At 34.9% G+C, this 57671-nt stretch carries 48 protein-coding genes, 1 other RNA gene and 17 pseudogenes; 17 read left to right on the top strand and 49 right to left on the bottom strand.

The features are described 5' to 3' along the window. Positions 1-12: 12 nt before the first annotated feature. Positions 13-294 carry an SAV0927 family protein gene (locus JCM21714_RS07045; RefSeq protein WP_035722926.1) on the top strand — a complete coding sequence of 94 codons (282 nt, stop codon included), beginning with the start codon at positions 13-15 and terminating at the stop codon, positions 292-294. Positions 295-307: 13 nt separating this feature from the next. Here JCM21714_RS07045 and JCM21714_RS07040 read toward each other — a convergent pair. Then, a pseudogene (locus JCM21714_RS07040) lies at positions 308-584 on the bottom strand (YutD family protein). Positions 585-703: 119 nt separating this feature from the next. Here JCM21714_RS07040 and JCM21714_RS07035 point away from each other — a divergent pair. Continuing rightward, a pseudogene (locus tag JCM21714_RS07035) lies at positions 704-1664 on the top strand (M23 family metallopeptidase). A gap of 28 nt (positions 1665-1692) precedes the next feature. On the opposite strand, the gene JCM21714_RS19780 reads toward JCM21714_RS07035, so the two are convergent. From JCM21714_RS19780 to JCM21714_RS23855, 9 genes are all read right to left on the bottom strand, one after another. Continuing rightward, the gene (locus JCM21714_RS19780; RefSeq protein WP_148294991.1) at positions 1693-1797 is read right to left on the bottom strand and encodes a methionine/alanine import family NSS transporter small subunit; all 105 of its coding nucleotides are present in this window, start codon (positions 1795-1797) and stop codon (positions 1693-1695) included. A gap of 25 nt (positions 1798-1822) precedes the next feature. Next, a complete protein-coding gene (locus JCM21714_RS07030; protein ID WP_035722932.1) occupies positions 1823-3310 on the bottom strand; it encodes a sodium-dependent transporter in 1488 nt (495 codons plus the stop codon). Between the two features lie 231 nt (positions 3311-3541). Further along, positions 3542-4339: a sporulation protein YunB gene (gene yunB, locus JCM21714_RS07025; RefSeq protein WP_035722924.1), complete on the bottom strand. Its 798-nt coding sequence runs from the start codon at positions 4337-4339 to the stop codon at positions 3542-3544. 62 nt (positions 4340-4401) lie between these two features. Then, the gene (locus JCM21714_RS07020) at positions 4402-5496 is read right to left on the bottom strand and encodes an HD-GYP domain-containing protein (RefSeq protein ID WP_035722922.1); all 1095 of its coding nucleotides are present in this window, start codon (positions 5494-5496) and stop codon (positions 4402-4404) included. A 111-nt stretch (positions 5497-5607) separates the two neighbouring features. Continuing rightward, entirely contained in the window at positions 5608-5916 is a 309-nt protein-coding gene (locus JCM21714_RS07015; RefSeq protein WP_035722920.1) for a YunC family protein, read from the bottom strand. Between the two features lie 59 nt (positions 5917-5975). Then, positions 5976-6521 (bottom strand): 5'-nucleotidase C-terminal domain-containing protein, encoded by a 546-nt coding sequence (locus tag JCM21714_RS23870; RefSeq protein ID WP_369403494.1) that lies wholly within the window; start codon positions 6519-6521, stop codon positions 5976-5978. Beyond that, complete coding sequence (locus tag JCM21714_RS23865; RefSeq protein WP_369403493.1) at positions 6500-7369, bottom strand: bifunctional metallophosphatase/5'-nucleotidase; 870 nt, start codon at positions 7367-7369, stop codon at positions 6500-6502. Before JCM21714_RS23865 ends, JCM21714_RS23870 begins: the two co-directional genes overlap by 22 nt. Positions 7370-7384: 15 nt before the next feature. Further along, on the bottom strand, positions 7385-7885 hold the full coding sequence (locus JCM21714_RS23860) for a sulfite exporter TauE/SafE family protein (RefSeq protein ID WP_369403492.1): 501 nt from the start codon (positions 7883-7885) through the stop codon (positions 7385-7387). After that, positions 7854-8210, bottom strand: a complete 357-nt coding sequence (locus tag JCM21714_RS23855) for a sulfite exporter TauE/SafE family protein (RefSeq protein WP_369403491.1) — start codon at positions 8208-8210, stop codon at positions 7854-7856. The genes JCM21714_RS23860 and JCM21714_RS23855 overlap by 32 nt, the downstream gene beginning before the upstream one ends. Positions 8211-8449: 239 nt before the next feature. Here JCM21714_RS23855 and JCM21714_RS07000 point away from each other — a divergent pair, with 239 nt between their 5' ends. Then, a complete protein-coding gene (locus tag JCM21714_RS07000) occupies positions 8450-8902 on the top strand; it encodes a YndM family protein (RefSeq protein ID WP_035722918.1) in 453 nt (150 codons plus the stop codon). A 125-nt stretch (positions 8903-9027) separates the two neighbouring features. Here the strand turns inward: JCM21714_RS07000 and sufB are convergent, their stop codons facing one another. The 10 genes and pseudogenes from sufB to JCM21714_RS06955 form a co-directional block, all read right to left on the bottom strand. After that, positions 9028-10428 carry a Fe-S cluster assembly protein SufB gene (gene sufB / locus JCM21714_RS06995; protein WP_035722916.1) on the bottom strand — a complete coding sequence of 467 codons (1401 nt, stop codon included), beginning with the start codon at positions 10426-10428 and terminating at the stop codon, positions 9028-9030. Positions 10429-10462: 34 nt separating this feature from the next. Beyond that, positions 10463-10904: pseudogene (gene sufU, locus JCM21714_RS06990) on the bottom strand (Fe-S cluster assembly sulfur transfer protein SufU). Continuing rightward, positions 10894-12114: pseudogene (locus JCM21714_RS06985) on the bottom strand (cysteine desulfurase). Before JCM21714_RS06985 ends, sufU begins: the two co-directional pseudogenes overlap by 11 nt. Then, positions 12114-13420, bottom strand: a pseudogene (gene sufD, locus JCM21714_RS06980) (Fe-S cluster assembly protein SufD). The pseudogenes JCM21714_RS06985 and sufD overlap by 1 nt, the downstream one beginning before the upstream one ends. 15 nt (positions 13421-13435) lie before the next feature. After that, positions 13436-14221: a Fe-S cluster assembly ATPase SufC gene (sufC, locus tag JCM21714_RS06975; protein WP_035722914.1), complete on the bottom strand. Its 786-nt coding sequence runs from the start codon at positions 14219-14221 to the stop codon at positions 13436-13438. Between the two features lie 352 nt (positions 14222-14573). After that, entirely contained in the window at positions 14574-14714 is a 141-nt protein-coding gene (locus JCM21714_RS21085; protein ID WP_235182667.1) for a YuzK family famiily protein, read from the bottom strand. Positions 14715-14949: 235 nt separating this feature from the next. Next, on the bottom strand, positions 14950-15252 hold the full coding sequence (locus JCM21714_RS06970; protein WP_035722912.1) for a thioredoxin family protein: 303 nt from the start codon (positions 15250-15252) through the stop codon (positions 14950-14952). A gap of 12 nt (positions 15253-15264) precedes the next feature. Further along, positions 15265-15615 (bottom strand): ribonuclease M5, encoded by a 351-nt coding sequence (locus JCM21714_RS06965; RefSeq protein ID WP_035722910.1) that lies wholly within the window; start codon positions 15613-15615, stop codon positions 15265-15267. A 140-nt stretch (positions 15616-15755) separates the two neighbouring features. Continuing rightward, the gene (gene gcvH, locus JCM21714_RS06960; RefSeq protein ID WP_035722908.1) at positions 15756-16139 is read right to left on the bottom strand and encodes a glycine cleavage system protein GcvH; all 384 of its coding nucleotides are present in this window, start codon (positions 16137-16139) and stop codon (positions 15756-15758) included. 77 nt (positions 16140-16216) lie between these two features. Further along, positions 16217-16573, bottom strand: a complete 357-nt coding sequence (locus JCM21714_RS06955) for an arsenate reductase family protein (RefSeq protein WP_035722906.1) — start codon at positions 16571-16573, stop codon at positions 16217-16219. A 221-nt stretch (positions 16574-16794) separates the two neighbouring features. Here JCM21714_RS06955 and JCM21714_RS06950 point away from each other — a divergent pair. The 3 genes and pseudogenes from JCM21714_RS06950 (at position 16795) to JCM21714_RS06940 (ending at position 18845) form a co-directional block, all read left to right on the top strand. After that, positions 16795-17548 (top strand): annotated as a pseudogene (locus tag JCM21714_RS06950) (metal ABC transporter ATP-binding protein). Between the two features lie 13 nt (positions 17549-17561). Beyond that, positions 17562-18433: pseudogene (locus JCM21714_RS06945) on the top strand (metal ABC transporter permease). A 4-nt stretch (positions 18434-18437) separates the two neighbouring features. Further along, entirely contained in the window at positions 18438-18845 is a 408-nt protein-coding gene (locus tag JCM21714_RS06940) for a Fur family transcriptional regulator (protein ID WP_035722904.1), read from the top strand. An 87-nt stretch (positions 18846-18932) separates the two neighbouring features. Here JCM21714_RS06940 and JCM21714_RS06935 read toward each other — a convergent pair whose 3' ends face one another. The 5 genes and pseudogenes from JCM21714_RS06935 to JCM21714_RS06915 form a co-directional block, all read right to left on the bottom strand. Beyond that, positions 18933-20858 (bottom strand): BglG family transcription antiterminator, encoded by a 1926-nt coding sequence (locus JCM21714_RS06935; protein ID WP_035722902.1) that lies wholly within the window; start codon positions 20856-20858, stop codon positions 18933-18935. A gap of 93 nt (positions 20859-20951) precedes the next feature. Further along, positions 20952-22341 (bottom strand): annotated as a pseudogene (locus JCM21714_RS06930) (glycoside hydrolase family 1 protein). Between the two features lie 14 nt (positions 22342-22355). Next, a complete protein-coding gene (locus JCM21714_RS06925) occupies positions 22356-22661 on the bottom strand; it encodes a PTS sugar transporter subunit IIA (protein ID WP_035722900.1) in 306 nt (101 codons plus the stop codon). 73 nt (positions 22662-22734) lie between these two features. Further along, a pseudogene (gene celB, locus JCM21714_RS06920) lies at positions 22735-24026 on the bottom strand (PTS cellobiose transporter subunit IIC). Between the two features lie 25 nt (positions 24027-24051). Next, entirely contained in the window at positions 24052-24360 is a 309-nt protein-coding gene (locus JCM21714_RS06915; RefSeq protein WP_035722898.1) for a PTS sugar transporter subunit IIB, read from the bottom strand. Positions 24361-24972: 612 nt separating this feature from the next. Between JCM21714_RS06915 and JCM21714_RS21080 the strand changes: the two genes are divergently transcribed. Next, positions 24973-25545, top strand: a complete 573-nt coding sequence (locus JCM21714_RS21080) for a glycosyltransferase (protein WP_235182666.1) — start codon at positions 24973-24975, stop codon at positions 25543-25545. Then, positions 25542-26117 (top strand): glycosyltransferase, encoded by a 576-nt coding sequence (locus tag JCM21714_RS21075; RefSeq protein ID WP_235182665.1) that lies wholly within the window; start codon positions 25542-25544, stop codon positions 26115-26117. Before JCM21714_RS21080 ends, JCM21714_RS21075 begins: the two co-directional genes overlap by 4 nt. A gap of 92 nt (positions 26118-26209) precedes the next feature. On the opposite strand, the gene JCM21714_RS06905 is transcribed toward JCM21714_RS21075, so the two are convergent. Further along, positions 26210-27370 carry an acyl-CoA dehydrogenase family protein gene (locus JCM21714_RS06905; RefSeq protein ID WP_035722896.1) on the bottom strand — a complete coding sequence of 387 codons (1161 nt, stop codon included), beginning with the start codon at positions 27368-27370 and terminating at the stop codon, positions 26210-26212. A gap of 169 nt (positions 27371-27539) precedes the next feature. Here JCM21714_RS06905 and JCM21714_RS06900 point away from each other — a divergent pair. From JCM21714_RS06900 to JCM21714_RS21070, 4 genes and pseudogenes are all read left to right on the top strand, one after another. Then, a pseudogene (locus JCM21714_RS06900) lies at positions 27540-29043 on the top strand (spore germination protein). Between the two features lie 7 nt (positions 29044-29050). Further along, positions 29051-30151, top strand: a complete 1101-nt coding sequence (locus JCM21714_RS06895; RefSeq protein WP_035722894.1) for a GerAB/ArcD/ProY family transporter — start codon at positions 29051-29053, stop codon at positions 30149-30151. Beyond that, positions 30144-31097: a Ger(x)C family spore germination protein gene (locus tag JCM21714_RS06890; protein WP_235182664.1), complete on the top strand. Its 954-nt coding sequence runs from the start codon at positions 30144-30146 to the stop codon at positions 31095-31097. The genes JCM21714_RS06895 and JCM21714_RS06890 overlap by 8 nt, the downstream gene beginning before the upstream one ends. Positions 31098-31339: 242 nt before the next feature. Continuing rightward, positions 31340-31501, top strand: coding sequence for a hypothetical protein (locus JCM21714_RS21070; protein WP_235182663.1), 162 nt, complete (start codon positions 31340-31342; stop codon positions 31499-31501). A gap of 50 nt (positions 31502-31551) precedes the next feature. Here JCM21714_RS21070 and JCM21714_RS06885 read toward each other — a convergent pair. The 7 genes and pseudogenes from JCM21714_RS06885 to JCM21714_RS06855 form a co-directional block, all read right to left on the bottom strand. After that, positions 31552-31907, bottom strand: a pseudogene (locus JCM21714_RS06885) (response regulator). Positions 31908-31939: 32 nt separating this feature from the next. Next, a complete protein-coding gene (locus JCM21714_RS06880; RefSeq protein WP_035722892.1) occupies positions 31940-32407 on the bottom strand; it encodes a chemotaxis protein CheW in 468 nt (155 codons plus the stop codon). 18 nt (positions 32408-32425) lie between these two features. Continuing rightward, the gene (locus JCM21714_RS06875; protein WP_035722891.1) at positions 32426-32893 is read right to left on the bottom strand and encodes a chemotaxis protein CheX; all 468 of its coding nucleotides are present in this window, start codon (positions 32891-32893) and stop codon (positions 32426-32428) included. Between the two features lie 205 nt (positions 32894-33098). Beyond that, positions 33099-34162, bottom strand: a pseudogene (locus tag JCM21714_RS06870) (siderophore ABC transporter substrate-binding protein). A 131-nt stretch (positions 34163-34293) separates the two neighbouring features. After that, a complete protein-coding gene (locus JCM21714_RS06865; protein WP_035722890.1) occupies positions 34294-35061 on the bottom strand; it encodes an iron ABC transporter ATP-binding protein in 768 nt (255 codons plus the stop codon). Continuing rightward, positions 35058-36011 (bottom strand): iron chelate uptake ABC transporter family permease subunit, encoded by a 954-nt coding sequence (locus JCM21714_RS06860; RefSeq protein WP_035722888.1) that lies wholly within the window; start codon positions 36009-36011, stop codon positions 35058-35060. The genes JCM21714_RS06865 and JCM21714_RS06860 overlap by 4 nt, the downstream gene beginning before the upstream one ends. After that, a pseudogene (locus JCM21714_RS06855) lies at positions 36001-36962 on the bottom strand (ABC transporter permease). The gene JCM21714_RS06860 and the pseudogene JCM21714_RS06855 overlap by 11 nt, the downstream one beginning before the upstream one ends. Positions 36963-37196: 234 nt before the next feature. Here JCM21714_RS06855 and JCM21714_RS06850 point away from each other — a divergent pair. From JCM21714_RS06850 to JCM21714_RS06840, 4 genes are all read left to right on the top strand, one after another. Further along, positions 37197-37793 carry an anthranilate synthase component II gene (locus tag JCM21714_RS06850; RefSeq protein WP_035722886.1) on the top strand — a complete coding sequence of 199 codons (597 nt, stop codon included), beginning with the start codon at positions 37197-37199 and terminating at the stop codon, positions 37791-37793. Further along, entirely contained in the window at positions 37794-38741 is a 948-nt protein-coding gene (locus JCM21714_RS21065; RefSeq protein ID WP_235182661.1) for a chorismate-binding protein, read from the top strand. After that, on the top strand, positions 38717-39520 hold the full coding sequence (locus JCM21714_RS21060) for an aminotransferase class IV (RefSeq protein WP_235182660.1): 804 nt from the start codon (positions 38717-38719) through the stop codon (positions 39518-39520). Before JCM21714_RS21065 ends, JCM21714_RS21060 begins: the two co-directional genes overlap by 25 nt. Before the next feature lie 71 nt (positions 39521-39591). Then, on the top strand, positions 39592-40020 hold the full coding sequence (locus tag JCM21714_RS06840) for a BrxA/BrxB family bacilliredoxin (protein ID WP_035722885.1): 429 nt from the start codon (positions 39592-39594) through the stop codon (positions 40018-40020). A gap of 198 nt (positions 40021-40218) precedes the next feature. Here JCM21714_RS06840 and JCM21714_RS06835 read toward each other — a convergent pair whose 3' ends face one another. From JCM21714_RS06835 to JCM21714_RS06800, 9 genes and pseudogenes are all read right to left on the bottom strand, one after another. Further along, a complete protein-coding gene (locus tag JCM21714_RS06835; RefSeq protein ID WP_035722884.1) occupies positions 40219-41544 on the bottom strand; it encodes a C40 family peptidase in 1326 nt (441 codons plus the stop codon). 458 nt (positions 41545-42002) lie between these two features. Continuing rightward, positions 42003-42539 carry a YesL family protein gene (locus JCM21714_RS06830; protein ID WP_052000448.1) on the bottom strand — a complete coding sequence of 179 codons (537 nt, stop codon included), beginning with the start codon at positions 42537-42539 and terminating at the stop codon, positions 42003-42005. Between the two features lie 66 nt (positions 42540-42605). Then, positions 42606-43444 (bottom strand): annotated as a pseudogene (locus JCM21714_RS06825) (carbohydrate ABC transporter permease). A 3-nt stretch (positions 43445-43447) separates the two neighbouring features. Further along, a pseudogene (locus JCM21714_RS06820) lies at positions 43448-44344 on the bottom strand (carbohydrate ABC transporter permease). A 90-nt stretch (positions 44345-44434) separates the two neighbouring features. Continuing rightward, entirely contained in the window at positions 44435-45595 is a 1161-nt protein-coding gene (locus JCM21714_RS06815) for an ABC transporter substrate-binding protein (RefSeq protein ID WP_235182659.1), read from the bottom strand. Beyond that, positions 45564-45782, bottom strand: coding sequence for a hypothetical protein (locus JCM21714_RS21055; RefSeq protein WP_235182658.1), 219 nt, complete (start codon positions 45780-45782; stop codon positions 45564-45566). The genes JCM21714_RS06815 and JCM21714_RS21055 overlap by 32 nt, the downstream gene beginning before the upstream one ends. Before the next feature lie 126 nt (positions 45783-45908). Continuing rightward, positions 45909-47159, bottom strand: coding sequence for a helix-turn-helix transcriptional regulator (locus tag JCM21714_RS06810; protein ID WP_235182657.1), 1251 nt, complete (start codon positions 47157-47159; stop codon positions 45909-45911). 37 nt (positions 47160-47196) lie between these two features. Continuing rightward, positions 47197-47454, bottom strand: a complete 258-nt coding sequence (locus JCM21714_RS06805) for a response regulator (RefSeq protein ID WP_035722880.1) — start codon at positions 47452-47454, stop codon at positions 47197-47199. After that, positions 47429-49159, bottom strand: coding sequence for a cache domain-containing sensor histidine kinase (locus JCM21714_RS06800; protein WP_052000449.1), 1731 nt, complete (start codon positions 49157-49159; stop codon positions 47429-47431). Before JCM21714_RS06800 ends, JCM21714_RS06805 begins: the two co-directional genes overlap by 26 nt. 290 nt (positions 49160-49449) lie before the next feature. On the opposite strand from JCM21714_RS06800, the pseudogene JCM21714_RS06795 reads away from it, so the two are divergent. Beyond that, positions 49450-50072: pseudogene (locus JCM21714_RS06795) on the top strand (flavodoxin family protein). Positions 50073-50159: 87 nt separating this feature from the next. Here JCM21714_RS06795 and JCM21714_RS06790 read toward each other — a convergent pair. The 7 genes and pseudogenes from JCM21714_RS06790 to JCM21714_RS06770 form a co-directional block, all read right to left on the bottom strand. After that, positions 50160-52273: pseudogene (locus JCM21714_RS06790) on the bottom strand (heavy metal translocating P-type ATPase). Further along, positions 52260-52646, bottom strand: coding sequence for an ArsR/SmtB family transcription factor (locus JCM21714_RS06785; RefSeq protein WP_035722877.1), 387 nt, complete (start codon positions 52644-52646; stop codon positions 52260-52262). Before JCM21714_RS06785 ends, JCM21714_RS06790 begins: the two are co-directional and overlap by 14 nt. Before the next feature lie 716 nt (positions 52647-53362). Next, positions 53363-53726: a transfer-messenger RNA gene (ssrA, locus tag JCM21714_RS19135) on the bottom strand. Positions 53727-53854: 128 nt separating this feature from the next. After that, on the bottom strand, positions 53855-54319 hold the full coding sequence (gene smpB, locus JCM21714_RS06780) for an SsrA-binding protein SmpB (RefSeq protein WP_035722875.1): 465 nt from the start codon (positions 54317-54319) through the stop codon (positions 53855-53857). Positions 54320-54427: 108 nt separating this feature from the next. Further along, positions 54428-54577, bottom strand: a complete 150-nt coding sequence (locus JCM21714_RS20085; protein WP_158413480.1) for a hypothetical protein — start codon at positions 54575-54577, stop codon at positions 54428-54430. After that, positions 54574-56742, bottom strand: coding sequence for a ribonuclease R (rnr, locus tag JCM21714_RS06775; RefSeq protein ID WP_369403490.1), 2169 nt, complete (start codon positions 56740-56742; stop codon positions 54574-54576). The genes JCM21714_RS20085 and rnr overlap by 4 nt, the downstream gene beginning before the upstream one ends. A 10-nt stretch (positions 56743-56752) precedes the next feature. After that, positions 56753-57496 carry an alpha/beta hydrolase gene (locus JCM21714_RS06770; protein ID WP_035722931.1) on the bottom strand — a complete coding sequence of 248 codons (744 nt, stop codon included), beginning with the start codon at positions 57494-57496 and terminating at the stop codon, positions 56753-56755. Between the last annotated feature and the right edge of the window lie 175 nt (positions 57497-57671).

Here is a 57671-nt window from a genome sequence, read left to right as displayed (position 1 = left end):
AGGAGGGTTTAAATGGAACATAACAAACCGGAATATTTACTCGATAATAACGAAGAGAGTAGTACTAGATTTATCAGTTTTAAAGGAGATACAGAAAGATTTGATCTTGCTATTATCAGCTCGAAATCACTGAAAAATGATTTTCTGGTAATGGACTTAAATAGTAATAAGTATTCCAAAGTGAACGCAGCAACTATTGATAAAGCTAATTATTTGGAGCATGCTTTTCAATACAATGAAATGGAAGCAGAAGATTTCCGCTTTTATGTGAGACCATTATTAAACGAAAACTAACACTGTTACAGTGTTAGTTTTCAATTTGTTTAACAATAAAAAATCGACAGCCAAAATTGCAATATTCATATAAATAATCTTCAAACGTACTAAATTTCGTATCAAAAGTTGCCTTCGGATTTTGATCATCATAAAATCCTTTTAATCGGAGCTGTTCATATCCCCCAATCGCCAACGATAAAATCATATTTATTTAATATATCTGTATATCTTTCTTTAAAGGCTATTTCCTCAAACCCCTTTCGATAATCCTTTATTAATTCATATCGATGACCTAATACTTCAACCACTATGTTCACACCTTTTATTAAGATAGTTTATTTTAGCAAATGTTACTAGCATGAAATCAAAGCATTTAACCTACAATAACGATAGACATTAAATACTATCTAAGGAGGGAAATCGTTTGATTGCAAAATGCTTAGCAATGATCCTTATAATATTTTTTCTTCTTTCTACTATAGCATATGCAGAAGAAAATGTGGATATTGATCAGGAAAAAATCACACTATATAAGCAAATCGAAGCCATTACTTTGATTCCATGGTATTATCTTGCTGCGATTAATCGATATGAAGCAAATATAAGTGACAAAGAGCCCGATATTGATCAATTAATTGCTATTTCAATATCTGAAGAAAAGTGGTATGGTCTCTCACCTAACAAACAACCCATGCAAGAGGAATTTATATCACTTTTCGGAGGTATGGGGGGGAAAGATGGGAATGGTGACGATATTGCTGATCCTGCAAACGACTATGATACGCTTTATACAATGGCAATGTATATCCAACAACAGGGTTACACCACTCAAGACATTCGCACGGCACTATGGAATTATTACAAACGCGAATTAACCGTTTTATCCATTATGAATTATGCTGAATTATTTAAGACCTATCAGAAAATAAGTTTAGATGATACAGCCTTTCCAATACCTAAGAGCTATAACTATAGCTATCGAAATACCTGGGGGGGTGATGCCAGGGGTTTTGGCGGACGAAGAATACATGAAGGAACTGATATTTTTGCTGGTTATGGAACACCAGTGCGAGCCACTACCTATGGTGTAATTGAATTAAAGGGTTGGAATAAATTTGGCGGTTGGCGAATTGGGATTCGTGATATTTATAACCGATACCATTATTATGCGCATTTAAATGGTTTCGCTGACGGTTTAGAGATTGGAGATATCGTTGAGGCAGGACAAACAATTGGTTCGGTTGGTTCCTCAGGTTATGGACCTCCTGGCACTTCTGGAAAATTTCCACCCCCATCTACATTATGGTTTATATAAAGATGATGGAAAATCAGAATGGTCGTTTGATCCCTATCCACATTTAAAAAGATGGGAAAGAAAGAACCCGTAAAGTGAAGTTTCCTTTACGGGTTCTTATATTAATCATTGGAAGCATTTTTTGCTTTTAAGATACTAAGAGCTAATCCTCCCCCCCAAATAATCACGATACCTATGATTGCCATTATAATTGCACTAGTAGTCATAAAGGTAACCTCCCTTAAAAAAGTTTTATGCTTCGTGGTCTTTTGCAGGCCATTTTTTAACTGTAATAATGGCACCAATCAGCATGGCTCCAATTGCAACAAGCCAGCCGAAATTAAATAAGAAATCGATCGGATAATCACCATAGGCACTTGATAAATCTGTTTTCAAGTTTTGCAGCATCATATAACCTAATATAGCTGGAGTAATAATACCGAGACAAATTCTCCACCAAATTCCTAATTTAATATCAGATACGGAATCAGCATGCTGTTGAAGGTCTTTTAATGATCGTGCAAACCATGCAATTGCAACCACTTCAAACAGCCCAGCTAATGCCACGCCATAATTATTGATAAAATAGTCAACTGTATCTAAAAGGTTTAAACCGCCTTGATTCGCAAAAAATAAAGAAACAATAAATGCAAGACCACCACCAAATGTGACAGCTTTGCCACGGGAAATCGAGAATTTCTCTTGTAAACCTGCGATATAGGTTTCTGATATCGAAATCATTGAGGACAGGCCGGCTAAGAATAAGGATGCAAAGAATAGAAAACCAAAGAATCCTGATGCGGGCATTTGACTAATAATTTCAGGGAATACCATAAAAGCTAACCCAACACCACCTTTTACCACCTCTTCAACAGGAGTTGAAGACTGTACAGCCATAAAGCCTAGCACTGCAAATACTCCAATACCAGCTAACAGTTCAAAAGAGGAATTTGCAAATCCTGTAATAAACGCATTGTTAGTAATATCGGATTTTTTAGGTAAATACGATGAATAAGTAATCATGATTGCGAATGCTATAGATAAACTAAAGAATATTTGTCCATATGCAGCAACCCATACTTTACCTTCTGTAATTCTACTCCAATCAGGCTCGAAGAAAGCATTAAGACCTTCGAATGCACCTGGTAGTGTAACAGCACGAATTACAATAATAAGAAAGACAATGAATAATGTCGGAATAAAAATTTTATTTGCTAATTCAATTCCTTTTTTAACACCTCGTCCCAAGAAAAATAACACTAATACCCAAACGACAATTAACGGAATCATCACGGCAGGTACAATGAAACCAAATGTTCCAGGGTCTGCTAAATTCAAGAAATCGCCCACAAAGAATGACGTTGGATCATCACCCCCCCACTGTGTACCAAAAGAGAAATAGGCATACATGATTGCCCAAGCAATAATAACTGGATAATAAGTAGAAATAACAAACGAAATAAGAACTTGCCACCAACCGATCCATTCCATACCCTTACTAATTTTCGAGAAACTGCGTGGTGAAGAGCTTCGATATTTATGCCCTATCGTATATTCCATGATAAGTAGTGGAATACCTGCTGTTAATAACGCAAATAAATAAGGTACAAAGAAAGCACCTCCACCGTTTTCAAATGCTGTTGCGGGAAAGCGCCAAATGTTTCCTAAACCAACAGCTGAACCGATTGCTGCCATTAGAAAACCTAAACGTGATCCCCCCCACTGTGATCTGTTTTCCATCACTTAAACCCCCCCTTTCCTTTGTTTCGTTCCTTCCTTTCTACACTACCCACTATACAACCTGTGATATAGTTATTAATTAAGTTATTGCACTTTTTTAGGCTAAAGTAGTGATAGTTTGTAGAAAGGAAAAGTTCGAAAGATCTAATTTACTATAAAAAATAGTTCTAATCTTTGAAATTATAACGAACTTTCGAATATTCTGTCAAAGGAAAATATAGGCATATGATGTTATTCTATAAAATCTGATTCAATTGGAACCGACAGATTGGAAGAGCCTTCCCCCCCATCATGGTAATATTCTGGCACATCACCCGGATGAAATAATTTTGTTACTGGAATATCCTGTACACTTTTCACTGTATCAGAAGCAAATGGAATCACCACCATCATTTCTACTTCTATATGCACATTAACCTGAATTAGGGCTCCATTTATTCCAGTTTGTGTTAATTCACTTGTTATTTTTGTTCCTACACTACCAATAACCTCCATATTGACTGGGATCTTGGGACCTAAGTTAGCAAGGATTGGTATACCTAAGGCTTGACCAACCGGTACCTCTACTAACAAACCACGCTCTCTTACATCTTCTAACAATTTTTGTTCATCAGGTTCTAAATCTAATTCTACTTCGATAGGTACACCTGTTTCAGGACGCTCTCCTTTTTCTAATAATTTCAGAAAATTTTCCACACGATATTGAATATTTCGCTGTACACGATTCTCTACTTCTGCATTAAATATATAATTCTCTACCCTGCCTTGATCATCCAGTTGTACTTGATAAAGTTCTTTTGTCTCTAAATCTTCAGATATTTTTTTACTTACAGCTATTCCCATAGCTTGGTTAGCAATAGCGGAAACACGAATTTTTGCATAATTAAGTAATACTGGTTTGATCCCCCCCTCATTAACTATTAATAGACTGGCAATCATACATAAGATAAATAAGAAAAAGGAAATAAATATAAGCTGATTTTTCGGAGGTGAACCAATTCTTCTTTTATTCCATCGATTTTTAACCATAAAATATCCCCCCTGTTCATTCATATGAAAAGAGAGGACACTTTAGAGATATTTTATTTAAATTATCGCGTCTTTGTTAATTGATCCGTATGAAAGACCATTACGTCTAAGACCTTGGATAAATCTAAATCATAAGGACTTACTTTTGCTCCATTATCTTTCACAATCCGGATAATAGGTCGCTCTAAGATGTGCTGATTTTGCCTTGCAACAACACCTTCTTTACCATCGCTTAAATAAACCGTTAAGCCGTTTGGATAGATCGCAATCGTCTTTTTAAACATTTCTACTAAGTGTAGATCAAATTGTGTACCAGAACCAGCGTACAAAATTTCCAAACCTTCGTGTGGAAGCATTGCATCCCGATAAACACGGTTACTTGTAACCGCATCAAATACATCAGCAACACCAATAATCTTTGCGTATGGATGGATATCTTCATTTTTTATGCCTCGTGGATACCCAGAGCCATCCAGTCGTTCATGATGCTGATATGCACAATGGGCAACTGTAAATGGAATAGTGTGAACATTCCTTAACATCTCAAACCCATAATCTGTATGTGTTTTGACTATTTCAAACTCGGTATCAGATAGTTTCGCTGGCTTATTTATAATTTCATCTGGAATAAATATCTTTCCCATATCATGAAGTACAGCACCTAGACCAATTTGTTCTAATTCCTTCGGTTTAAAATGTAAGTCTTGGGCTAATGCTAATGTATACAAACTAACGTTGAGTGAATGCGAGAAGACATAATCATCAATTATTAACAAATCGGATAAGTAATGAATGACGTCATCATTTTTACTTAAATCTTTAGCTATATCTTTTACTAAATCATTCAGTTTGTGAGCAGTTTGTTCAAGTAAAAAATTATTTTTCGTTAAGTCCTCAAATTGCAAAGTACGAAAAGCATCCTTTATTTTTCGAATGGCATCTATTCGTTTATCATCTGGTATAGGTGGAGTGACTAATATATCGTCTGTATCTTCTTCACGTATAAATATATAAGTTACTCTCATACTTTTTAATCGATTCACCATAACTTGAGTCAACTGGATATTTTTTTGAACTAATACTCTGCCATGCGCATCATATATAGGCTTCGCTAGCTCGATGCCAGCGCGGATTAATTGAGTCGGGATTAATTTCATGTCAATACACCTATTTTTCATTTTACTAAGATATTATCAGATTTTGTCGAAATTATCCAGAGTTTTCGTCACTTTATTAATTAATTATACAAACAAAATAAATGTAATCATTTACAAGTCAGCTATTTTAAGCAATGCCTCTTCTATTGGCATCCCTTGTCTCCAGCCATACTTTTTTGCATGATTGGTAACCATATTAAGATTTGCCTTGCGTAAATCTTCCATTGATTTTACACCAACTGCCCTACCTGCAATGATAGGACGATCAGCTAATTTATCATTTAATAAATTAATATCTAATGCCCCACACATGACATATCCGTGATCATTTGTAATTATCAACAGATTTGTATGTGGTAAAGTTACAGTTATTGCTGAAAAAGGATACTCCTGTATATATATCGGTTTTAATTCAATCATTTAAAACACACACTCCTCTCCCTATAAAATATGATCTAGGGAAAGAAGTGTGAACTATTTTAAAATGATGTTTTGATACATTCTGCAAGTAAATCTCTTAGAAATTCCGGTAAATAAAATTTCTTTGTAGTAGACCTGGCTATTGCCGGAAACATTTGACCAAATGTAAACATATCTGCTGTTGCTAACGTATAGATTTTATCATGATCTATCAACTGATCATTGATGTATACTTTCTGAACATGTTCGATGCCCTCTTTATCTTTATGGGTAGTCACATCTAATCCACTGAAAATAAATTTGCCTATAACTTTTCCTCTAAAGCCAAATCCTTTAAGCTCAAAATTCATTAATGCTTCATCATATGCTCCACGAACTACTTCTAATAATTCTACTCCACTTAATTGAACGGTCACAGGATTAATCGGATGCGGACAAATACGATGCACATCACCATATGTCACATAGCCTTGATCAATATCATCTAACAATAATCCAGCATTCAGCATACTTATATCTGAATCTGTCCACTCACGTAATTTTATTGTTAATTGCTTGATAAGTGGTGTCTGATCAAACCAATTTACATCCAGGCGATTCTCCACATATGCAATTCTTTTATTGAGAAAATCATTTGCCTGTTGATGCATTGCTTCAATCTTTTTTTGGTAGATTGGTCTTCTTCCAAATACGCGGTCTCCACCGTGTACGCTTGTTTATTTACTACTTTATTTAACGAATGATCCCAATCAATATGTATTTCTCCTACAAATTTACCGTGTTTTCCAGCGGCTGTAAGAAGTGTATCATTAATAAATTCACCATTTTTAAACAAATGATGGGTATGACCACCGATAATGATATCAATTTCAGGATATTTCTCAGCAATTATCTGATCCTCATTTAACCCAAGGTGGGATAATAAAATAACCACATCTGCATCTTTCTTTAATTCTGTAATATGACGAGACAAATAGTCATATGGGGGGGAGTCAATGTCCCATCCAAGCGGCTGGTAAAAGGCCCGAAAAGGTGCAGTTAGACCAATAAGCTTCACTCTTAAATTATGTTTGGTTACTAATGATAAACCCTCTTTTAGCCAAAATGGTTTTTCCTTATTTATCGGAGAAAGATTACCACAAGTGATTTGAAAATTCGCGTGATCGTACAAATGATATAAATCATTGTGTTCAAGTGTGATTCCCTCATTGTTGCCAATCGTTGCAAAATCAAATTCTGCAGCATTTAATAAATCAACATTTGCTTTCCCTCTAAATGCTTCTGCTATTGGATGATAACGATCCACATGATCCCCATTGTCAATTCTCCAGCTCTCTTCATTTGAATCAAGGTGATGTTGCTTCCTTTGTTTAAAATAGTGAACAATATTCGGCCAATAATCAAAATGACTATGCAAGTCATTACTATAATAAAAATGTAAATGTTCAATCATGACGTCCTACCTCCTCTAAAACAACCCTTGCCAAATTAAACGCAAACCAATAAATAATAAAACAAGACGAAGCAAAATTTCTACTGCCTTGCTAGACATTTTTTGATTCATTTTAGCACCTAAAATACCCCCCCCAAGTAATGCGCCTGGAATAAATGCCCATACATACATCCACTCAATATGTCCTAATGCAATATGGGTCACAGAACTTACGATACTCAATGATAAAATCATAAACATGGAAGTGGCTGTTGCAATGTGTGGGGGGGGAAACCTAAAAAGTAAAATCATTGCAGGTACCATTAATGATCCCCCCCCACCGATACCAAAGAAGCCTGATAATGTACCCACTGTAAAAGCAATCAATAGTGCTACATATGGCGAAAAGGCATATTGAAATGTTTTTTTTCCAATTTTCACTTCTCGCACTATTTTATTAGGTTGATTTTGGTTCTCTTTTAGTAATCGGGATGGTGGAGATTTTTTAAAAAGAAACATAGAAAAAATAAGCAGCATAAAAATCCCCCAAGAACAAGGAAAAAGTGTTTGTTTCAACAAATTGATTCAACCATGCTCCTAAAATCCCACCCGGTAAACTTCCAGCTACAAAGTACCAACCACTTTTATAATCAATTCGCTTAACCTTTGCATAGGAAAAGGTTGAGGACATTGCTGTAAAAATCATGATAAGTAATGAAATTCCTACTATTGTGTTGGCATCCGCCCAGTCAAATAAAGGAGTCGTTTCATGTAAAATTAATAAAATAGGTACTAAAATTACCCTCCACCTAAGCCGACAATACTCCCCAACATTGCAGAAAATAGTCCTATTAATAAACATATAACAATTAGCAATAAAATCCCTACTATCTTTGTCGTTATTGTACTAATTTTTTTCGTGAACAATTTATATTATAAAGGTTATTGTAGATTTTATCCAATCACGCCTATCTAGGAAATTTTTTTCACCTGTTTCCAGTCATAAATTTCCTAATAAAAAATGTATAAATAAACTGTTCAAACTAAAACTAAAATGCAGTTGAGGAAAAAAATAATCTTGACTGACTGAGGAGGAATAATGTGAAACATGTTAAAGCTTTATTAATAAAATTTGTCGTCACTTTGGTTCTTTTATATATCATTCTTGGAGTAATGTATGAAATGACTTTTGGAGAGGTTTTCCTTTTATCTGTCATTTTAGGCGTCATTTCTTATCTGATTGGGGGGGATATGCTGATATTACCTAAAACCAATAATACCGTCGCTACAATTGCTGACTTCGGTATTGCATGGATCATTATTTATTGGTTCGCAGATGGAATGACTCGAATTGACAATCTTTTTGCTGCTTCATTAATAGGAGCAATTGCTGTCGGTGTCTGTGAAATATTCTTTCATCGCTATTTGAGTAATAACATTTTACCAGATGATGAGCAACATGATCAAAACTCAGCAACAAGAAATTTAAAGTATCAGACTGAAATATCGGAAGAGTTAGAAACGAATGAATATGAGGATAAAGAAAAAAAGTAAAATACTAATATACCATTTCTTATTCTTCCTAATCTTTTCCGATTATAAAAAAGAAAACGAGTTCGGTGCAGAATCAGCACGAACTCGTTTTTCTTCGACTCACTAAACTGTTAAAGCTTATTCAATTAACCAATACTACCTTCCATTTCGAACTTGATGAGACGGTTCATTTCGACAGCATATTCCATTGGAAGTTCTTTTGTAAATGGTTCGATGAAGCCCATTACAATCATTTCCGTCGCTTCTCCTTCTGAAAGACCACGACTCATTAAATAGAATAACTGTTCTTCTGACACTTTTGAAACTCTAGCTTCGTGTTCTAATGAAATATTTTCGTTCAGTATTTCATTATAAGGAATTGTATCTGAAGTAGATTTATTATCCATAATTAACGTATCACACTCGATGTTAGAACGCGCGCCATCAGCCTTTCGTCCAAAGTGTACCATACCCATATAAGAAACTTTTCCACCTTGTTTTGAAATGGATTTAGATACAATCGTCGACGATGTGTTAGGGGCTAGGTGATGCATTTTCGCACCTGCGTGTTGGTGCTGGCCTTTGCCTGCTATAGCGATAGAAAGGGTATTACCACGAGCACCTTCACCCTTTAAAATAATCGCAGGATATTTCATTGTTAACTTAGAACCAATGTTACCATCAATCCATTCCATTGTCGCATTTGCATCGCATGTAGCACGTTTTGTCACCAGATTATATACATTATTTGCCCAGTTTTGAATCGTTGTATAACGGCAGTAGGCATCTTTTTTAACAAAGATCTCTACTACTGCACTATGAAGTGAATTTGTCGTATAAGTCGGAGCAGTACAACCCTCAACATAGTGTACAGATGCTCCTTCATCTACAATTATCAGTGTACGTTCAAATTGTCCCATATTCTCTGAGTTAATACGGAAATATGCTTGTAACGGTGTATCTGTTTTAACGCCTTTTGGAACATATATAAATGAACCACCAGACCATACTGCAGAGTTTAACGCTGAAAATTTATTATCTGCAGACGGAATAACTTTACCGAAGTATTCTTTAAATAAGTCTTCGTTTTCTTTTAATGCAGTATCTGTATCTTTAAAGATAATACCTAAATCTTCAAGATCTTTTTTCAAGCTATGATAAACCACTTCTGATTCATATTGTGCAGAAACACCTGCAAGATATTTCTGTTCCGCTTCAGGGATGCCTAATTTATCAAATGTCTGTTTGATTTCTTCAGGAACCTCATCCCACGAGCGTTCAGAACGTTCAGAAGGTTTTACATAATACGTGATTTCATCAAAATCTAATTCAGATAAATCACCGCCCCCCCATTGTGGCATTGGCTTTTTATAAAACTGTTCCAATGCTTTTAAGCGGTAATCTAACATCCATTGCGGTTCTTCTTTCATATGAGAAATCTCTTCTACTATTGCACGAGTAAGACCTCTTTCCGTCCGAAAGATTGAAATGTCTCTGTCATGGAAGCCATATTTATATTCTTCAATTTCAGGTGCTTTTTTAGCCATGATATTACCTCCTATTTTAGGATTCACTTATAACTTATTGCTCATTAGCCGCAACTGCTTTTTCCATTGCTTTCCAAGCTAATGTTGCACATTTAATTCTTGCCGGGAACTTTGAGACACCTTGAAGTGCTTCAATATCACCCAAGTCGAAATTAAGTTCTTCCATATCTTCACCCAACATCATTTTAGAGAATTCTGCCGACATTTTTTAAAGCCTGGTCAGCACTTTTCCCTTTGACAGCCTGTGTCATCATCGATGCTGAGGACATACTGATGGAACAACCCTCTCCTTCAAATTTCGCATCTTTTACTATGTCATCTTCAATTTGAAGGTGTAATTCAATTCGATCACCACAAGTAGGGTTGTTCATATCTATTGTAACAGATTGTTTCGCTAAACTCCCACGATTACGGGGATTTTTATAATGATCCATAATTACTTGTCTGTACAACGTATCTAGATTATTAAAAGACATCGCCGAAATACTCCTTCGCTTTCTGTAATCCTTCTACTAAGCGGTCCACATCATTCTCATCATTATATAAATAAAAACTGGCTCTCGCTGTTGCTGTCACATCCAGCCACTTCATTAATGGCTGTGCACAATGATGCCCAGCACGAACAGCAATACCCTCTGAATCAAGAACGGTAGCAGTATCATGTGGATGTATACCTTGTACATTAAAGGTTATTAATCCACTTCGTTCTTCTGGCCATAAATAGTAAGCCCTTGAATTTCAGATAATTTTTTTTGTGTATAGTGAGCTAGTTGTTGTTCATGTTCAATAATATTATCTAAACCAATACCTTGTAAAAAGTCGATGGCTGCACCTAAACCAATTGCTCCTGCTATAATAGGCGTTCCACCTTCAAATTTCCAAGGGAGTTCTTTCCAGGTTGAATCATATAAACCTACAAAATCAATCATTTCGCCGCCAAATTCGACAGGTTCCATTTTTTCTAACAGGTCTTTTTTTCCGTAAAGGACACCTATTCCAGTAGGTCCACACATTTTATGACCAGAAAAAGCATAAAAATCACAATTTAATTCCTGCATATCGACTTTCATGTGTGGCACACTTTGGGCACCATCCACTACAATTATTGCCCCTTGATTATGTGCAATTTCTGCGATTTCCTTGATAGGATTAATGACACCTAAAACATTGGAAACATGTGTTATAGCAACCATTTTTGTATTCTTTGTTATCGTTGAACGAACGGCATCAAGTGATATTATTCCGTTCTCTTCCATAGGGATATATTTCAAGATTGCTCCTGTATACTTAGCAGCTTGTTGCCAAGGAATAATATTACTATGATGCTCCATTTCTGTTAGAACTATTTCGTCCCCCTTCTTTTAAGAATTGACGAGCATATCCATAAGCTACCATATTTAAAGCTGTAGTAGTACCACGCGTAAAAATAACTTCCTGTGTCGAGTCAGCGTTAATAAAGGTTTTTACTTTATCCCTAGCTCCCTCATATTGATCTGTAGCTCTCGTTCCTAACGTATGCACACCACGATGAACATTGGAGTTATGGTTTCGGTAATAGGATTCCAATGATTCTATAACCTGAACCGGTTTTTGTGATGTGGCTGCTGAATCTAAATAAACTAAAGGATGTCCGTTTACTTGTTGATGTAAGATCGGAAATTGTTCTCGAATAGATTTTACATCCATTAGTATACTTTCCCTTCGATTACTTCTGATAACTGATCGCGTACAGCTTTAATCGGAATTTCCCTAACTACCGGAGCTAAGAAGCCATGAATGATAAGTCGTTCCGCTTCTTTTTGCGAAATACCGCGGCTCATTAAATAGTAAAGTTGAATCGGATCTACGCGGCCTACAGAAGCTGCGTGACCTGCCACAACATCATCTTCATCAATTAAAAGGATAGGATTTGCATCACCTCGTGCATCTTTACTTAACATTAATACACGGGATTCCTGTTCTGCATTTGATTTAGTAGCACCTTGTTCAATCTTTCCAATACCATTAAAGATTGTTGTAGCACTTTCTCTCATCACACCATGTTGAAGAATAAAACCTTCACTTTGTTTTCCAAAATGGACAATTTTTGCTGTATAATTTTGAGATTGATTTCCACGACCAACAGAAACGGTTTTTGCATAAGAACTTGAATTATCACCAATTAAATGTGTAATATTTTCCGAAACAGTATTTCCATCATTCATTTGGCCTAGATTCCACTCAATACGAGCATCACGATATGCCACACCGCGACGATTGACATAAACAGTGGTACCTGCTGCAAAATTATCTACACAACCAAAATTAATCGTTGCATTATCATGGGCAATGACTTCTGTCACAATATTTGCTACAGCGTGTTCCGATTTATTGTTAGAAATATAATTTTCGACATATGTTAGGGAACTGTTTGCTTCAGCAACAACAATCACATGATTAAATGTAGCTGTTTCTGGATCTTCCTGCCAAAAAATTGCCTGTAGCGGCTCTTCGATCTGTACATTTTTCGGTACATAAACAAATACGCCACCATTCATAAGAGCAGTGTGTAATGCTGTAAGTTTATGTTCATCGATTTGTACGGCATCTTTCATATAGTATCGTTGCACCAAATCACTATGTTCTTTCAGGGCTGTTTGAATATCTGCAAAGATTACACCTTTATCTTTTAAATTAGCAGCTAAAGATTGAAATGCAACAGATTGATTACGTTGAATTAATAAATTTTCATTATGATTTTCCATATCTAAAAACACTTGAACATCATTTGGAAGATCATGTAATGAGTTGATTTTATCTCCATCAACATTATGTTATAATCATCAAAATTCCATCGTTTGATATTTGTTTTATCTGGTTTGGGCATTTCCAAGCCATCTACCAAATCAAGAGCTTGCAAACGCAAGTCTCTCATCCATTCAGGTTCGTTTTTATTATCTGAGAATGACCGAACATAGTCCTGATCATATGGTAGTTTTGTTTCCACAGTCATATAATACCTCCTACCTTACGCTTTTTGTTCTGCAATTTCATCTTCGATACCTAGCTCTTCCTTAACCCAATCATAACCTTCTGCTTCAAGTCTCTTAGCTAATTCAGGTCCACCAGTTTTAACAATTCGACCTTGCATCATCACGTGAACTTTATCAGGAGTAATATAATCCAATAAGCGTTGATAATGAGTAATGATCAAGCAGCCAAATGAATCATTACGTAATTTATTTATACCTTTAGATACTATTTTCAATGCATCAATATCCAGACCAGAATCAATCTCATCCAAAATAGCAATTTGTGGTTTCAACATCATTAATTGAAGAATTTCGTTACGTTTTTTCTCTCCACCTGAGAAACCTTCGTTCAAATAACGTTGTGACATGTTTTTATCCATTTCAAGATAATCCATCGCATCATCCATTTCTTTAATAAATTTCATTAAAGAGATTTCGTCACCTTCTTCACGATGTGCATTTATAGAAGATCGTAAGAAGTCAGATGTAGTAACACCACTCACTTCACTTGGATATTGCATAGCTAAAAATAGACCTGCTTTTGCACGTTCATCTATTTCCATTTCCAGTACGTTTTCACCGTCCAGAAGTACTTCGCCTTGTGTAACCTCATATTTTGGATGACCCATAATCGCAGAGGCCAATGTTGATTTACCTGTACCATTTGGTCCCATCACCGCGTGAAATTCTCCACCCTTAACAGTAAGATTAACACCTTTTAATATTTTTTCACCTTCAATGTCAACATGAAGATCTTTAATTTCTAATGTAGAGCTTACCATACATACATACCTCCAAAACTTTTGATTTACTGATATGAAGTGGAATTAAATCCATTCTCACTTTATTCTCATTATAATCTTATACTATTTCGAATCTATAATCAACCATTTACCGTTGTGTCTAGCTTTATAATGGATACTAATTCCGTCTGATATTATACCACAAAAAACGGGGGGGTATTATTGATTTAAAATATAATCATTACGTATAAATCATCCACGATTGCAAATGACTGCACAGTAACTTCATTTATATATTTTTTCTAGATCTAAAAAACAGACGCTTTATAACAAGCATCTGTTTTTATATGTCTATTTTTAAATATTTATTTTTACTTTTAAGTTCAATCAATTATCTGTGAACTTGACGTTCTACATCCTTCACAACATTAAGGCTTTGTAGGTAATTTAATTCTCTTTCTTTTTCAACCTTCAAGCGCTGAGTATGGTTGCGACCATATTCTGCGTAACTTACTCCATGCGATTGGTGCATCGCTTTTTCCATTTCTGTTGTGTAATTAAGATGTAACTGCTGGTCACTAATAATAAATCATTCCTTTCCTTTTTGTCGACAATTATAATTGTAACATTTTCTTACAAGATACCCAATCCCGTCAAAAGGTAAACGAATACCATCAGACCTTATTTACTGAGGTTTGTTACAACAAAAGATAGATTTATTATTTATTATTAGATATTTCTCTTATATAATCCTGTTTCCTCTAAAATTACTTCCAATTATTTAAAACTTCATGTAATTTCACAACAGATTCAAAAGCATATAATTTATCTTCCACAACGCCATTTTTTACTAAAAGCAGCGCAGGGACACTAGTAATTTTATTTTTCTCCATAAACACAGGAAAAAAAGATGCATTAAGTCGATAATAGTTTTGCTCTCTATATGACTCCTCCATTATAGTTAACATTCGCTCAGCTAATTGGCACGTAGCACAAAATGGAGTGTGAACAAATACAATCTGTTTATCTTGCTGTATTAGGTCCCAATAATCTGATCTAACCTCAATCATAGTAAACTCCTTTTATAAATAAATTGGATTAATCATTATCTGTGATGAAACAAGTGCAACAGCCAATGCAGATTCGGGTGTAGCAGCTACTTCCCGATAAGATTTATCAATATAGATATGCACGGCATGTGGTAATTCTTTTGATAATTGTTTGCGCAGTTTTTTTCCGGCATTATCTTCATCGACAAGGATAAAAACATCGCGATAATCCATATCAAATACCTCAATTAAGTTTTCAAGTCTTTCTACATTAATTGTACCATTAGTACAAACAATCTCAACATCTTCATCAAGTAACTTAGCTACTTTATCTTTGTCGGTTCTGCCTTCCACTATAATCACTTTCTTCTCTTGTATTGACATCGACTCACCTACTTCAAAATGTTCAAAACAATAAAGCTATTAATTAATTGTATGGAATATGTTTCATGAATTATTACTGATAAATCAATTAAGGTAAAAATTTAGCATCCGCGTTATTGCGAATGCTAACTGAATACTCATTAAATCTCATTAATCATATGATCATAATCATCATCAGTTAATAGTTCCTTTAATTCTGCCTCATTAGTCGGCTCCACAATAATCATCCATGCTTTTTCATATGGCGATTCATTTACTAACTCAGGACTATTTTCTAATTCTGTGTTTACTTCTACAACTTTACCACTTAAAGGTGCGTATAGTTCCGAAACAGTCTTAACCGATTCAGCACTTCCAAATGGTTCGTCCATTTTAATTTCTTCGCCTACTTCTGGAAGTTCGATAAATACAATATCTCCTAACTCAGATTGTGCATGTTCCGTAATACCAATTCTTACTTTGCCTTCTTCTTGTTTGATCCACTCATGCTCTTTTGAATACAAATAATTTTTAGGTAAACCCATTTTTATTGCCTCCTATGTATAATTACTATTTATTTTGATATTTTTAGCATAACTCGATTTTAAGTTTATAATAAATCTCATTGCCAAGTTTGGTCAAAAACTTCCTCTTTAAAACCGACTGTAACTTTATTTTTACCTTCTACAATTGGCCTCTTAATTAACATGCCATCTGATGCTAAATAATCTAGCATTTCGTCTTCTGTTGCATCCTTAAGTTTATCTTTAAAAACCAGTTCACGGTATTTTTTACCACTTGTATTAAAGAAATTTTTATAAGGCAGTCCACTTTTTTCAATAATTGTCTTTAATTCAGATTTATCTGGTGGTTGCTCTACAATATCTATGGCTATGTAATCAACCTCATTCCTATCTAACCAGTTTTTCGCTTTTCTGCAAGTACCACATTTTGGATACCAATAAAACGTTACAGACATGCGTGAACGCCTCCTTTCCGCTGTTATTATTATTTTATCGAAAAAATTCTTTAAAAACAAACAATCGAGTGTAAGTAATCAGATCTTCTTTTCTTTAAGTGTCCGTTAACAACTCGTAAATAATAATGCATGCCAATTCACATGTATATTTTACAAACCGTAATGATTACGATATAATAGTATTTAAAATTATTCTGTTATGCTTAAGGGAGATTTTAAAAATGACAAATGCTATTGTAGAAATGAATAATGTCGACTTTCATTATCGTGATCGACAAGCATTATCCCATGTTAATTTTATCATAAATGAAGGAGATTTTATTGGCTTAGTTGGACCAAATGGTGGAGGAAAAACTACGTTAATCAAACTGCTTTTAGGTATAGAAAAACCTACTACAGGGTCCATTAACATATTTGGCAAACCAATCGACAAGTTCAAACAAAAAAATAAATTAGGTTATGTCTCACAAAAGGCAAATACATTTAACCGCGGATTTCCTGCTACTGTTGAAGAAGTCGTTTCTATGGGGGCTAACCGCGAAATTAGGCTATTTTAGACGACTATCCAAACATTATAAACATAACATTCATGAAGCAATCGATAAAGTTGGAATGTCCAGCTATCTTTTTGAAAATATTGGAGACCTTTCAGGAGGACAGCAGCAACGAATATTTATTGCCAGAGCATTGGTAAGTGATCCAAGTCTATTAATATTGGATGAACCTACCGTCGGCGTCGATGCTGAAAATGTAGAAAAATTCTTTGATTTATTACATCAATTAAATCAGCAGAATATTAGTTTATTACTTGTAACGCACGATATTGGAACTATGACACATCACGCATCGAAAATTGCTTGTTTAAATAATACCCTGCATTTCCACGGCAATCCCGAAGAATTTCAATCACTTTCAAAAGGCAAATTATCGGATTTTTATGGTCACCCGTTACATTTGGTAACACACGAGCATTAATGGAGGAACGAAGATGTTAATAAATTTATTAGAATACGAATTTTTAAGAAATACCTTTATCACGGGGGGGATAATCATTGGAATTATTGCACCCCCTTTTAGGTGCATTTATTGTAGTCAGAAGATTATCCCTAATTGCAGATGCTCTATCACACGTTACGTTAGCAGGAATTGCATTCGGACTACTTTTGGAAAAGAAAACCGGTGCAATGTTAATTACCCCCCCATTCTACGCAGGTCTTGGATTTTCGATTATCGGATCTGTGTTAGTGGAACGGTTACGACGGGTTTATATTGCATTTCAGGAGTTAGCGATACCTATTATTTTATCAGGTGGAGTAGGTTTAAGTGTGATATTTATTTCCATGGCAAATGGATTTAATACTGATTTATATAATTATTTATTTGGGTCCGTTTCTGCAGTCAGCCGACAAGATTTATACAGTATTATTATTATTGCAATCATAGTGTGTGTAGTGGTCTTCTTATTATATAAAGAATTGTTTTTGTTATCATTTGATGAAGAACAGGCAGTTGTTACCGGTATTCACGCTAAAAGAATTCACTTTATTTTTATAGTTTTAACAGCTCTTGTGATTGCAGCTTCTATTAGAATTGTTGGCGTCCTGCTGGTTTCCGCATTAATGACCTTACCTGTAGCAGCTAGTATACGAATTGCAAAAGGATTTAAACAAACAATTATTTATGCGATAATATATGGGGGAAGCAGGAGTTATTATCGGACTAGTAGCTGGATACTATTTAGAAATACCACCAGGAGGAACCATTGTACTGTTATTAATTTTCTTATTGATTGGAACCATACTGACTAAACATTTAATGGGAAAAATAATGAAACGAAAACATCGCCTTAAAACGGAGTGATCTTATGAACACACAGGAAGCGTTAGATATTTTAAAAGGAAAAGGTTATAAATATACAGAGAAGCGCAGACATATAATCGATTTTTTTGTGAATGAAAATCGTTATCGTACAGCAAAGGATTTGCTGGAAAATATGGAGCCTAACTATGATGGAATTAGTTTTGATACCATTTATCGTAACTTACACTTGTTTGATCAACTAGAAATATTAGAGTCAACTGAATTAAATGGCGAAAAACATTTTCGACTAAAATGTGCTCACCAGCATCATCATCACTTCATATGTAAAAACTGTGGCATAACAAAGGAAATTCAACATTGCCCAATGGATGAAATATCACAAGAGTTAAAACACTATATGGTGGACGACCACAAATTTGAAATTTATGGTTTTTGTCCAACCTGTCAATAATTCTAGCAGTTGTTGTAATGTAACCACGATTAAAATATTGATTAATAATAAAGAGACTATCACCAATTAGTTGTTAGTCTCTTATCATTAATCGTATTCTTTTAAAATTTTTCTTAATTCCTCAAAGGTTTTTGCCTTGACTAGCTGTTGAACAGCCCTGCGACTATCAATTATTTTACCTAGCCATTTATACATTGCCTGTAGATTTTCTTGGCTATTTTTTTTCACACATAGTAAGCAAATAAATTGTACCGGTTTATCGTGCCAAATGATGGGCTTTGGCAATGTGCAAATTGTTAAAAAGGTCCGCTCAGATTTAGGAGTGATCGGATGTGGGATTGCAACTAAGTTACCGAAAGAAGTTGGTGCCACATGTTCTCTTTCATTAACTGCCTCCAAAAAATCGACCTCGACAATTTCCATCCGTATCAGCTCTTTTGCTAGAAAAGCAAGAACTGCTTCTTTAGATTCTAACTGTTCTTGTTGCAGGAATGTTAGTTCTTTTTGAATATAATGATCCATTGCCTGTTTTTCTTCTAATACAAGTTGTTCTATTTTACTTATATCATGATCCCCCCCTAAAATAGCATTCACTTCAATAACTGGAATCGAAAGTTTTTTAGGAATCGGAATCGAACTTACAATAAAGTCGATTTCCTGAAGATTATATTGATGAAGCTGATAATATTCAGTTGAACCGATGACATCCAAGTGCTGTCCAAATTGCGATTTTAATTTATAGTAAATCAGCTGTGAGGTACCTAAGCCTGATGCACATACGATTAAGCATCGTTTTGGACCTGTTTTTAAATTTCTCCGTTCGATTGCCGCACCAATGTGTAACGCTAAATATCCGACTTCATTCTCATCTATTCTTGTTACAGTCTCTTTTTCTATTGCCAGACTAGCTATAATTCCTGCTTCGAATGCTAAAGGATAATTACGTTTAATATCATCAAGCATAGGATTCCTTATATTCATGCCAAATTTAAACCGATTAATCGCAGGCTTCAAATGAAGATGTAATGCCATGATTAATTCTTTATCATGCTGTATCCCTAATTGGAGTCTTTCTTCAATTTTATTAAGCGCAAGGTTCACTAAGTCTATAATCGTCTGGTCCATCACTTGCTCTACGGCTTGACTAGACTGTGTCAGCATTTTAGTACCTAGGAGATGAATTGCAATATAAGCAATTTCTACTTTGGGAAAACTGACATGAAAGATATCTTCTACCTCTTGTACAATTTCTATAGCAACTGCATATTCTGATTGTTCTGTAATTTCCTGCAAGTCTTGGTTTACCAGTGTAACATGGTAACCACCTTCGATTCTTTTGTATGCAATCATAATATGAATCGCTAAGTTATTAATAGCTATATCTGATAATGTGATATGATGCGTTTCAATTTCCTTTAATATTATTGCTGAAATTTTATCAATATCTGTTTGTGATATTGAATCTGAATGTGCCTCTGGCATTGGTTCATTACGGTCAAATACATATTCAGCCATACAAAATCTTAACTTCAATTCATTCCCTTCCACCTTCAAACCATAGTTCGGTCTTGAATCTAACCTAAGATCATATTCCAAAAGCGTATGGCGAACTTCTTTAATATCATTTTGAAGCGTTGATTTACTAACAAATATCTCGTCAGCTAGATCATCTGATTTTATATAGCCATCACTTAAAAGTAATTGTTTAATTATATAAGCAACTCTTTCTTCAGGTGTTCTTGGCACAACATTTGCATGCGTATCATTAAAATCGAATATTGATTTCAAGAATTCTTTAAAATTGGTGTCATCAGTTATTTGTAATTGATACCCTTTTCCCATGACAGATTCGACTGATGCACCAAAAGCATGAAGCGTGTCATCAAGTTTCTTCATATCATCTCTAATTGTTCTCGTAGTAACATTATTAATAGTAGCTAAATAAGTGCTTGTCACAGTTCCTTCTTCTTGCATTAACTCACGCAAAATTTGTTTTAATCGATAATTTAACATTCTATCACCTCCTATTTCTTTATTTTATTAATATATATAAAAAGGGCCGGTTAATTTAAAGCCAGCCCCTTATTCCAGCATGTATATTATACATTAAAATCCATTAAGCTCTGATACTTCTTTCATCCAATCTGCACTTTTTTTGAGCGTTCTCTCTTGTGTATTAATATTAACAGAAACAAATCCATAGCGATTCTTATATGCATTTGACCATGACCAGTTATCCATAAACGTCCACAAATGATAACCTTTCGCATTGCATCCTTCTTCAATTGCTTTATGAAGCCATTTTAAATGTTCACGAATAAACTCGATTCGATAATCATCTTGAATTTGACCATCTTTCAGAAAACGATGCTCATCTTGAACGCCCATTCCATTCTCTGAAACAAAGGATTCAATATTACCATAATTCGTTTTCAGATTCTGCATAATATCATAGATACCTTTTTCATAGATTTCCCAACCACGATAAACATTCATTTTTCGACCTGGCATTTGGTAATGATCGAAAAACCATTCTGGCATGAACGGACTATATGGATTTGGTAACGTTTCTTTTGCTTTTACCCGGCGTGGCTGATAATAATTTACACCAAGGATATCTACCGTATTCGCTATAAGTAAATCCTTGTCCCCCCCATCTTCAGTAATTGGTAATTGTCCATGTTCTTTAAGAATTTCAACTAATTCCTGTGGGTATTCACCTAACACAGCAGGGTCCAAAAAACTACGATTAAAGAATAAATCTGCAATTCTGGATGCCTTCACATCAGCAGGGTTATTGCTTCGTGGATAAGAAGGAGTTAGATTTAAGATAATCCCTATTTTGCCATTAACGATTTCAAATTCTCTGAATGCTTCTACTGCCTTTGCACTAGCAATTACGGTATGATACGCAACCTGGGCAGCACGGCTTGCGTCTACAATATTGGGATAATGGAAATCGTATAAGTACCCACCTTCAACGGGAACGATAGGTTCATTGAACGTAAACCATTTACTAACACGATCACTAAATAAACGAAATGCCTCTTTTGCATAGGTAACGAATGCTTCAACTACCTCTCTACTTTCCCAACCACCTTCATGCTGTAATTCTAATGGCATATCAAAATGAAATAAGTTAACAAATGGTTCAATATCATTTGCTAACAATTCATCAATAACATTGTTATAAAATGTTACTGCTTCGGGATTCACCTCTCCACGTCCACCTGGAATGAGACGAGCCCATGATATCGATAAACGAAATGAATTGTGACCGATATCTTTCATTAATTTAATATCTTCTTTATATTGATGGTAGAAATCTGATGTTATTTGAGGTCCTACATTTTCGAAGAATCGATTGGATTCCACTTCATACCAATGATCCAAATGTTTTTCCCTTGCCATCTTCGTTAGTTGCACCTTCGATCTGAGTAGCTGACGTCGCACTCCCCCACCAAAAGCCTTCTGGAAACTTGTACTCTAATGTCATGGATTTACCTCCTGTTATTTATTACGATAAATTTCTATTATCTCAATAGCTAAATCTCGAACTGTCATTGCTGTCATTAAATGATCTTGAGAATGAATTAGAATGACGTTGACACTGGAACCTTCACCGCTAGCTTCTTCCTGTAGTAATTTCGTTTGGTAATTATGTGCTTTCCCTAACTCTTCCGTTGCCTCTTTAATTAGTCGGTCAGCTTCTTCAAAATCATTTTCTTTTGCAATCTGGATAGCTTCCATCGCACTGGATCTGCCATTTCCTGCATATAAAATAATTTGAAAAGCAATTTCTGTTACTTTATCCATGCTTTCACCTCTACTATTATTAATGATAATGAAAATTTAAAATATAACTCCCGTGAAAAGCACGGGAGAACCATTATGCTGTTTTTTGATCTTTTATTTCTGTTTCATAATAATTTTTATCTAAAACTTTCAGGAATGGCCACCAAATGAGCCCAACAATGAATATGTTAAAGATTTGAAGTACAGCACCTTGCCATGCATTTCCTGTTGCTAAGAATCCACTTAAAATAGGTGGAGTTGTCCATGGTACGATAATACCTGCTGGTGGTGGCACTATACCAGATGCCATTGCAAAATAAGTAATAAAGGTAATTACAATTGGCGCCAGTAACCACGGAATAATAATGATCGGTTCATAATAATCGGCAAACCGAAGATGATTGGTTCATTCACATTAAAGAGACCTGCTGGACCGCCTAACTTACCGAGTTCTTTCAATTGTCTGCTCTTTCCAATCATGAAAATTAAAATAACAACAGCTAACGTCATACCAGATCCACCCATACCTACTAAGAAAGTATCGATAAATTGTTTGGTTACAATATTTGGTAACTCAGTTCCTGCTTGAAATGCTTGCAAGTTTTCATCATTTAAGGCATACCAAATTGGATCAAAAACAGAATTAATAATAATCTGTCCATGTAAGCCAAAAAACCAAAATATTTGAATTAATAATACTGCCACAATTGTTGCTGGTAAACCGCTGCCTAATACTGTTAGCGGTTGTTGAATTACGGTGTAAATAAAATTTTGCACGGTCTCAAATGGTGTATAACTAAAGATAATGCGAATAATTAAAAATACGGATAATGTCAATGTAATTGGAATTAACGCACTAAACGATCTTGAAACTGCACCAGGAACACCAGGTGGCATTTTAATCGTCCAATTTTTTTGGACGAAGAAACGATATAATTCAGCAGCTATAAAGGCTGTAAATATTCCTACGAACATTCCTTGTGCGCCTAAGGTTGAGGTTGGAATAACACCTGACACACCTTCTAAAACTTGGGGTGTCAAAATTAAAAAGGCAGCGAGTGCAACTACTCCCCCCCCATAAATGGCATCTAAACCATAATGTTCAACTAACTTATAACCAATTCCGATGATAACAAATATCCCCATAATACTAAGTGTTGCAGCAGATGCTGGTCCTAACGCATTCTGATAAGCAGTATAGGCATCTTCACTTAGCAGCTTATCTAAAAATGGAAAGTTCGCAATAACTACGAAAATCGATCCAAAGATAATGAGTGGTAAAGCAACCATAAACCCATCACGCAATGCAGATAAATAACGGTTATTATTTAATTTATCTGCGATAGGTAATAGGAATCTCTCCAAAAATTCCATAAACTTATTCATCATATTTCCCCCTAATTAATATTGGTTAATCTCCAATAAGTTCTAATGCTTTATTTAATACTGCTTTTCCATCTACTCTTCCATATGCTACAGGGTCAATTACATCGAGTGGAAGGTTATACTCACTAGCCATTTTTTCAAATTTTTTCTTCATGAAACGCATTTGTGGTCCGATTAATAATACGTCTGCTTTTTCCATTTCTGTTTGGGCTTTATCTTGTCCGACTGCCCAAATATTTACTTCGATACCCTGCTCTTTCGCTACTTCTTCCATCTTAGTCACTAACAAACTGGTGGACATTCCTGATGAACACGCCAATAAGATATTTTTCATAAATAATTCCTCCTAAAGAATTTAGTTGATCTTTAAACTATTTTTAGTTTAGATGGAAAGTACATTGATTTGAACACATTTTTTTTCCTTCACAGGTAGGAAATGATTAGAAGGCGGTTACCATATAGTAGTGCTTCATGAAAAAGAATGCTTGCTTTTGAGAAGATTAAGGTAAGCATGTGGGGGGGTTGACTCCGTGGATTATATCAACACTATTATTCGATATATTGAAGTTCTATTTTAAAAATGAATGTAGTTGGGGATTATGTGAAATGATAAATATATTTCATGATAATTGTGGATTTTTTCGGGCAATAACGGAAATATTTGCGACAACATACTTTCTATTTACTATCTATCTCAATCTTAATAAGTTCACTCATTTTATAATCATTATTGGACAGTTAATATCCTTTGCCACCTTATGGCTTACACTGCCCCTTTTCTTCATTCATCCCTTCTTAGTTATACAAAACTGATTGTATATTTGAAAGCGTTATCGTGAAATTTCATTCAAATTTTTTACATTTATTTTACAATTTTTTTGTTGTTTTATATATTTTTTCGACATATGTTGAAATTAAGAAGACAATCTGAGGGGGGGAAATCATTTTGAAAATAGCTATTTTCACAGATACATTTTCACCTGACGTTAATGGAGTAGCAAAGACATTGGAACGTTTCACCCAATTTTTGGATCAAACTGATCATTGCTACATTGTCATCTCTCCCAAACAACCTAAGGGAGAAATAGACGCTGGTAAAATCTATCGTCAATCTAGCTTTCGATTTCCATTATATAAAGATTGCAGGATTTCCTTACCTAATACGAACTTTTTGAAAGATATTATCCTTTCTTTCCAACCAGATATTATTCATTTAGCAACACCATTTTCGATTGGATTAAGTGGCCTTCATATTGCTAAAAAGTATCAAATACCTGTAGTTGGCTCCTACCATACTGATTTCGATCAGTATTTAAAATACTATCATCTTAATTTCTTATCAAAGCCCTTATGGCGATATATGAAATGGTTTCATCAACCACTGCTTCGAATTTTCGTACCCTCTTCAGTTACTTACCAACAATTACAAAAGAGAGGCTTTACCAATCTCCAAATATGGCAACGTGGCGTTGATACAAAAATTTCCATCGCAATTTTTCCAATAATAACGTTCGAATGAAATATTCTATTAAAGAGCGCTTTATTTTAACGTATGCAGGTAGATTAGCTCCAGAAAAAAATGTAGAATTATTAGCGGAAATCGCCAATAATTTACCCACTGCGTTACAAGATAACATTCATTGGATAATTATAGGCGATGGACCATCTAAAATGAGTTTACAACAAAAGTGTAATCAAAATGTTACCTTTACTGGGTTTTTGCCACAGCGTGAAGTAGCAAAATTAATTGCTGTTAGCGATCTTTTTGTTTTCCCTTCAGAAACAGAAACATTTGGCAATGTAGTATTAGAAGCCTTAGCTGCTGGGACTCCAGTTGTTGCAGCCAGGGCAGGTGGTGTGCAGGATATTATCCAGCAAGACTTTACAGGATGGTTATGCGAAGCAAATAATAGTACTTCATTTATACAGGCTATTGAATCGATTCTTGGGAATGTAGAGTGGCGGCATCAATTGGCTGAAAATGCGATTCGTTATGCACAAAAACAACGTTGGGAAGACCGTTTCAATGATCTTTCAGAAGCTTATCAAGCTATTATTGACGAGATAAAAAAACAGCAAAAGCCTGCATAGATATCATGCATTTTTTTACTGTTTTTTAACCAATCTAAAAATGAGACATTAAATGCTAACATCTTCTTAAAATAAGGATATAATGATATCTTTTAAGATAATGCATTTTTAGCTAAGAGAGAGAGAACCATATCATCCATTGGCGGGTTATGAAGTCCTGCCCTAACATCACGATAATATTGTTCAAATGGCATATTTTTCGATAATCCTCTTCCACCGACAATTCTCATCACGAGATCAACAATTTCATTGGCACTGTTGGTAGCCACTAATTTCACCGCACCTAATTCTTGCATTAATTGACTTCGTTTCTCCGGATATGCATCCCATTTTTCTGCAACACTATACATAAAATTGCGAGCATGTATTAATTTTAAATCGATTTCTCCAATTTTATTCCTAACATGCTCTACCTCTGATATCGGAGTATTTAGACTATTTGGCTGAAAGTTCTTCGCAAACTCAATTACATCATTTCGGGCTGCAATCGCTATTCCAAGATAACAAGCAGGAATATGTAACAACCACCCTTTTGGTCCAGGTCGTTTCGGTTTATCATTTAGTTCCACAAGATTCTCTTTTGGCACTTGTACATTTTCTAATATTAAATCATCACTTCCAGTACCACGCATTCCAAGCGTATCCCACGTTTTTTCTACACGAAGTCCCTTTATATCTTTTGGAATCAGAATCGAACCAACGGCATCTTTCTCTTTCACATAGGCTGTTACAATATAGTAATCCAGCACCAACGCCATTGTGGAGAAGGTTTTCTTGCCATTTACAATCAGATAGCCATCTTTCTCTGCAGCCGTTGTTTCTGGCATTCCTCCTCGAGTCGGACTTCCTGTAGCGGGTTCGGTAGCACAACGATTGACCAACGTTTGTTTTTCGCCTACCTCTTTCGCTAAAAATTCAAACTTTTTAGTGTCCCAAAGTTTTTCCTCACTTAGTTCTTTCATCACACCTAAGTGCCAGCCAACAGATAATGCAGTGGCACCATCACCTTGTGCTAATACTTCTTGCACTAAAAGAAATTCATATAATGAAAGATCTTCCCCCCCTCCATATTCTTTTGGCAAGGTTAAAGATAAGTAACGTTCTTTTCGTAAATCTGCTACATTGCTTACCGGTAATGATGCTTCATGATCAGCTTGCTTTCTTCTATCACGTATTTTATCAGCCAAGCGATTTGCCCTTTGATATAACTGTTCTTGCCGATCCGTCTGAATAAAGTTCGTGTAAAGATCCATATATCTTCTTCCTCTCCTTGTTCTTACATCGATAATATCGAAACAATGGTATTATTTCCAACAATTCACTCATCATTGTTAACATTACCAATTTTAACGTATAAATTTTGGAGAATGATACAAAATATCATCAAAATACCTTCAATTTTAAAGAAAGGTCTTTAGTGCTATGAGAAATAGAATGAAAAAGAAAGCAAAACAGCCTGAAATGAAACAGGATATAAAAAATTTCCAGGAACTAATTGCGATCATGGAAAAAAGTGATGATTTTAAACAAGTAGACTTTGGAAATGTCTCTGCTATTAAGCTCTATTATTATCAGTCGTTAATCAATACAGATAAGCTGCACACAAATCTATTACCATATTGTCAACAATTAACGATTCATGCTATTGAGGAATTAGAAAATGTATTGCCTTTTGATGATACAGAGATAACAGCTGACCTCGCAGTCATCGAAGAAAAAATATTGGCAGGATTTATCGCTGTTCACTTACAGAATGATACTACTAATATTTTGTTAATACCAGCGAAATTTGAAACAGATCGTGACGTCGCTCCACCAGAAATTGAATTCAGTGTAATTGGTCCGAAAGTAGCGTTTATAGAAGACTTGCAAACAAATATCAATTTAATTAGAAAAAGAGTGAAACTACCTCAATTGCATGTAAAAAAATTAAAAGTGGGGGAAAATCACCAAAACAACGATCGCCATTATGTATATTGAAGGTATCGCAAACCCTGACAATGTGCAAACCGTTATCCAGAGAATAACTGACATCGAATATGATCAGATCATGGATAGTTCTTTTATTGGTCAAATGATTTCTGATAATGAACAGTCACCTTTTCCGCAATTAATGGACTCTGAAAGACCTGACCGTGTGAGCAGTGCCTTAATCGAAGGCAAAGTTGCCATCGTTTGTGATGGCTCTCCACATGTATTAACTGGTCCAACTACCCTTGTAGAATTCTTCGCAGCGTATGAAGATTATTTTTTAACATGGCATATTGCTACCGCCTTTCGGATTATTAGGATTTTTGCGGTTATGTTTTCTGTGCTGATGACACCTTTATATGTTGCCGTATTGACATATCATTATCATATTGTACCTGGAGACTTACTCGGAACATTAATTTCGTCAAGAAAGGACATTCCTTTTCCACCGATATTAGAAGTTTTAATTTTGGAGTTAACCATTGAATTACTTAGGGAAGCTGGAGCACGATTACCGACAAAAATCGGCCAAACGATTGGTATTGTGGGCGGTATCGTGATTGGTACCGCTGCAGTTGAAGCTGGTTTAACAAGCAATGTGCTACTGATTTTAGTTGCTTTAGCTGCTTTAGCATCCTTTACTACGCCTATTTATCGAATTGGCAACACGATTCGATTATTACGGTTTCCGTTTATTATACTGGCACAGATGTGGGGGGGATTAATAGGCGTAGTTATAGGTGTCATGTTTTTAGTCACGCATTTATTACGACTTACCTCCTTAGGCCGTCCGTTTACGGAACCACTTTTCCCGCCAAGATGGCAGGATCTGAAAGACGCATTTGTTCGTTTGCCTTTTAACTTACAGGGAAAACGGCCAATCTATACGTCATCTGAAGACCAAAATCGTATTAATCTTAACAAAACCAAGCCTAAAAAAGGAAAACGAAAGTAGGGTACTGATGAATCGCCAACAAAAACCGGATATTACCCAAATGGTTTCGCCTTTCCTACTTGTATTCATTTTACATGCTAGCCAAATTGGTGAAGGTATACTAAGTTTTGAAAGACAAATATCAAAAGTTGCAGGCTATGATAGTTGGATTAGTGTGCTTTTGACTGGTCTGGCTACAACTATTATAGTTATCCTTATCTGGCGTATCGTGTCTGATAATAATGATTTGATCGATGTTCATTCCGAGGTTTTTGGAAAAGTGATAGGAAAATCTATTTCTTTTTTATTTGGACTGTATTTTTTTTCTGTGGCGATTACTGTTTTGCGCTCTTATATTGAGATTATTCAAATTTGGTTATTTCGTGATTTAGATGTAACACTCTTTTTGATTATTCTTTACCTGTTAATTCTATATATTGTACTAGGTGGCTTTCGTATTGTGGTTGGGTTTGCTTTTTTTAGTGTATTTATTACTTTGTTTTTAGCCATTTTTAATTATGCAGCCTTTTCAAATGGTTATATCGATAACTTATTACCGATTTTAAATTCTAAATGGATTAATATTATAAAAGGAATTGAACCAATGACATTTGGTTTTCTTGGAATCGAATTAATTTTAATCTATGCTCCCTTCATTCATCGATTTAAAACAGGATTAAAATGGGCCGTTATAGGTAATGGTTTAACAACGATTTTCTATCTCTTTTCAACATTAGCTATGTTTGTTTATTATAATATCGAACAACTGCAAAAAATAACATGGCCTGCCCTGCAATTATGGAAGGTAATTGATTTTCCATTTGTTGAACGATTCGAGTTCATAGGTATTAGCTTACACTTTATAGCGATCATAGCTTCCAGTAATCTTTATTTTTGGGCAGGTACACAATGTCTTCATCGGATAAGTAATATATCGTTTAAAAAAATTGCGATATTATTCTCCCTTATTGGTGTTTTTAGTGTGTTTTATATCAATAGCTTTTTAATGATTGAAAAACTCACAACATTCATTTCTAAATTTGGTGTCTATTTATTGTTTGGATATATTCCACTATTATTTATTTTGCGAACGATAGTACAAGGGGGGGTGAAAAATAAGCATGGTTAATTTCAAAAAGTTATTAATATTTCTACTACTATTGCTATTTTTAACAGCCTGTATTAAAACAAAAATATTAGATGATATTGAATTAATCATGATGTTTGGATATGATTGGGATGCATCAAATGAGGAATATATTGGCACAGCTGTTTCACCCATGTATGGAAGTAGTGAGGAATCAGATTTACGTGAAAATACCGAATATATGGCTCGAGCTAAAACCATACAAAATATTAACTCAAAAATTGATACGCAAACAGCTAATCCTATCGAAATAGGAAAAACATTAGGCATTTTATTTGGAGAAAAGCTAGTCAGACATGGAATACATGATATATTGCTTGCCATTAACGAAGATCCCAACATAGGACGCGGCATCCACTTAGCCATTGCCCGTGAATCAGCTGAATCTTTATTAAAAAGCACCATGATAACAGAAGGTACATTGCCACGTTTTATTGAAAAATTATTAAAGAATAATGCCAAGACAAATGTACCTGATATGAATTTACACGATTTTAACTATCGTTTCTTAGGAACAGGAATGGATCCGTTCCTGCCGATTATTGAAGCAACTTCCTCAGGAATTGAATTAAATGGCATTGGTTTCTTCAAGAAGGATAAAATGATATATGAAATTGGGTACGATCAATTCTTTGAGTTTAAAATTTTATATACAGATTGTGAAGATCATACCTATCAATTTGATTGGGAAGAAAAAGAGCAGACAATTGCTATTAGTTCCATCTCTTCAAAAATAACCAAGAAGTGGAAAAATAGAAATCAAGTAGAGATCATCGTTAAAATCAATGGAACATTAACCGAATCAAAACAATTAGGAATCCGCTCATTTAAAGAAAAGGCAAAATTAGAACAAGCTATTTCCCAAAAATTAAAAGAAGAAGGTAGCAAACTAATTACAGAGTTTCAGGAATTAGAAATAGACCTCTAATGATTGGTGCGTCCGCTAAAGGAGCATTCAGAGACTGGAACAAAACAGAATGGGAGGAGCGCTATTCGGACATCGAAATCATCCCTCAGATAGAGTTCCATCTCGAACAAAGTAATATAATTCAGCAATAAAACAGATAAAAGATGTAAATTTACTTATACTTTGTTATAGTTAGCTAGAAACTCTTTTTCAAGAGGTGAAAAACATGATAAAACTATTTCAAAGAGGATTCCTTTATTATATTGTCGGAAGTACTAGTGATTATAGCTTTCTTTTTTAATGGTTCGATTGGTGTCGGTACATTAATAAATGCATTTATAACTGGTATAGTCATTCAATGGATACGGCCCTATGTTTTTTCATTTAAGCAAAGAAACTATTCTAAATCAGTAAAAGTAAGCTAAAAAAAGTAAATAAAAAGGGATCCACTTTTTATGGAGTGATCCCTTTTTAATTACAATAATCTTTCTATTGTCTCTTTTACCCGATCTTCCGTAAATGGTTTAACAATAAAATCGGATGCCCCTGCTTTAATCGCATCTAAAACCATTTGCTGTTGTCCCATAGCAGAACACATAATAATTGTGGCATTAGCATCCATACTCTTAATTTCTTTGGTCGCTTCTACCCATTCATTTCTGGCATGGTGATATCCATTGATACTACATCTGGTTTTAATTCCTCATATAATTGCGCAGCTTGTTGTCCATTTTCTGCTTCTCCAATAACTTCATGTCCTAGTTTCGTAAATATATTTTTTAATTGCATTCGCATAAATGCTGCATCATCCACGATTAATATTCGTGCCAAAATGATATCCCTCCACCCTCTGTGTTGATTGTTTATTCTTCTGCTACCTGTTGTACTTCATCTAATTCATCAACACTTAATACATGATTTAAATCTAATAGTAGTAACATACCTCTATCTTCTAGTTTAGCAACACCTTTTATGTAGCGATGGTCAACACCTCTGATTAATTCAGGTGCATCATCGATTACATCTGGTGAAATATCAATGACATCTGTCGCTTCATCTACAATTAAACCGACTTGTACTTCGAGAACTTTGGCGATTAACACTCTTGTATGTTCCGTCGCTTCTATCTCTTCCATTCCAAGCCTTGTCCTTAAATCAATGATCGGAGTAACATCTCCTCTTAAATTTATAATACCTTTGATAAAATCCGATGTCTGTGGCAACGAAACAATTTCATCTAATTTCTCAATCGATAAGATCTGGTCAATATTTGCTCCGTATTCCTGATTTTTCAGCTTAAAAATAATAGTTTTTGTCATAGTTTCATTCATTACCTTCACCTACCCATATTATTGATTTAATAATAATGACATTTTCATATCACCTATATCTTGAAAGCTTATTGCTACTTCTAAAACTCTTTTAAACCCAGTTAACTTTGCATTACCGCTAATAATTGTTGGATGAGTAATATCAGTTTCTATACCTGTCTCAGCAAGATGTGTAGATAAACCACCCGCCAGCATATTTCCCAATTCACCTGAAAAAGAATCTAACATTTCTTCTCCAATTTGCATGCCATATAAAGCTTCTCCAATCGAACTAAAGACGGCATGATTCGCTTGAATTAGTAAATCTCCTTTGAATTTACCACTATAACCTATTAAAACACCGTATTCTATTTTTAATGGCTGTGTAGTCATTTTAGGTGATTCAAATTGATGTGGCACAGGGACAACATTTTTAATAGATTGAACAGATCCATTATATAACTCTTTTATAATCTCATTTACGTTAACTTCTGTCGATGCAGTCATAGCAGATTCCCCCCCTTATTTTATGAAAAATAGTAAAAAAATAATTCCTTATAATTCATAATACCTAATTATCAACTAATATACAACAAAAATTTATAGACTAATAGTCATATATCATAAATAATGCGATACTTATTTAAATATAAATAAAAGACTGCCCAGATATCAGGCTTTACTGATATTCTGAAACAGTCTTTACGTAAAATTATTTACTTAATTCGTCAATAACTTCTTCAATTTTTGCAAGCTCTGATTGCAGGCCACCACCACTTAAGTACATAGTGCGCCATCCAAGTACACAATTTGATTATTTTCATATGCTTTTATTTGTTTTATAATATCATTTTCCATATCAGCATCAATATTAGAATCCCCCCCATTTATTGCTGCTGTACGGTCGATAACAAATAATACTTCTGGATTAAATTCTAATATTGCTTCAAATCCAAAATTAGAACCGTGAGATGAAGCATCAATATCTTCAGTTACGGATTGAAATCCATAAATATCATAAATGTAACCAAAGCGAGAATTTGTTGCAAAGCCGGATAGACTCCCCTCATTATACATGGTAACTAAGCTAGTTTGATAGTTTCCAGCTAAAGCTTTTATTTCTTCTAAAGCTGAATCAAATTGAGCAAGGTATTCTTCCGCTTCTGCTTCTTTACCAAAAAGTTTACCCGCAATGTCTACAGACCCTAGGAATGTATTCCAATAATCATCTTGTTGAGTGCCAACAAATACTACGTTTGGTGTAATTTCTTTCAATTGGTCATAAAATGCTGATTGACGACCAGAGATAAAAATAACGTCAGGTTCCAATGCTGCGATATCTTCCAATAAAGGCTCTTTTAATGTTCCAATGTTCGTGTAGTCATCTGAATTATAATCTTCTAAGTAAGTTGGTAATGTACTGCCTTTCGGTACTCCTACAATCCCTTCAACACCTAGTGCATCTAGCGTATCTAAAAAACCGTAATCAAACACAACAATATTATTTGGCTTTGATTCAAATTCAACTTCAGCAAAATTATAGGCTGTTCCATCTTCATTTTCCGATTTTGCAATTGTTGGTGTAATAGTCATCGGGAAATTCGAGCCTTTATCTTCTGCAGATTCTTCCGTTCCTGTGCCTTCCTGCTGTTCTGCTTGACTTTCTGAAGCTGATGCTTCATCTGTACTCACCGATCCAGTTTCTTGCTTAGCACCACATGCTCCAAGCATTATTGTAAAAGCTAAAAGAACAATAGCTAACTGCCATTTTTTCATCTTTTTCTCTCCTTTATGTATTTTATTAATAATGATAATCATTATCATTGATAACAATTATCATTATACTTTGTTGTTTATCTATATGTCAATATTATTTTTCATAATTTTCTAATATTTCATAAAAAAGTTCATGTTTGTGAATTAAAATAAACACAAATTCGACATCCGTTTTGCTCCTGAACCGGAATATTCATATCATAAATTTCTCGCAATATCTCTGGATTAATGATCTCTTTCGTCGTTCCATTTTTGACAAGTTTGCCGTCTTTCATAGCAACAATCCGATCTGAATAGACAGACGCAAAGTTGATATCGTGTAATACAATTACAACTGTACGTCCAAGTTCATTTACAAGTTTGCGTAAAATCTTCATTATTTGAACAGAGTGCTTCATATCTAAGTTATTTAACGGCTCATCCAATAATATATAATCCGTATCCTGAGCAATAACCATCGCAATAAACGCACGTTGTTTTTGACCACCAGATAATTCGTCCAGAAACCTGTCTTGCATATCGTTTAAGTTCATATATTCGATTGCCTGGTCTACAAATTTCTCGTCCTCTCCTGTTAACCTTCCCTTCGAATAGGGATATCTTCCGAAGGCAACAAGTTCACGTACTGTTAATCGAACATTAATAAAATTAGCCTGTCTCAATATCGACACACGCTTGGCAAATTCTGTGGACTTCCACTTTTTCACGTTATTTTGATCGAGTAACACTTCTCCTGTATCTGCATTCAACAACCTGCTTACCATCGAAAGCAGTGTCGATTTACCAGCACCGTTCGGGCCAATAAACGATGTAATTGTGCCCGGTTCTATGTTGACTGATATATCTTCCACCACAGGCTTTTTGCTAAATTTTTTCGTTAATCGTTTAATTTCTATCATCCAGATGCCCTACTCTCTTTTAATAATAAGTAAATAAAGTAAATACCACCGACGAAATTTATAATCACACTTATCGTTGTACGTAATTCCAATACATGTTCTACGAGAAATTGACCACCAATTAATGCCACAATACTAAATAAGCTCGCACCTAAGATTAAAACCGAGTGCTTGTAAGTAACGAAAAACTGATAGGAAAGATTCGCTACAATTAAACCAAAGAAAGTAATTGATCCCACTAGTGCTGTGGATGTAGCAATTAACACGGATGATAATATTAACATATTCATTACCAGCCGGTCGTAATTTATCCCAAGATTTATCGCGTTTTCCCTACCAAGTGACATAACATCTAACTTTCTCAGGACGAAATAACCATAAATGAACGCAAGTATTAAAATACCAAAGGCAATATATAATAACTCAGCTTTGACCTTGGTAAAAGAAGCAAATAATTGAGATTGCAGACCTAAGTATTCGACAGGATCAATCAATACTTGTAAAAATGTCACTAAACTTCCAAGCAATGTTCCGATAATCATTCCTATTAACAGGAGCAGATAAATCGGATACTTATCTGGACGAAACAGGAATCGATATAAAAGAAGCGCAAATAGTATCATCGCTATGATTGCTACACCGAAATTTAAATATTTATTTATCACCCAGATCGACATCGAACCTGCGAAGAAGTAAATTAAAGTTTGAACTACTTCATACATCGATCCAATACCAATCACAGTCGGAGTTAAAATTCGGTTTTGGGTAATCGTCTGGAACACGACTGTTGAATAAGAAATCGCTATCCCTGTAATAATCATAGCAGCAACCCGAATCATGCGCCTTGGAAACGCGTAATCAAATCCACCTTTAATATCATAAAATCCATATAATAAAATACTTATAATGACCAAAATGAATAACAAAATCAATTTTGTACTATTTCGCATATGCTCTCCCCCTAAGTAACATAGTTAAGAAGATCGCACTGCCGATTACTGCTACCGTTACATTAACTGGAATTTCATAGGGATGAATAATAACACGTCCAAGAATATCACATACCAAAAGGAAAACAATTCCCAAAAACATGGTATGGGGGGGTATTATTTTCCGTAAATTATCTCCTAAATAAATGGATACGATATTTGGTACAATTAAACCTAGAAATGGTATCACCCTACCGTGAGAACTACCGTTGTAGCAATAATAGCAACAAGGAAAAGACCAATATTTAAGACAACTTTGTAACTTAAGCCTAAATTTTTTGCGAATTCTTCCCCCCCATACCAGCTACTGTAAATTTGTTTGCATACAGATATGCTAAAATAATTGCAGGAATACTTATGTATAACAGCTCATAGCGACCAGAAATAATTAACGTAAAACTTCCCATTAACCATGCCGATATATTTTGCAGTAGATCTGCCTCGTATGCAAAGAAGGTTGTGATTGACGACAAAATATTACCGTACATAATTCCGATCAATGGAACAAAAATAACGTCTTTAAATTTTATACGATCGAGAATTTGCATGAAAAGAAATGTTCCAACTAAAGAAAATGCAAAACTGAAAATAATTTGCTGGGTATACGTTACATTTGTAATAAATAACATAGAAATCAAGATTCCTAGTTTTGCAGCATCTAGTGTACCAGCAGTTGTGGGGGGAAACAAATTTGTTTCGACTCAGCGTCTGCATAATTAATCCTGCAATACTCATTCCTGCCCCCCCTGCCAATATAATCGCTAACAGGCGCGGCACCCTGCTTATTAAGAAAATATCTGTTTCATCAGAATTCCAATCAAACAAATCACTGATTTTAATATCAATTGCGCCTATAAAAAGTGAGATGAATGATAGAAGCATCGTAGCAACAATTAATATCCATAGTTTCATATGTAATCCTCATAACGTGTTTTTATTTTGGTTTATCAATTGATAATGATTATCATTACCATCATAAAAATAATTATAAGTAAACACAAAAAAATTGTCAACCTCTATTTTTATCACGTTTATATTCTTTTTTTAGACAATATAAAAAGAATAATAAGCTACAGTTATCTTTTTAACCAAGACAGATTACGGTATAATATATTGTAACTATAAATTTAAAGTGAGGAATAACCCATGATTGTTATCATTGATAACTTTGATTCATTTACATACAATTTGGTGCAATATTACCGTCAAATGAATGAAGATGTTATAACTTTTCGTAATGACGCGACAACGATTGAAGAAATTGAGTCGCTAAATCCATCTCTGCTTGTATTATCACCAGGTCCTGGCACGCCCATAAATAGCGGAATTTCTTTCTCTGTATTAACTTATTTTCATAATAAAATCCCTATTTTTGGCGTTTGTCTTGGTATGCAGATTATTGTAGAATTCTTCGGTGGAGAAATTATCAAAGCGAAACGACCAATGCACGGGATGACAAGTGCTATTCATCATCAGAATTTAGGAGTATTTCATAGCTTACCTTCTAGTTTTCAGGTAACAAGATACCATTCATTGGTCGCAAATATGAAAACTATGCCTGATGAATTAATAGTATCCGCTCAAACAAAAGATAAAACTGTTATGGCAGTAAAGCATACATTCTTACCAATAGAAGGAGTGCAATTTCATCCTGAAGCAATTCTAACAGAATATGGATATAATATAATTGGAAATAGTTTACGAATGATAGATCACACAGCCTATCGAAGGGAAGTGTTGTAAGTGGATGCCTTTTTGCAGTTTGATTTTAAAGAAAAGGAGATAATATTTGCAAACCCTGTCGAAATAATTACTGCCTCTGAGATAGATGATGTACCAAAAGCATTTCTTAAAGTTGAACACGCTTTACAAAATGGAAATTATGTCGCTGGTTTTGTTTCTTACGAAGCTGCCCCCCCCGCCTTTGACAACAGTTATATGGTAAATGAAAAGCCTTCTTTACCATTAATTTGGTTTGGTGTTTTCCCTCAAGAAACAGATCGAAAAAGAAAATCAGAAGCTCAGCCGTATTCTATTTCAAAATGGAATAATACCATTAGCAATGAAAAATATAATCAAATCATCACGCAGATAAAATCATTAATCAGACAAGGTAATACATATCAAGTAAATTTCACTACCAGACTTAAAGCTCAATTTACTGGGGACAGTTATTCATTTTATCAGCAATTACTAAGAAACCAGTCGGATTCGTATAGTGCCTACTTGGATATAAAGGATTATCAAATTTTATCGGTTTCCCCCCCTGAGCTCTTTTTTAAAGTCAACAACGGAAAAATCAAAACAAAACCGATGAAAGGTACGATAAAGCGAGGGAAAACATTACAAGAGGATTTAGAATTAAAAGAACAATTAAAAAATTCCAAAAAAGATCAAGCAGAAAATGTGATGATTGTGGATCTGTTACGAAATGATTTAGGCCGTATTGCTAAACCAGGTACGATCAAAGTTGAAGCTTTATTTGATATCGAAACGTATCCGACCGTTCATCAAATGACCTCAACGATTACTGCACAATTAGAGAAAAACAATGTCTATGATTGGTTTAAAGCCCTGTTTCCTTGTGGTTCCATTACAGGGGGGGCACCAAAAGTAGAAACAATGAAATATATTGCTGAATTGGAAGATACACCACGAGATGTATATTGTGGGGGGGGATTGGTTTTATAACCCCCCCAGAACGAGAAGCTATTTTTAATGTACCAATTCGTACGGCTTTAATTAAAGACGGTCAAGCGATTTATGGTGCGGGTGGAGGGATAACCTGGGATTCAACTTCTACCGGTGAGTTTCAGGAATTAAACCAAAAAGCGGATATTCTTTATCAACAGAGAGTAGCATTCTCCCTGTTAGAGTCCATTAAATTAGAAGAGGGACACTTTCCCTTATTATCCTATCACATTGATAGAATAAAGCAGTCAGCAGACTATTTTCAAATACCTATTAAAGTTGATATTATAAAACGTCAACTGAAAAATATCGCATTCAAGAAACCAAATGGTTCTTTTAAAGTAAGGTTACTTGTCGATACTCACGGTGATATAAAATTAGAAAGCGAGCCACTAAAAACTTTATTAGAGCCCATTCAGACTAATATTGCGTGTGAACCAGTAGATAAAGAGGATGTGTTTCTCTACCACAAGACAACTAATCGTTCATTATATCAAGCTTTTGAGCAGGAAAAACCTAAAGATGCAATGACGACCCTTCTATGGAACGAAGATGGATTTGCAACTGAATTCACAATTGGCAATCTAGTAGTAGAAAAAAATGGCATATATTATACTCCCCCTATTACAGATGGGTTATTAGCAGGTAGGTATCGAGAGAAATTATTAAGAGACGGAAATTTAATTGAGAAAAGTATTCGATTAAAAGATTTAGGAGATTTCGATCAAGTTTGGTTTATTAACAGCATAAGAGGTTGGGTAAAAGTTAACATAAAGTAGAAACAAATATGTCGCTAACACTCTATGTTTTTTGTTAAAATTTAAGTAGATTATATTTAGGAGGCTAATAAATGAATGCTTATGAAGAATATATGCGTGAAATCTCACAACCGATGCGTGATGAATTAACAAATGCAGGCTTTGATCAGCTACAAACGGCTGAAGAAGTAAATGAATTTATGTCATCAAATCAAGAAACAGCTCTTATCGTGATCAATTCAGTCTGCGGTTGCGCCGCTGGACTTGCTAGACCTGCTGCTATTGAATCACTGAAAAGCGAAAAAAAACCAGCAAAAATAATGACGGTTTTCGCTGGTCAAGATCGGGAAGCAACAGCACAAATGCGAGAATACTTTGAAGGCATCGAACCTTCTTCACCCTCAATGGCAATTGTGGATGGCGGAGAACTAAAACACTTTATACCACGCGAGCAAATCGAAGGATATGAAATAGAAGATATCGTAGAACAATTAACAACAGCCTATCAAAAATACTGCTAAATATTAGAAAATTCGTTCTACAGCATGTGGATGAGATGAAATCAGCGCTGCGGAAAGCTAAATAAATGGACAGAGCAAGTGCTTCCACTTAACACACTTTCATATTAACTCGTTACTTCGCAGTTTATTTTTACTGTATTAAAAAAATAAAAAAGCAAGTGACTTTTTAAATTGTCACTTGCTTTTTTACAGCTATTATTATTGTACTACACGGCGTACATGGCCGGTAAATGTTGAATTCCAATATCCACTCATGCTCGCAATCGCAACACCTGTTGAACTTTGAGAACCAATAAATTTATTGTTTCCTAAGTAAATACCAACATGCCCATTTGTTTTATAAGTATTAAAGAAAACTAAGTCGCCTGGTTTTGCCTCACTTAATGAAATTTTTGTTCCTACCGATGATAAACCATCAGTGCTAGCAGGTAAGCTAATTCCTGCTTGTCTGAAAGCCCAGCTTACAAATCCGGAACAGTCAAATCGACCATTTGCTATGTCATATGCAGATCGACCGCCACCAAAAACATAAACGGAATTTCCAATATAACGATTCCCTGCAGTAATAGCTGTTTGTAACGATCCATTACCAGCTGAAACTGGAGCAGATGAACTACTTGCATATTGTTGGATCGCATTACTATTACTAGCACTAGCACTAGCACTATCACTATCACTATCACTATTACTATTACTATTACTATTACTATCACTATTACTATTACTAGCATTAGTTCCACTATAGTTAACAGTTTGGGCAGAATCAATATTTTCCATTTGTTGTTGTGCTTCTTTTAAAGCTCTTTCTTTATTGGCTAATATTTCATCTTCAATCTTTAAATCACCTAAAATATCTTTGTTAGCATTCTCTTTTTCCTTTAATTCTGATTTTAATTCTTCATTTTCTTCTTTTTGAGCGACAGTCTGCTTTTGCATTTCTTCATAATCAGCTTTCATCGCTTCTAAATCTTCTAACTTAGTGTCTAATTCGACTTTATTTTTTTCTTCTTCTAATTTGTCCTTTTCCTGACTTTCTAATAAGTCTTGATCAGCTTGTGTAATTTTATGTACTAATGTAACACGATCGATAAAATCTATAAAATTAGTTGCACCAAAAACAACTTCAATGTAATTAGATGATACGCCATTTTCCTGAAGAGAAGAAATTCTTTCCTTCAATATTTTATTTCTTTGTTCGATTTTCTTTTGAATTTCTGCAACCTTTTCTTCCAATTCCTTAACATCTGTTTCTACAGTCACTATTTCTTTCTCAGTATCTGCAATTACTTTTTCATTATCAGCTATCGCTTCTTCATAACGAATGATTTCTTCATTCAATTTTACTAATTCTTCTTTAATTTTTGCAATTTCACTTTCTTTTTCGCTGATATCAGTTTGCACATCGGAACGTTTTACTTGAATTTCCTCTTCCGTTTCAGCATTTACAGTCTGTACAAATAACATGCTGGACACAAGCGTTAAAACAACTACTGAATCTTTAACTATCGCTTTTATTTCTCGCACGCACTTCCCTACTTTCAAGCATATTTTTATCTATGGGTGAGTAAAACCTTTTAAAATCAAGGTTTACTTGTTGTCTGTCTTTTGAACTAGATTCATTGTAACATAGAAAGATTTCACTTATGTTATGCTAATATTACAATTACATTTCAATACTATGATAAATTATGTTATCTTATGTCAAATTATGATATAGATAGATCGAAGATAATTAGATAAAAGTAAAATCCGGACGAGCACAAATTCTAATATAAGGATTTGTGCTCGTCCGGATTTTAAATTGAATAATAGGAAGATTATGTAACTCTTAACTTCTTCCATTAATTAACTTTGTGATAGAAATAATTAATATGTCTCTAACTCTGCCTACTTTTCTACTAAAGCCTGACTTTTATGATGCATTTTTTTTTCGTGGATTTTATTAAATGCTTTTTTAGCGGGCATCATTAGCGCTATTGAAATTAACTCATGCTAAAAAATAAAGCTAAGCCTTGAAAATGCCATAATAGATATGTAATACCAAACATTCCCAATGCCATAATCAAAGTTGGCACCGGATTTAACACCATTATAAACAAGGAACTTTTAATTACTTGTATCACTTTCATATCGAAATATACATAGACAGGAAAAATATAAAACGCAGTTAATAAATAAAGTATCGTTACAAATAAAAATGGTATAGTTAGCAACATCACGTAATTATTTGCTACGACAGTTATAAATAAAAAGTCTAAATATAAAATATATGCCATCCCAGCTATCAAATAGCCTAGTATATTACTCTGTACTAGAGATTGACGAAAAGCTTTCCAAAAGGTTTTAAAAAGAGGAATATCAGTATAACCAGTAACCCATTTTCTCGTCACGGTAAACGTGGCAGCAGTAGCGGGAAATAATCCTGCTACCACCAGACCTAATAACGTAAAACCGACCCATAATAGATTTAAGTAGGCTACTTTTGCTATCCATTCAAATGCTGTATTTAATGCTTTCATACTAATTTCCCCCCCTTTCAAAAATTACATAGAAGCAAAGTTTCCTAAGACTCAAACTGCTTTCTATTAACCTTTTAGTCCACTTGTACTAATACCTTCTACCACAAAACGTTGGAAAATAAAGAAGATTACAAATACCGGTACCAAAGACACAACTGACATTGCAAACATGGCACCCCAATTTGATACTGTTTCATTACTTAAGAACATGTTTAGAGCCATTGATACCGTGTACTTAGACGGACTGTTCAGATATAATACAGGTCCAAGCAAGTTATCCCATGTCCAGTAGAAAGTAAAAATGCCGTTGTGGCAAGAGCTGGCACTATTAATGGAAGAATAATTCGATAGTAAATACCAAAAATACTGGAACCATCAATAATCGCTGCTTCATCTAAGTCTCTTGGAATTGTTCTAATAAACTGTACGAGCAAAAAGATGAAAAATGGATGTCCGAAGTAAGCTGGAATAACTAAGGGTTTTAATGAATTTAACCAATCAAGCTGTGCAAAAATTATATATTGCGGAATCATAACTACTTCATATGGAAGCATTAAGGTCATAATCATAATGGCAAACCAGAATTTTCGCCCTGCAAAATTAAGTCTTGCAAAACCAAAGGCAATTAAGGAACAGGATATTAAATGACCAATCAACACTATTACAACAAAAATAGCTGTATTCATGATAAATGTTCCAAAGCCATAGTCACCAAAGCCTTCCCAACCCTGTGCATAATTAGACAATACAAATGGGTCCGGAATCAGTTGATCCGCTGTCACGAAGATTCGTTCGCTTAATTTAAACGAACTCATTACTAGCCATAATACTGGATACAATAACAGAATGGCAAATCCACCAACGAGAACATGATAAATAAGTTTTTTGATATGCTTAGGTTTCATTATTTATTTGCCTCCTTCTGATTCGTAGTGAACCCAATATTTTGATGATAAAAAGATTAATGAAGTTAATATCGCAATAATGATAAGCATTACCCATGCCATTGCAGATGCATAACCCATGTGGAAGAATTCAAAACCTTGTTTGAATAAGTAAAGAGAATACAATAAAGTACCATCTAAAGGTCCACCTGTACCTTTTGAGATAATAAAGGCTGGTACGAACGTCATAAATGCTGCAATAGTTTGCATAATTGCATTAAATAATATGACCGGACTTAACATTGGAATGGTGATTTTAAAAAACTTTTGAAAAAAGCTGGCGCCATCTACACTTGCCGCTTCATAATAACTCTGTGGTATTGATTTAAGACCAGCCAGGAATATTAACATCGACGAACCAAACTGCCAAATTGATAAACAGATCAGCATCCATAAAGCTGCTGAAGGATTTCCAAACCATCTAACAGGATCTACACCCATTGTTAATAAAGCAATGTTAACAATACCATCATCTCCAAAAATATTACGCCACATGATAGCGACTGCTACACTGCCACCAATTAAGGATGGTAAATAATACAAGGTACGGTACAATCCAACCGCTCTCGAAGCTGTGTTTAACAACATTGCTACAATTAATGCAAAAACAAGTCTAAGTGGGACCCCCAATAAATACATAAATAAAGGTAATTTTCAAAGAATGTAAATAACGAGGATCTGCTGTGAACATTTGCTTGAAGTTATCAAACCCTATCCATCTCGGTGCATTAAATAGGTCATAACTCGTAAACGAAAAATAAAAGGAAGCAATGATAGGAATAATTGTAAAGCCAAAAAGCCAATAATAAATGGACCAATAAAGAAATATCCCCAAAGATTCTGTTTCATATTTGTGTGCATGTAATTCTTAACTCCCTTCTCTAATAAAGAGTAGATGAAAAACAATAGCTGATCTCATAGGATCAGCCATTGTCTTTATTATTTTGACAATTAGTTTCCTAAAATGCTTTCTGCATTTGTTCTGAAATGTTCAGCTGCATCTTCTGGACTAATTTCTCCATATGCAATTTGTTCAGATAAGTTATTTAATAATTCGATAATCTCACCTGCACCTGCCGGATCTGGAGCACCCATTTCTGAACTGTTTTCTTCTACCCAGGCAATATAATCAAACACTTCTGCTTGTGATGCAGAAACTTCTTCTTTTAACGCTTCTTTTACAACTGAAGAAACTGGAACACCACGATCACCTAGGATCAATTTATTTGCTTCTACATCATTAACAAAGAAGCTGATAAATTTTGCCGCTTCTTCTTTAGCTTCGGAGTTTTCTGAAACTGAGAAGAACATACTTGGTTTTAGGAATAAACCATCTGCTACATTTGGACCAGGCATTGGCGCCATATCAAATTGGTATTCAGAGATATCTTCAAGCCCTACAAATTGGTTAGACCATTGGAAGATACCAATACCCTCTCCTTTGACAGTAGGATCATCTTCAGGTCCTGCTAATTGTGCCAAGTAATCTGGAGTAGGTATTGCTTCTTTTTCCACTTGATTCTGTACCATGGAGAAGAAATCAATAAATAATTGATCATCCTCAAAACCTAAACCGCTTCCTTCTTCTGCATATAGACGTGCTCCATTTTGACGTAAGTAATAGTTAAAGAATACATCTGGAGCGAATCCAGTATCAAAAAACACGCCTGCATCCGCTGCTTTTTGAGACATTTCTTTATAATCATCCCATGTCCAATCTTCAGGTATTTCTTCAATTCCTACCTCTTTAAGCAAATCTGGATTATAATGAAAACCAACTGCATTTACTCCTAAGTTAAAACCATAGATTCCATCATTTACCGTACCGCCATTTACAACATCTTCTGAAATATTTTCCACATCAATTTGGTTTCCAATGAAAGGATTTAAATCAGCTAATTGACCATTTCCAGCATATTGTGATAAATAAGATAAGTCCATAGCTAGAATATCTGGCAATTCATTTGCTGCTGCTTGTGGTGCAAGTTTTTGCCAATAGTCATCCCAGCTTGCATATTCTGGCTCAATTGTTACACCAGGATTTTGCTCCTCATACATTTCAATTACTTCTAACGTGTAGTCATGTCGTGGTTGAGAACCCCCACCAGGCAATTCTTAGTGTTACATCCTCTCCACCTGCTTCAGTTTCGGTTTCAGTTTCTGTGTTTTCATCAGTTTTCTCTTCAGCCGCATCATTTCCTGTGTCTTTACCAGCCTCTTCGGAGTTATCATCTCCTCCACATGCTGTCAACCATAAAATCATCATCATTCCTAAAAGTATTAACAAAGATTTTTTCATTTCTTTCCCTCCCCCCCTTTTTATTTTCTGTAAGCGATTACAGTAATAGCATATCAGATTATCAATAAAAGGTATGATAGAAAAATCAGTGGTAAATGTTTAAAAAGAAGAGAAATTAGAAACGCTCTAGTCTCTTTCGTTAGATCTAATTATTTCTGAGGGTGTAAACCCCTTCATTCTTTTAAACAATTGACTGAAATATTGAGGATTATTTCCAAAACCCAATCTTTCCGCTAATTCAAACACCTTTATATCCTGTTCTTCTTCAATGATTTCCACTGCTTTATTAATTCTTGCATTTGTAACATAGGATGAAAATCGCTGACCAATCTCCTTTTTAAATGTTTTCCCTAAGTAATCGGCATTCATATAAAGACAGTTTGTCGCTAACCATTGCAAGGATAATTCAGAATTTTCGATTTGCTCATCAATACTTTGAAGCATTTGTTTAACAACTTGTGAATACTTTTTTGGATGCTCCACTTGTTCTATCATTCTGTTAAATAAGTTCTCAAAGAATTCAACATATTCAGTTAAATGTTGAAGATCCTCCAATTCCCCCCCGATTGCTTGCACACGATTTTCAGTAGTATATTGTGAATGTCTGGTCATAAGTAGTAAATAAATTTGAATAAAGTAAACACGAGTTACTTTAGGACTTATCCTATGTCTTTTTAACTTGTTAATAAAATTTTGAAGATATTGCATTGCTTGTTGTTGCTGCTGTTTCTTTAAATAGAACATAATTTTTTCTAAATCAATTTCTAAATCCGCACTTAAATGCTCATGAAAAGAAAGCCATGATTGATGATTAATAACAGTATATGTAGGCTGATAAAACAGTTGCTGGATCATTTCATCTAGCTTTGGAATTTTATCTATATTTTCCTTTGCAAAGGGTGGAGTGGATACAATGCTATATTCATGTTCGTGTGGCTGAAGCAAACAAGTTATTAACAAGTTTACCTCTTCTTCTGGGATAGATGTCGACATCATCATTATTATTTTATTTTCAATAAATGTTATAATAGCCTTTGATTCATTTAACTGAATTTGTATAGATTCGATTACATCTGTTATATGGTCATATGTAAGTAAAGAATCTATATAAATGGTACAAAAATAGAATCGCTCCGATGGATACACCTCTTCTATTAAACTTTTCATTTTCTCTTTCAAATCATCTGTTACCTGTTGATACAGAAAAAATTGTTTTAAAATCTCTTCTTTTTCAGAAACTGTATTTTTTGTTACTTCCTCTTCCATTAGTTTCATATAGGATTCTGCTTCTTCTTCGTTTTGTTTTTCCTTCACTACATCCTTTAATGCTTCAACAATATTACTTTCATTACAGGGTTTGAGTAAATAATGCTTCACTCCAAAACGCATGGCCTGTCTGGCATACTCAAATTCACTAAACCCCCGATAAGAAGATCCATTTAATATCTGGATATTCCAATTTCGCTTTCTTGACGAGTTCGATTCCATCTAATCCAGGCATGGTTATATCAGTTATAACGATATCTGGCTTATTTTTCTTAATAAAATCATATGCTTCTATTCCATTCATTGCTTTACCAATTAATTGAGTTTCGTATTGAGACCAATCAACAATAACCGATATCCCATCTAATATCATTCGTTCATCATCTACTAACAACACCTTGTACATAAGAATTTTTCTCCTCCTTCGGTAAAATGATAGAAACCGTAGTACCCTTTCCTATCTCACTATCAATCTTCAAGCCATATTTCTCACCAAATAAAAGCTTAATCCTCTCATTTATATTTCGCAGGCCTATACCAGTTCCTTTCGGTTGATAGTTTCCTGATATAATTTTTTCTAAGTATTCGGTTTCTATTCCCGGTCCGTTATCTGCTACACATATAATAACAGTTTCTTCTGTTTCACTTACTGATACATGAATCTTACATACTCCAATCATTTCTTGCAAACCATATCGGATAGCATTTTCGACTAATGGTTGAATAATAAACTTTGGTATCAGTGTTGTTAAATGGGCGTCCGCTATATTTTTAGTAAATTGTAACCTTTCCTCAAATCGATAACTCTGAATAGTAATGTAATGATCCACAATACTAATTTCTTCGTTTAGTGAAATTAACATGTCCTTCATATTGATCGACGCCCTAAGTACAAATCCCAATGATTCCGCCATTTGTGATATTTTCTTTTCTCCTGCAATTTTTGCTGACCAATTAATAGATTCAAGAGTATTATAGAGAAAATGAGGATTGACTTGCGCTTGAAGTGTTTTAAATTCTGATTCTTTAATTAATAATTGCTTTTTATAATTTTCTCCAATAAGAAAATTAATTTGATTCATCATTTTTTTAAAATTTTCATGCATTTGGCCTGCTTCATCTTTTGACATTTGGGTTTCCATTCCCACGTCATAATAATCAAGATCGCCTGTTTGAACTTTTTTCATTTTTTTATTCAGACTTTCGATTGGATTGACAATCGTTCCTGTAAATTTCGTTCCCAAAAAGATCATAAGCAGAAATAAAGTAAAATAAGTAAGGAAAACAGCCGTGCGTGCTTTTGTAATTACCGCAAATAAATTATTATATGGAGTTAAAATCATATAGGTCCAGTCCAAATGATTGGCTTCTGAATACGTTAAAAAATAGCGATCTCCATTATATTTTATAATTTGATAACCTTGTTGATTTGCTAAATATTCGGTTGGATTAATTGTATTCAATCCATTCTCATTCGCAAAAATTTGCTGTTGATCTTGATCAAAAATGAGGAAATTCGTCTCCTGTTCCTCTAAATTATTCGTTAATTCATTCATAATTTCATGAATATCTACTCTTACACCAACTGTGCCCAGTCGTTCAAAGGAAAAATCCATATATTCACGAATATCCCTTACTGCCATCACAGTTTCATCATTTTCAGAAGGTGAAATCCAGTTTACTCCTCCCTCTTTTTCTTGTGCAGCATCTTTCATTGTTTGGAGTCTTTCTTCAGCTAAATTCATCATGAAATTGCCACTAGAATATTCTTTATTGAAAACATCATAAACCTGGATAGATTGAACGTATTTATTCAGGGCACCGATATGTAATAATCTTTTTCTTAATTCATTCCCTATCATGAATTGATCATAATTAGAATCTGTACTGCTTAGTTCCTGAAGATATGATTGCACATAGGTATCTGTTGAAATTTGGTAAGAAAGACGTTCCATCTTTTTTAATTCTGCTTCAACTGAATTTGTGGATACTTGTAATGCTTGAGCAGACTGCCGGTAAATTTCCTTGTTATATAAATGAAACGCATACTGTAATATTGAAAGTCCACCAATACTAAAAGCGAGTAAAACTAATGACGTTAAGATAACCATTTTATGTTTCAGTCGCAAATTCAAATAGTACGTACGTATTTCGAAAAATACTGTTCACCTCACTTTAAATGTGACCGCTTTCAATAATTCACATTACTATTATATGGGGGAAATAATTATGTCGTCAATTTTTGATATTTTTTACAAAATAAAGGTAAAATTAACGGCAACCAGTAGTTTTTTTTTTCGAAAACTACTGGTTCCAAACACTTATTTAAAAAGAAACATGATGTTTAATACTACTCAATGAAAGGAATATGATAAATAAACTGAGATAGGAGAGTGATTATATGACATCAATTAAAGCATTAGTACTAAATGCTTCATTAAAGGATTCATCTGAGGCGTCACACACGGAGGCTCTATCAAATGAAGTATTAGAAACATTATCAAAAGAAGATGTTAAAACAGAAACAATTAGATTAGCAGATTACAATATTTCTCTTGGTATTAGTGATGATATGGGTGAAGGCGATGAATGGCCTCAAATTTTCAAGAAAGTGAAAGAAGCAGACATTCTCATCATTGGCACCCCACTTTGGCTTGGTGAAAAAAGCAGTCTAGCTACTTTAGCTATCGAAAGATATATGGAAGCAGTAGTGAAACGATGGAAAATGGACAATCTATCTTTTATAACAAAGTTGGCGGAGTAGTAGTAACTGGAAACGAAGATGGTGCCAAACATGCAGCAGCATCTATTTTATATGGTCTGTCACATATTGGCTTTGTTATCCCTCCAAATGTGGATACGTATTGGGTTGGTGAAGCTGGTCCAGGCCCATCTTATATGGATAAGGAAGGAGAAAACTCTTTCACCAAAAAGCATATAGAAATGCTGGCCTATAACACACTTCATCTGGCACGACTATTTCAAGAACATCCTATTCCAGCTAAAGGTAATTTGTTAGAATGAATAATTTTCTAGTACTCGAACGCAGAGATAATAGATGAAATGAAATAGTAAATCAAAGAGGTGCATGTTAGTTTGCACCCCTTTGGTTTATTTGCTATATTTTGTTTTCATTAATCTTAGGGAATTTAATACTACGATTAGTGTTGCGCCCATATCTGCGAAAATTGCTAACCACAGGGTCAACCAGCCGGGAATGATTAACAATAGAGCTAGAAGTTTTAAACCTAGTGCAAAGAATATATTTTGTTTGATAATTGTCATCGTTTTTCTACTCAGCGCAATAGTATATGGAAGTTTTTCTAAGTCATCTGCCATTAATGCAATATCAGCTGTTTCTAATGCCGTATCTGTGCCTGCCCCACCCATTGCAATACCAACTGTCGACGCGGCTAATGCGGGAGCATCATTCACCCCATCACCTACCATCGCAATCTTACCATATTGGTTACGAAGATCTTTAATCTCATTCAATTTATCTTCCGGAAGAAGTTCAGCTTTGGTTTCCGTTAAACCTAATTGATTTCCTATTGCTTCACCCGTTGCTTTATTATCTCCTGTAAGCATAATCGTTTTTTTAATACCAATCTGATGAAGATTTCGAATAATCGCTATGCTCTCTTTTCGCACTTGATCAGCAACTGCTATAAGACCAATGATTTGCTGATTTGTCCCTAATAACATCACGGTCTTTCCTTGTGTTTGCAAATCACCAATCTGTTGATGTACTTCATTGCTAATCGTTAGTATTTCTGTAAATAAAGATGGACTCCCGATAAAATATTCTTTATTTTCAATAATTGCTTTAGCACCTTTCCCTGTAATCGATTGAAAATCACTTGCCATATACTTTTCAGCCTGATCATTTTTTGCTTTTCGAATAATGGCCGAGGCAAGAGGATGGGTTGAAAATGACTCAATCGCTTGAGAAATTCCTAAGATTGCTTTTTCATTCATTCCGGATAAAGCGATAATATTGGTTACTTCAGGCTTACCCTCTGTCAGTGTACCTGTTTTATCAAACGCAATGGCATTCAATTTGCCTGCTTCTTCTAAATGGATACCACCTTTTATTAATACACCCCTTCGTGCCGCATTTCCTATCGCAGTGACAATCGCTACAGGAGTGGAAATAACCAGTGCGCATGGGCAGCCGACTACAAGCACTGCCAATCCTCTATAAATCCATTCCGACCAGATACCTCCGATCAATAACGGCGGTAAAATCGCTACGAATAATGCAATTATCATAATAGCAGGTGTGTAATATTTGGCAAATTTATCGACAAATAACTGGGAAGGTGCTCGTTCAGCTTGTGCTTCTTCTACTAAATGAATAATCTTCGCAATCGTTGTATCTTTTACCAGTTTCGTCACTTTAACTGTAAGAGATCCTTCTTCATTTAATGTACCTGCAAAGACTTCATCATTTAGCGTTTTATAGACAGGAATGGATTCGCCAGTAATCGATGATTGATTAATAGATGATTGTCCTTTTATTACAATTCCGTCCATCGCAATCTTCTCACCTGATTTGATAATCATAATATCGTCTACCTGAATATCCTCTACATCCATTTCTATTAATTCATTGTCTCGGCTTATCGTAGCACGATTAGGTGCGATATCCATCAGTGATCGAATCGATTGCCTTGCCTTATCCATCGAATAACCTTCCAATGCCTCACTTAATGCAAATAGAAAGACAACTACAGCACCTTCTCCCATTCGCCGATAATGGCAGCACCAATAATAGCAATCGTCATCAATGTTTTCATATCAAATTGAAGCTTGGTTAAATTTTTCAAACCTACCTTAAATAAATCATAACCACCAATAACAATCGACAATCCGAATAAACCAATCGTTATAGAACTTTCCTCTCCAAGGTTAAAAGAAAAGACATATCCAATAATCAAAAAAACAAAGATACCATCGTTGTTAGATTGGAACGTTTATGCCAAAAAGATTCTTTTTTTCAGATCTTTTCTCTCTTTCAGGTCGAACTTTAATTCCATCAAATGCCCCCCCGCTTGTTCCAGCTGTTCAACCGACGCATTACCTTGTACGGTGAGTTTGGATGCACCAAAATTCAACTGAACGTCTTCAACTGACGGTATATCGCGTATATTTTTTTCAAACTTTGCTGCACAATTTGTGCAAGATAATCCCTGAAGCCTGTATACATTTTTATTTTCTTCCATTTTGATCACCTTCTTTTGCATGGGTCATAGCAAGTGATACTAATTGTTGTACATGATCGTCTTTCAAGGAATAAAACACTAATTTTCCTTCCTTTCGATATTTTGCTAATCCCATGTTACGCAATAATCGTAGATGATGGGAAGCGGTAGCCGTAGTAGAATCAATAATATTTGCTACATCACAAACACATAACTCCTTTTCTAATGTTAAAGCATAAGCAATTTTAACTCGTGTCGCATCTGCCAATGCCTTAAATATTAACTCAACACCATTGACCTTATTCAACTGAGGTTGAATACGATTTACCTTTTCTTCATCATAACAAAAGGTATCACAGGTATCTTTCACATCATTTATTAACTTTTCAGCCATTATTATTCACCTTCATTCAAATATTCATTTGATTATCAGTTTATAGTTGCATAGAAAAATAGTCAATTTATATACTCAAATAATCTTTTGAATATATGACTATGAAATTATCATATGAAGAAAATAAAAATTGGTTAATGATTTTTGGTCATTAAAAAAACCGGGGAAGCCGCCCGGTCCATATTACTAACATAGGTACTGTGCTCTAACTATTATGTAAAAATTCTGAATTGAATAAACCGTAATATCACCGCTACGGCTTGCCCACTTCGCTTTCCAAGGGGGCGTGATCCCTTAGGAGTCGAAGTGGCCGCCTACGCTAAATCATGCGCTACAACCGGGGTAAGTAGAGATATGACGACTTTTATTTCATATTGTTAATAAACCTCGACAAGTCAGCTGTCACAAACGTTGTAGAACCACTTTATAGCGGAGGCCGTCCGCTTCCACTCCTGTGGCATCCGTTTTCCCTGAAGATCCACTTTTTGAGCGGTTTGTGCTCGAAAAAGTTAGCTGAAGGGAAAACGCCACGGAAAGGGAAGGGGGGGGCAGCCGAAGCGATTTCCTTGCACACGATTACTCTCATAATAAATAATATAACCAATCTACTACATCTTCATTTATGTCACATTTAAAGCGGGAATCGGATACCAAAATGCTGTAATACCAATGGTTATATACTTTCTTACCTTATAAAAAAACCACCAATTATGTATTGGTGGAGACGGTGGGAGTCGAACCCACGTCCACGGATATCGGCACTCAGGCGTCTACACGCATAGTTGGTATATTCGCGTATTCGCTGACTCTTCTGCCTACCAACAGGCGTCCGAGCAGCTAGTCTGATTAGTCTCTTCTACAAATCCACAGACGGAGGATAGTAGCGTAGCCCACTAATAAGTGAGACCCTTCAATCTACCACGTGGGCAATGGTAGGAAGGATCCTTTAGCAGTGCTTACGCAGCTGCTAAAGAGTAATTGTTTTCTTTGCCAGTTATTATTGGCGATAACGTTTTACGAGTCGTAACCTCGACGCGCAACCTGAGCTCGATCTATCCCTGTCGAATCCGGAACGTCCCCCCCATTTTAAAATAGGCATACGGACAAAAATATTCAAGCTAATCTTACTATTCAATTATAGATGTCCTGCCGATATATTCATTATAACATAAGACAAACAGAATTCAAGATTTTGAAACTGGTAATTATTAGTTAAGTCGATCTTTAATTGCTCGATCCATATCACGTTTTGCCTGCTTTTGTTTCAAGTCTTCTCGTTTATCATATTTCTTTTTCCCTCTAGCTAAGCCAATTAAAACCTTTGCAAAGCCATTTTTAATGTATATTTTTAATGGAATAATCGAATAACCTGCCTGCTGACTATCTCCAATCAATTTATCAATTTGTTTGCGATGTAATAATAGCTTACGAGCACGAGTCGGATCGTGGTTGAAGCGATTACCCTGCTCGTAAGTTGAAATATGCATATTGTTAATGTAAGCTTCACCTTGTCTAATCGTAGCAAAGCTATCTTTTAAATTAACCCGACCAGCTCTGATCGACTTTATTTCTGTTCCTTGCAATATAACTCCTGCTTCATACGTTTCTTCTATAAAATAATCATGGTTTGCTTTTTTGTTTTGTGCTAAGACTCTTCCTTGACTTTTTTCCATATCCGTTCCTCCTACTGTTACCGTAAAACTAATTTTAACAAAAAAATGAGAAACGTGCTAATCCTTTATAATGTTTAGCAAGAAAAATAGAAAAGTCAGAAGGCTTTTCTATTTTTTCTTTTTCTTCCTACCGGTGTTTTTCCTTTTTCCACCATTAGATTTTTGAGATTTTTTTGCTGTCTTTTTTAGTCCGGTTTTATCACGCTTAGCTTCAATTACTTTACCCTGCTTTTGTGGTCGATTCCTTCTCGGCTTCATCCCCCCAAAATCTCAAAATCAACCGCACGTTCATCCAAGTTAACCTGCGCCACTTTAACCGTAATCGCATCGCCTACCTGGAATACATTACCGGTTCGTTCCCCCCCAATCATAGCATAGGCACGTTCGTCAAAATGGTAATAATCATCCGTCAGATAACTTACATGTACAAGTCCTTCTACGGTGTTAGCAAGTTCAACAAACAGACCAAAGTTCGTTACAGAACTTATAACACCCTCATACTCTTCGCCAATTTTATCTTGCATATATTCTGCTTTTTTCAAATCATCTACTTCGCGTTCTGCATCAACGGCTGCACGTTCTTTCAAAGAAGAATGCTTCGCTATTTCAGGTAAAAGATCTTTCCAATGATTACGTGTAGTTGCATCTAATTTCTTTTCTATTAAGTAAGTACGAATTAAACGATGCACAATTAAATCAGGATATCTTCTAATCGGTGACGTGAAATGCGTATAAAATTCTGTCGCTAAACCGAAGTGCCCAATTCCCTGAGCATCATATTTAGCTTGTTTCATCGAACGTAACATCAGCTTCGATATAATCATCTCTTCATCTGAACCTTCTACTTTTTCCAAGACTTGTTGTAATGCTTGTGGATGGATTTCATTTGAAGTACCTTTAACAACATAACCAAATCTTGCAATGAATTCAAAGAACGATTGCAGTTTTGCAGGATCCGGATCTTCGTGAATACGATGAATAAACGGTACATCCATCCAATGAAAATGCTCTGCTATTGTTTCATTTGCACACAACATAAATTCTTCGATTAATCTTTCTCCGACAGATCGCTCACGAATCACTACATCAATTGCTTTTCCTTCTTCATCGACCATGACTTGTGCCTCTTTAAAGTCAAAATCAATCGCACCACGCCCGAATCGGTTTTTACGTAATACTGCAGCAAGATCTTCCATATTCTGAAACATTGGAACAAGATTATTATATCGTTCGATCGTTTCAGGATTTTTGTCAGCTAATATCTTATTAATCGCTGTATAAGTCATACGTTCTGTAGTATTGATCACCGCTTGGAAAATTTCATGATTAACGACTTCTCCGTTACTGGTAATTTCCATATCACAACCAAGTACAAGTCGATCTACTTGAGGATTTAATGAACAAATACCATTTGATAACCGATGAGGAATCATAGGAATGACGCGATCCACTAAATAAGCACTTGTTCCGCGTTCAAATGCTTCCCGATCCATAGGTGTGCCTTCTTTTACATAATAAGTTACATCTGCAATATAGACACCTAATTTATAGTTACCATTATCTAATTTCTTGACCGTTACAGCATCATCTAAGTCTTTTGCATCTGCACCATCAATTGTAACAATCATTTCACCTCGTAAATCACGTCTATCTTTCAGCTCAGCCTCTGTTATTTCCTCGGAAATATTCTCAGCCTGTTCCAATACATCTTGCGGAAAATCAATCGCAATGCCATTTTTATATATAATCGATAAAATATCCATACCAGGATCATTTTTATGACCCAGAATCTCTATCACTTTACCCTCAGCACTCTTGCGGCCTTCTGGATACTTTGTTATTTCAACAATGACTTTATGCCCTTCAACCGCACCCTTTGCTTCACTCTTTGGTACAAAAATATCATGAGGAATTCGCTTATCGTCTGCTATCACGAACCCAAAAGCTCCATTGTCATCATATGTTCCAATAATTTCTGTCGTATTTCGTTCAATAACGCGGACAACAATACCTTCTGAGCGTTTTCCATCATCATCACGCCGATCAACTCGAACAAATACTTTATCACCATTCATAGCTGAAGCTAAATCGGCATGATTAATATAAACATCCTCCATTGCTTCGTCCTCAGGTAATAAGAAAGCAAACCCCCCCTTTGCATGCATTTGGATCGTACCGCGAATTAGATTCATTTTTTCCGGTAATCCATAACGATTTTTACGAGTGCGAATTAATTCTCCTGTTTCTTCCAGTTTATTTAATGACTTCATTAATTCTTTGAATTGATCTGAGCCATCTAACTCGAGTACTTCTTCTAATTCCTGAACAGATAGTGGCTTTGTTGCATTTTCTTTAAAATAATCAGATATTTGCTGTTGTAAATCCTTCATATTGTACTCTTCACCTCTTTTTTCTTTTTTCATAGTATGGCTATTACCAATCAAGTGATGCGAAAAATTCTTCAATATCTTCCTGTACCTGATCTTTAACGTTGCTAAACGTAAGTGCATGTCCAGCATTTTTATACCAGATTAACTGTTTATTATTTGATGCAACATGTTCATAAATATAATTAGCACTTTCCGGATTAATCATTTGATCCTTAGAAGCCTGTAATACTAATATTGGTGTATATAGCATGTCTACATTTTCTTTAACATCTGTTATCGATCTTTCAATTTGTTGGAATAACTCTTTTGATTCATTTAACAAATCTGTTACTTCTTGTTCAATTATGTCTTCCTCTTTTTTTTCAAGTTGCTTATATTCCTTAGCGAATTGACGGAATCCCACCGTAAGTTGTTCTTCATTATCAAAAAACATGGGACTACTCATTGTTACAACGCCTTTAATTGGATTATTACATGCTAACTTAAGTCCTAATACACCACCTAAAGATAAACCTGCTACTGCTATTTTTTGATATCCTTTCTCTTGTAAATATTTGTAAGCATACTGAACATCTTCCCACCATTGGTCTGCAGTCGCACCAATTAAGTCCTCTGGTGATTTACCATGTCCACGGTAAATTGGTGCATAACATGTATAACCTTTACCGTTCAAGTATCTTCCAAGCATTCGCACGTCAGCCGAATGACCAGTGAATCCATGTAATAGTAATACCGCCCGATCATCCCCCCCTTTAAACATAAAAGATTCTGGTTGTTTTATTTTCATTTCAAATATATCCTTTCCAATTAAAATGAGACTGTTATAAATGATTATATTTATCATTTTAGATTTAATTTCCTCTATCTGCAAGTATGACAAATAGATAGAAACAACAAAACTGTCATCCCTAAACCAATTAGCATCCTTGCTAAACAATTTGGGAATGACAGTGATCCAATTT

Origin of the sequence: Gracilibacillus boraciitolerans JCM 21714, from assembly GCF_000521485.1 — a bacterium.
Lineage (GTDB): Bacteria > Bacillota > Bacilli > Bacillales > Amphibacillaceae > Gracilibacillus > Gracilibacillus boraciitolerans.
Note: the sequence above shows the minus strand (reverse complement) of the source record. Positions and strands in the feature narration are given on the sequence as shown.

Coding starts and splice junctions, on each gene's coding strand:
- JCM21714_RS07030 (WP_035722932.1), bottom strand. CDS start 3,310: ATGGAAAACAGATCACAGTGGGGGGGATCACGTTTAGGTTTTCTAATG.
- yunB (WP_035722924.1), bottom strand. CDS start 4,339: ATGGTTAAAAATCGATGGAATAAAAGAAGAATTGGTTCACCTCCGAAA.
- JCM21714_RS06940 (WP_035722904.1), top strand. CDS start 18,438: ATGAACACACAGGAAGCGTTAGATATTTTAAAAGGAAAAGGTTATAAA.
- JCM21714_RS06965 (WP_035722910.1), bottom strand. CDS start 15,615: ATGTCAATACAAGAGAAGAAAGTGATTATAGTGGAAGGCAGAACCGAC.
- JCM21714_RS06935 (WP_035722902.1), bottom strand. CDS start 20,858: ATGTTAAATTATCGATTAAAACAAATTTTGCGTGAGTTAATGCAAGAA.
- JCM21714_RS07045 (WP_035722926.1), top strand. CDS start 13: ATGGAACATAACAAACCGGAATATTTACTCGATAATAACGAAGAGAGT.
- JCM21714_RS06925 (WP_035722900.1), bottom strand. CDS start 22,661: ATGGATAAAGTAACAGAAATTGCTTTTCAAATTATTTTATATGCAGGA.
- JCM21714_RS06770 (WP_035722931.1), bottom strand. CDS start 57,496: ATGAAAATAAAACAACCAGAATCTTTTATGTTTAAAGGGGGGGATGAT.
- smpB (WP_035722875.1), bottom strand. CDS start 54,319: ATGGAAAAAAGTCAAGGAAGAGTCTTAGCACAAAACAAAAAAGCAAAC.
- JCM21714_RS06805 (WP_035722880.1), bottom strand. CDS start 47,454: ATGTACAAGGTGTTGTTAGTAGATGATGAACGAATGATATTAGATGGG.
- JCM21714_RS06785 (WP_035722877.1), bottom strand. CDS start 52,646: ATGGCTGAAAAGTTAATAAATGATGTGAAAGATACCTGTGATACCTTT.
- JCM21714_RS23860 (WP_369403492.1), bottom strand. CDS start 7,885: ATGCTGCTTATTTTTTCTATGTTTCTTTTTAAAAAATCTCCACCATCC.
- sufC (WP_035722914.1), bottom strand. CDS start 14,221: ATGGTAAGCTCTACATTAGAAATTAAAGATCTTCATGTTGACATTGAA.
- JCM21714_RS21075 (WP_235182665.1), top strand. CDS start 25,542: ATGAAATATTCTATTAAAGAGCGCTTTATTTTAACGTATGCAGGTAGA.
- JCM21714_RS06895 (WP_035722894.1), top strand. CDS start 29,051: ATGAATCGCCAACAAAAACCGGATATTACCCAAATGGTTTCGCCTTTC.
- JCM21714_RS06850 (WP_035722886.1), top strand. CDS start 37,197: ATGATTGTTATCATTGATAACTTTGATTCATTTACATACAATTTGGTG.
- JCM21714_RS06955 (WP_035722906.1), bottom strand. CDS start 16,573: ATGTCTGTAACGTTTTATTGGTATCCAAAATGTGGTACTTGCAGAAAA.
- JCM21714_RS21085 (WP_235182667.1), bottom strand. CDS start 14,714: ATGCACCAATCGCATGGAGTAAGTTACGCAGAATATGGTCGCAACCAT.
- JCM21714_RS06800 (WP_052000449.1), bottom strand. CDS start 49,159: ATGGTTATCTTAACGTCATTAGTTTTACTCGCTTTTAGTATTGGTGGA.
- JCM21714_RS06840 (WP_035722885.1), top strand. CDS start 39,592: ATGAATGCTTATGAAGAATATATGCGTGAAATCTCACAACCGATGCGT.
- JCM21714_RS06905 (WP_035722896.1), bottom strand. CDS start 27,370: ATGGATCTTTACACGAACTTTATTCAGACGGATCGGCAAGAACAGTTA.
- JCM21714_RS23865 (WP_369403493.1), bottom strand. CDS start 7,369: ATGATTGAACATTTACATTTTTATTATAGTAATGACTTGCATAGTCAT.
- JCM21714_RS06865 (WP_035722890.1), bottom strand. CDS start 35,061: ATGATAGAAATTAAACGATTAACGAAAAAATTTAGCAAAAAGCCTGTG.
- sufB (WP_035722916.1), bottom strand. CDS start 10,428: ATGGCTAAAAAAGCACCTGAAATTGAAGAATATAAATATGGCTTCCAT.
- JCM21714_RS20085 (WP_158413480.1), bottom strand. CDS start 54,577: ATGAAGCCGAGAAGGAATCGACCACAAAAGCAGGGTAAAGTAATTGAA.
- JCM21714_RS06875 (WP_035722891.1), bottom strand. CDS start 32,893: ATGACTGCATCGACAGAAGTTAACGTAAATGAGATTATAAAAGAGTTA.
- JCM21714_RS21055 (WP_235182658.1), bottom strand. CDS start 45,782: ATGAAAAAATCTTTGTTAATACTTTTAGGAATGATGATGATTTTATGG.
- JCM21714_RS07020 (WP_035722922.1), bottom strand. CDS start 5,496: ATGAAATTAATCCCGACTCAATTAATCCGCGCTGGCATCGAGCTAGCG.
- JCM21714_RS06915 (WP_035722898.1), bottom strand. CDS start 24,360: ATGAAAAATATCTTATTGGCGTGTTCATCAGGAATGTCCACCAGTTTG.
- JCM21714_RS23855 (WP_369403491.1), bottom strand. CDS start 8,210: ATGTTTATTAATAGGACTATTTTCTGCAATGTTGGGGAGTATTGTCGG.
- JCM21714_RS06860 (WP_035722888.1), bottom strand. CDS start 36,011: ATGCGAAATAGTACAAAATTGATTTTGTTATTCATTTTGGTCATTATA.
- rnr (WP_369403490.1), bottom strand. CDS start 56,742: ATGAAAAAAGAAAAAAGAGGTGAAGAGTACAATATGAAGGATTTACAA.
- JCM21714_RS19780 (WP_148294991.1), bottom strand. CDS start 1,797: ATGACTACTAGTGCAATTATAATGGCAATCATAGGTATCGTGATTATT.
- JCM21714_RS06830 (WP_052000448.1), bottom strand. CDS start 42,539: ATGAAAGCATTAAATACAGCATTTGAATGGATAGCAAAAGTAGCCTAC.
- JCM21714_RS06970 (WP_035722912.1), bottom strand. CDS start 15,252: ATGATTGAGGTTAGATCAGATTATTGGGACCTAATACAGCAAGATAAA.
- JCM21714_RS06890 (WP_235182664.1), top strand. CDS start 30,144: ATGGTTAATTTCAAAAAGTTATTAATATTTCTACTACTATTGCTATTT.
- JCM21714_RS07015 (WP_035722920.1), bottom strand. CDS start 5,916: ATGATTGAATTAAAACCGATATATATACAGGAGTATCCTTTTTCAGCA.
- JCM21714_RS06880 (WP_035722892.1), bottom strand. CDS start 32,407: ATGAATGAAACTATGACAAAAACTATTATTTTTAAGCTGAAAAATCAG.
- gcvH (WP_035722908.1), bottom strand. CDS start 16,139: ATGGGTTTACCTAAAAATTATTTGTATTCAAAAGAGCATGAGTGGATC.